We start from the raw sequence: 57671 nt of genomic DNA, 5'->3' as shown, positions 1-57671 counted from the left end.
TATTTAGAAATGAGTTGCTGATGGCTGGTGGCTGTTAGCAATTAGCTGTTAGCGACTGGCCTGGTTGAGCCAGGAACGGTCAACACCCAAATGCTAACCGCCAATAGCTAACCTCTAACAGCTAAAAGCTAAAATCCAACAACCAACAGCAACAAAACTACTACCTTGCCGGACCGTTTATATGCTCCGGTTTTAAACTCATGAATAGTCCGGTTGAAATACCTTTCGACAACATAATCCTCCTCGACCGCCTTTCGGGCACTCCGGTGTACCTGCAGATCGCTCATAAAATGATCAATGCAATCCAGCGCGGGTTGCTCTCCAATGGAGCCCGGCTGCCCGGCACGCGCGCATTGGCAGAGACCCTGGATGTACACCGAAAAACAGTGGTAGCTGCCTACCAGGAGCTCCATGCGCAGGGGTGGATAGAAATGCTGCCAAACAAAGGCACTTATATTACTTACAAATTACAGGAATCCGGAGGTAAACAGTTGCTTATCAATGCGGAAGATCTTGTCAGCTACCCGCGGGCTGCCGGGTTTTCTTTTGATAAAAGCATGCTTTTGGACCGGCCGGTTTCTGTATCCAATGTAGAGCTTGAATTTACCGACGGGCTGCCTGATGTGCGGCTCGCGCCGCTTGACAAACTCGCCAAAACTTACTCAGGAATTTTGCGCCGAAAGAACAGCCGGAAATACCTCGGTTACTCCCATGTAGAAGGAAATAGGTTTTTCAGGGAAAAACTGGCTGCTTATCTCAACAATACCCGCGGACTACATATCAATGCAGAAAATATCCTGACAACCCGGGGTGTTCAAATGGGGATCTATCTGGCCTCTGCACTGCTGATCAAGCGCGGAGATAGGGTAGTAGTGGGTGATCTGAGTTATTATACGGCCAATATGATTTTTCAGAATGCAGGTGCCAATATGATCTCCATTCCGGTTGACAGTCAGGGTATATCCGTGGAAGCACTTCGGAAATTGTGCGAAACAACCCCGGTCAGAATGCTGTACCTAACCCCGCACCACCATTACCCAACTACCGTTACCTTGTCGGCAGAGCGGAGGATGGAGTTGTTGAGCCTGTCGGCGAAATACGGGTTTATTATTCTGGAAGACGACCACGATTACGATTTTCATTACAACAGTAGTCCGGTACTCCCGCTGGCCAGTGCCGACAGGGCAGGAATGGTAGTTTACATCGGCTCATTTTGCAAGGCGCTGGCGCCGGGACTGCGATCGGGCTATATGGTCGCGCCGGCAAACCTGATTGCAGAGCTCGGAAAGTTGCGGCGCATTATGGACCGGCAGGGCGACCTGATGATGGAACAGGCACTGGGCGAAATGCTCGATGATGGCGAAATTCAAAGACACATCAAAAAAGCACAGAAGGTCTACCATCAGCGGCGCGACCTGCTCAGTACCCAGCTCGACGCGCAACTGGGTGAGTACCTGACCTTCAAATCACCACCCGGCGGACTTGCTTTCTGGACAGAATGGCGCAAGGATATCAACCTGATGCGCGTTAGTAAGGCTTGTCTGAAACAAAATCTGCATCTTCCGCAAACCCTGTTATTTCAAACAGGAAAACTGAGCGCGGTGCGGCTGGGTTTTGGTAATCTGAATGAAAATGAAATGACTGAGGCAGTCTTGATTCTCAAAGATATACTCGATAAAATGCATTAGAAAAGAGGTGCTGCGGTTTCGGATTATTCAACTAATTTGTGGTAAAATCATATACAGGCCCGCAGCTAACCTTATGAAAAAGCGAACATTCATTAAACTATCGTCAGCATTAATGGCAGCTCCTCTATTCCGTCCGCTATCTGGTCTGGCAGCAGATGAAAAATTGAAAAACTGGGCCGGTAACCTGGAATACAGCACCAACAAACTGGACGCAGCCCGGAATTTGCAGCAGGTAAAAGAAATCGTTACCAAATACCCGAAGCTGAAAGTACTCGGCACGCGGCATTGTTTCAATCACATTGCGGATACTAAAGACCGCTTCATTTCTGTGACAGACGCGGAGCAGCAGATTGTTTTGGATGAAAAAAATAAAACAGTTACCGTCAATGCGGGGCTGAAATACGGGCAGCTCAGCCCTGTGTTGCATCGGAAAGGATTTGCATTACATAACCTGGCGTCCCTGCCACATATATCGGTAGCTGGCGCTTGCGCTACGGCTACGCACGGTTCGGGTGAAAAGAATGGGAATCTTTCTACCGCAGTATCGGCACTGGAAATGGTTACTGCAAATGGTGAGCTTGTGCGGCTGACCCGGAAAGAAGATGGTGATAAATTCAATGCGGCCGTGGTGAACCTGGGCGCACTGGGTGTGGTAACGCAGGTTACGCTGGATGTGGAACCTACGTTTATGATGGGGCAATACGTTTTTGAAAACCTGCCTTTGAGCCAATTGAAGGACAATTTCGACCAAATAGAGGCTAGTGGGTACAGTGTAAGCTTGTTTACCAACTGGGCCAGCGATGACATTACTGAAGTCTGGGTCAAATACAAGGAGGGGGATAAGGCATTCAAAGCTGATAAAGAGTTTTTTGGCGGGAAGCTGGCTACTAAAAACCTGCATCCTATTCCTGAACTTTCAGCTGAAAATTGTACTGAACAAATGGGCGTCGCCGGTCCGTGGTATGAGCGCATGCCGCACTTCAAAATGGGTTTCACGCCCAGCAGCGGCAAGGAGTTGCAGTCGGAGTATTTTGTGCCGAGAAAAAATGCGGTAGACGCTATTCTGGCTATTTCGAGAATGGGAAAGCAGATTACCCCACATTTGTTGACTTCCGAAATACGTACCATTGCGGCCGATGAGCTGTGGATGAGTCCGTGCTACAAACAGGATTCTGTGGCGATTCATTTTACCTGGAAACAGGATTGGCCGGCTGTTAGCAAATTACTGCCGTTTATTGAAAAGGAACTTTCCGTTTATGATGTACGGCCGCATTGGGGTAAGCTTTTCACTGTCGCGCCCGCTCTTCTTGCAAAAAGGTATGAAAAGCTCGGTGAATTCAGGCAACTGGCAAAAGAGTACGATCAGAAAGGGAAATTTGTAAATGAGTTCCTGAAGATGAACGTGTTCGGTTAATGTTCCGCAGGATTCGCCCTGCGCAACTGGCACGATTACCGCGCTGTTTACGTTATTGATTTCAGACATTTTTGTGCTAATCCAAATAAACAATGGCAACTAGACTAAAAGAACTTCCGGCTGCTGCACAGGAGATTACCTCCGAAAGAATCACCGAGTTATTCATGCAATACTGTCTTGAGAACAACAGGAAACCGGAGTCGGTATACCTGTTCTGCAAGCAAAACGGGATTGTTGAAAAGGATTTTTACAAACACTTTTCGTCGATAGATGCGGTTGAGAAAACGGTTTTTGTAAGCTTTCACAAGCTCGCTGTTCAGCTGATCGACCAGAGCGGAGAAGTGGATGCATTAGGGTTCAGGGATAAATTGCTGACTTACTATTACACTTACTTTGAGATACTTACAGCCAACAGGAGCTTTGTGATCTTTTCATTGCAGGAAAGCAGGAACCGTCTGAGCGGACTGATGAAATTGAAAGAGTTCAGAACGCATTTCAAAGACTTTATTTCAAAGAGCAGCGATGGTTATCTGAAAATCAGAAGCGAGCGTATTCGCAAGGCGCAGCAGGATGCATTGGAGGAAGGAGCGTGGATACAGTTCCTGGTGACATTGAAGTTCTGGCTCGATGACGAGTCTCTCGGATTTGAAAAAACAGATCTTTTTATCGAAAAATCAATCCGTGCGACATTCGACCTGATCGATACGAGTCCGCTTGAAAGTGTTATCGATTTTGGAAAATTTCTCATTAAAGAAAAGCTGAGGTAGGAATGGAGACGATTGATAGTATACCCACCTCTAAAATCCGACGTGCCACTAAATTGATTTCGACCGGTGTAAAAATCGGTGGTAATTATTTGAAGTATTACGGTGAAAAGATCACGAATCCTGAAACGGCGCGTGATAATTTGAACAGTAACAATGCAGAGGACATTTATGATAGTCTGAAAAACCTGAAAGGCAGCGCGCTCAAAGTGGCGCAAATGCTTAGTATGGAGAAGAATTTTCTTCCACAGGCTTATGTCGAGAAGTTTTCATTGTCTCAGTTCTCGGTTCCGCCACTTTCTGCTCCGCTTGTTATCAAAACTTTCAGGAGGTATTTCGGTAAATCGCCGCTTGACCTTTTTGATAGCTTTGATCCGAATGCGATTAATGCAGCCAGTATCGGACAGGTACATAAAGCTACTTTGAATGGTAAGGAGCTTGCTGTGAAAATCCAGTATCCTGGCGTAGCCGAGAGTATTTCTTCGGACCTCGCGCTTGTGAAGCCGATTGCGATGAAAATGTTCAATATTCAGGCAAAGGATTCGGACAAGTACTTCAAGGAGGTAGAAACCAAACTGACCGAAGAAACGAACTACAATCTTGAAATAGCGAGCAGTACCGAGATTGCAGAGGCCTGCGCACATATTCCGAACCTGCGTTTTCCTGCTTACTATCCCGAATTTTCATGCGAGCGTGTGATTACAATGGATTGGATGCAAGGCAGGCATTTGTCTGAGTTTTGCAAAGCAAATACGGATCAAACACTTGCCAACAAGATCGGGCAGGCACTTTGGGACTTTTATATGTATCAGGTGCACCAGCTGCGGAAAGTACATGCGGACCCGCACCCGGGCAACTTCCTGATCGACGAACAGGATAACCTGATCGCCATTGACTTTGGTTGCATCAAGGAGATTCCCGAATCGTTCTACACGCCGTACTTTGATTTGGCGGAGCCCGAAAAACTGAATGATCCCGCGACTTTCAGACAGGGTTTGGTGGATCTGGAAATACTTACACCAAAGGATACTGAGAAAGAGATCGTCTATTTCTCAAATCTTTTCAGGGATATACTAGGCCTTTTGACTCAACCTTTTAATTCCGAGAAGTTCGACTTTGCGGATGAAAGTTTCTTTGAAAAGCTGGCTGAGTTGGGTGAAAAATATGCAAACGATAAAGAGCTGCGGAAAATGAATATGAATCGCGGCTCGAAGCATTTCATTTATATCAACCGCACATTCTTTGGGTTGTTCAGCTTGCTGCATGATTTGAAGGCAGAAGTTGAAACCAAGCAGTTCGCGATGTAATAACAGCAATACTTGTTGCAGGGCAGGCAGGTTTTCTGTCTGCCTTTTTTATTCCTCTTCAATCATTTTCTTGCGTCTTACCAGCTTTAAGAGGGCTTTCTTCTCCTGTTCCGGCGTCTGGTCACCCAACAGAATACCCCAGGGTTTCAGATCGTCGACGCGATCGAATACTACTTTCATCATGGCAATTGCCGGAATGGACAGGAACATACCCGATAACCCCGCCAGTGCGCCGCCCACCAGCACACCAACTATCGAAACCAATGCATTGATCTTGACTTTGGAGCCCACGATTACGGGAACAAGGAAGTTGTTATCGATAAATTGTACCACAATAAAAACGCCAACCACGCCCAGAACTGTGTCGGTTTCGGGGTGGCTGATAAATGTCACCAGCACTGCAAGTACCGTTGCCACGATCCCGCCGATATAAGGTACCAGGTTGAGGATAGCCGCCATAATGGAGAGCAGCACAGCATATTGTACATTCAGGATCAGCAAACCGATGGAATTCAGGATTGCTACAACCGTTGTTTCGAAAAGCAAGCCTACCATGTAACTCTGGATAATCGACTTAATTTGTCCCAATCCTTCCAGTATCTTCTCCTTATGTTCTTCGGGAAACACCACTACCATGAAATGGAGCAGCATAGTGCGGTAGTAAAGTAGAAGAAATGCGTATATCGGTATGAGGATCAGCGTAGTTAATGGACCGGTGACAGCGCCCAGGGTTTCTGTTCCCTGGAAATTTTCAAGTGTTTTGGTCTGAGCGTTTTTCAGGTATTCGGCTTGCTGCCGGTAAGTAACGCTATATTCCCGGCGGATCCAGCGGCGGGCGTCGTGGTAAAATTCGTTGATGTTGCGTTTGAGCTTGGGAAGCTCGTCCGAAAAATCTGCCAGCTGCATGGAAAGCAGCACACCCACCGCGGAGACGATCAATACAGCCAGCAATACCGCGAGGCTTATTGCCACCACCTTCGGCATTCCCATGTTCACCAGCCACCTTTCCACCGGCCGCAGCAAAACCGCTATCAATCCAGCAAGTGCCAGTGGAACAATGATATCAGCTCCCAGATAAATAGCCGTCATAATCAAGCCAATTCCTAACAGGGAAAGTGATAATCTTTGGTAAAAAGGAGGGGAGTCTAGGGCTTGCATTGTCGTTATTTTTCTAAAAAGGATTTCATTTTTAAAGACTCTTCATCATACAAACACTATAATCCGAGACCTGATACTTTGAAAAGTCTGTGATCTGTTCGTAGCCTAGCTTTTTGTACAACTGAATAGCTTGTGGCTGGCCTTCTCCGGTTTCCAGGAATGCAGATGCGTATCCCAGCTCGATGCCCCATTTTTCAAGTTCCTGCACAATTGCCGACGCAATACCCCGGCCTCTGAATGCGGGTTCGATAAACATCCGTTTTAATTCGAGTGTCGTTTCGTCGAACTTTTTAAAGCAGCCGCAACCTACTAAATCTTGTTCTTCGTAAGCAAGTACCACCGTTTTCAGGTCCGTAATGCGGTTATATTCCTCGAAATCTTCTTTTTTGGTCTGATAAATGGAGCATAGCTCATCATCAAGCTTGTCAGTCAGCCTCGTAAAGTCCGGATTGTCGCTGGTGGTTCGTATAATTTTAAGCATAAACAGGCAATTGCATTCAATGCAATATCGCTGATTTGCCGCGATCATCAACTATCCAGCTTTTTCAAAAATGCATTTGCATTGTCAAGATGCGCTTTTCTTTTCTCGTCGGGCATATTATCGAAAGTTCTTAGCAGCATACTTAACCTGGGATTGTGCGAGAAAAACTTCCGTTGCTTGTCCATAAACCGCCAGAAAAGCCCGTCCCAGATCTCTTGCCATTCTCCCTTTTTATAATCACTCATTTTGGTCAGGTAGTTGCTTGAACTGATATACGGTTTGGTCGACAATAACCCGCCATCTGCAAACTGGCTCATTCCGTACACGTTAGGTACCATTACCCAATCATAGGAATCAATAAAAAGCTCCATAAACCAGCGGTACACATCGTCGGGATCAAATTCACAAAGCAGCATAAAGTTTCCCATTACCATCAACCGTTCAATGTGATGGCAGTATCCGGTAGCAAGTACCTTCCTGATCGTGATATCCACCGGTTCAATGCCGGTAGTTCCTTTCCAGAATGATTCCGGGACTTTTCGAGTGAAACCCCAATAGTTGCGCGTCCGCTGGCGGCTGCCTTTATTTTCGTAAACACCATGCATAAACTCCCGCCAGCCAATTACCTGACGGACAAATCCCTCCGTTGAATTAAATGGAATGTCGTGCTTTTCGGCATAGCGCAGGGTTTTTGCAATGACCTGCTTTGGAGTAATCAGTCCTACATTCAGCATGGGGGTCAGCTGGCTGTGGTGCAGGAAATGCTCTGAGGTAACAATCGCGTCTTCGTACTTGCCAAACTCCTCAAAACGGTGTTGAAGAAACTGGTCCAGCCAGGATTGACTTTCTTCATGCGAGGCAGGAAAGCGAATCTCTTCCGGAATCAGACCATAGTTTTTGCCAAAGTATTTTTCAACATAGGCTTCGGCTTCGTCATGCAGTCCGGAGCGATCCGGAAACCGGATCTTTGGCGGCTCTTGTTTTTTTGGAAATTTGAGCCTGTTTTCGGTATCAAAGCTCCATTTTCCACCTACCGGCTCCTCGTTTTCGTCAACCAGTATTTTCAGTCTCTTCCGCTGATTGGCATAAAAATCAGCCTGGAAGTAGCGCTTTTTGTTGATGAAGTACCTGTCCAGATCTTCCTGTGTATTGATGAACATCGGCGTTTCATAAGATACCAGCTCAATTCCCGCACTTTTTGCCGCTTTTTGCAGTCTTCTTTGGAGCCAGTCGTCAGTTACATTCACGTAATGGATCTCTTCCACCCCTTTCTTTTTAAGATAGGGTACCAGCTTTCTTATGTCGCTATGGTCTTCGTGAGCTTCAATGTAGTCGATTTGCAGCTGCTGATCTTCCAGAAGTTGCCGGTAGGCCTGCATGGATACGCGGTGGTAAAACAGCTTGTGTTTGTGAAAATTAAATTGTTTGAAAAACAGGTATTCTTCCACCATAACCACATTTCTGTCGGCACTTACGGCAGGGTTCTGCCTGAATAACTGATGCGGAAATACCAGCGTAACCATTTTCATAACAAACCGTTTTAAGAGCAATTACCTACCTTTAACCAAAAAGATCCGTCGGAAATAGTTATTAAAATCATGCGAACGCTGCTCTCTGTTATTATTACGCTCCTGTGCTGGTGTGCTCAGGGTTACAGTCAAAATGGATTCAGGGTAGTTCCATTGGGTGTAAAAGGCGGGGTGAATGATGGAAATTTGTCCGCTTATATGGTCGCGCCAGCGGGTAGCAATGCATTTGTTTGCCTGGATGCAGGTACGCTGACTAACGGAATCTGGTCCGCAGTGCAACAGGGTACATTTCCGGTTTCAGGTGAAGTCGTTTTGAAGCAGTACATCAAAGGCTACCTGATTTCACATCCGCATCTCGACCATGTTTCGGGAATGCTGCTCAACGCAGTGGAGGATACCGCCAAGCACATTTACGGATTTGAAAATTGCATGAAGGTTCTGAAAACGCATTATTTCAATTGGGAAAGCTGGCCCAACTTCACCAACGAAGGCGCAGCGCCGGCAATGAAAAAGTACACTTATAACATACTTTCAGAAGAAAATGAAATTCCATTGGCCGGTACCGCCATGCACGTGCGCGCTTTCAGGCTCAGTCACGGTGCCCCTACCGAAAGTGCAGCTTTCCTGGTGCGGAGCGGCGATAGTTACCTGTTGTATTTTGGCGACACCGGACCTGACGAAGTTGAAAAATCCGATAAAATAGAGACAGTCTGGAAAGCAGTCGCGCCGCTCGTCAGAGAAGGAAAGTTACGCGCGATCTTCCTGGAAGTATCCTATCCCAACAGCCAGCCCGACAAAAGCCTGTTCGGACATTTAACTCCCAAATGGTTTTTTAAAGAGCTGCAAAAACTGGCCGGATTTACCGGACAAAAAGCAATGCAAAACCTGAATGTGGTCGTGACGCATATCAAGCCGGTTGGGACTAATGAAGAGAAAATAACTTCCGAGCTGAAAAAGGAAAATACCCTGGGCGTCAAGCTGATCTTTCCGCAACAGGGTATTCCATTGAATTTCTAAATAATTAAAGCAGCTTCGTTTGTCCGCCGGTAGCTGGGTGTTGTGGTACCTGCAATGTCATTCCCAGTTCATCATTCAATCTTTTGATCAGATAAGTGGACAGCAGGGGAGAGGCTTCCTCGTGATTTTGGTGTACAAAAAAGTAAATGTTCTCAATACCCTGCTCAATCCACACTTTCAAACGCTCAAACCAATCGTCAAGGCGGGAATAATCCGAATCCACATTGGCGCCATTGTAGCGGATAAATGCGGTTGGCGTAGTGAGCCGCATGTGCATTAAGTCCCTTCTTCCTGCCGAGTCGGTAACAATGTGCGTGATGTTATTTTTTTCCAAAACCTCATAAAAGTCGGTGGTATCAAACACCCCGTCATACCAGCCCGGGTGCCGGAGTTCCAATGCGAGCGGGAAGCCGGAAGGCCATTGTTCAAGATAGGCTTTCAGCTGCTCCCAGTTTTTGGGACCAAAATTGTCGGGCAGCTGCAAAAAGAGCATTCCGAGCTTTTCCTGTAAATGTGAGATCCCGTCCAGATATACGTCGGTCGCTTCCTTGGCTTCCTTCAATCTTTTCCAGTGACTGATTCCCTGATGAAGTTTCGGGAAAAACTTGAAACCTTCGGAAGTCTTGTTATACCATCCCTCGATCGTTTCAATGGGAAAGTTGTTGTAAAAAGTGGCATTAAGCTCAATGCTGTTGAACTGCGTAGCATAGTAACCCAGCTCGTCTTTCACCCCTTTTGGATAAAAGCTTTTCAGGTCCGTTTTATTCCATTTTGCACAGCCAATACGAATATCCGGTTTGCCTTTGCCCTTTGTACTGCTAAATATCTTTTCATTTTCAGGTGCATCGGGCGGCAATGTAAAATCGATCAATGCGGGATTATCAACTTTTCCGAATTTCATATTTCAGGGGATTAATAGTTGTGCAAATAGTGGTGAAACTTGTTTTAATTATCTTCCAAAATCATCCTGTACCCGAACAATATCGTCTTCGTCGGAAGGATTGGATGGATCTGTGTGCTGCCAGATTTCAGCAACAATCCCCCATTCGTCAACACCTACCAGCCGGTGGCGTTCTCCTTTTTTAAGATCTATTACAGTGCCGATCGGCAATTGGCGCATTTCGGTTTCTTCATCGGTATCGCTGATCACGATCCCTGCATTTCCACCAATTACTTTCCAGATCTCGGCGCGGCGGTGATGGTACTGCCACGACAGTCTTTTATTTGGTGCAACCACGAGGATCTTCGGGCTCAACTTATCGTAGCCTGCAAAATCTTCCAATGAAAGGTGAGGAAAGAATGTGGAGATAAACTGCGGAGCCTGGCTTTCTTCCAGTACAAAAAAACCTCCCCATGGACGGGAGTGATCCTTGCTGACAACTGTGAAGCCCTGCTCGTCGATAAACTGCTGGACTTTTGCGAATACAGCGTCCTTATCAGCATCTGCTGTGAATGATTGTATCATAAAAAGGGATTAACCTGATTAAGGTGAGTTTCAAAATTAGGATAAAAAACAAAAAGATGCCCTAAAATATTCAGGACACCTTTTGAATTATATCTACTAATTTATACTATTTGTCCCACCACACTTTGGTAGTAAAATCGTCCGGCAAGGTTGCGCCGGTCTGGTAATTTGGATTGCCTGCTACTTCGTTGGTGGGGTAGCGCAACCGTACGGGAATGGTGCCGCCTGTTACATTTCCGGGGTAGTTGGTTGGGGTAAGTTTAGGGTATCCTGTTCGCCGCCAGTCCGACCATGCTTCCCACCAGTTGAAAAATTTGTTGACCCAGAGCTGCTCTCCGATCATTTCCAATGCAGGCTTGGTAACGCCATAAGGATACGTACTCAGGTAGGTTTGTGCCGCTGCATCCGAAACGGTGAGCGACGCGTCAAATGGCGTGTACATCTGCATGGATGCTTTTACGCCCGCATCATAGTGCGACTTGGCCGTGCCCGAAATTCCGGAACCGATCTTCCGCTCAATGGCCTCCGCCAGCAAAAGCTCTACTTCTCCATAGTTCATGATCATGTAAGGATCCGAATCCTGTAACATTTTAGGATTGATGCGGGAGTATGTTTTCGGCACGTCCACGGTCCGTCCTTCCAGCTTGTCGAGCATGGCCTGATCATATCCATTGGGCATTCCTTTTTGTTTAACAGGATCTGTAATGACTGCGACGTCACCGATTCCGCCGCTAATGATCATCAGGCGCGGATCATCATCCGTTGCAACAGCCTGATTAGCCCCTTTCAGCCAATTAACAAGTGTGGCACTCAGGTAAGGAGGTTGGCCACCGTCTCCCGGATCGAATGCTCTTGAAATACCATTCTGGTTTACCCATTCGCCAGGCCCGTCAGCCATAGCGACCCACACATTGTCGGCATTGCTGGTAAAAACGCCGCCAGCCGCCGCCTTGGTAACATAGGTTGCCGCTTTGGCCGCATCCACGTTAGAAATGCGCATAGCAAGTCGCAGCATGAGAGAGTATCCCCACTTTTTCCATTTCGCAATGTCCCCATTATAAATGAAGTCGGCGTTGGCGAAACCTTCGTCACCATTGGACGCGTTGAGCGCTGCTGTTGCCTCATCCAGCTCTTTCAGCAAGTCTGAATAAATGGCATCCTGGCTGTCGTATTTTGGGAAAAATATCCCTTCAATTCCCTGATTCGCCTCCTGGTATGGAATGTTACCGTAAAAATCAGTGATCCTGGCGAAGCTAAAAGCCCGGATAATGCGCGCAGCCTGGCGCATGTTCAGGTACTTTCCTTCCGCAAAACCACCCGGACCTGATTGTTTCAAAATCTCTGCGATATTTTTCAACTGGTCATTATAAGTGAATTCGAACGGTGCCGCATTCGTTTCAGAATTGACGGTATACTTATCCCCCGGAGCAATGCCGCCCCCGGAATTGGCCAGTTGCTGAATAGCATAGCCGCACATTCCGATGTTCGTCCGCCAGTCGATGTATCTGTTATCACCGGTGCTTCCGTTAGATGCGATGCCCAGTTCGGCAGAGGTAAAAATGAAGTTCAGATCAACCTCGTTCAACGCTTGCGGATTAATATTTAAATCATGCAGCTGCTTTGTATCACAACCTGTTACCAATACCACCGCGAGCCCGTACTTGATATATTTTTTTAAATTTTTCATCTTCAATGGAATTAGAATGTTGCTCTCAAATTGAAACCGTAGCTGCGCGTAGAAGGAAAGCCGAAGTAATCAAACCCTTGTGAGTTCCCGTTTGCATAGTTGGATTCAGGATCAATGTTTGGGGTATTCTTGAACAGAATAGCCAGGTTGCGACCTACAAATGAGAGTGTCAGATTCTGCAGCGGCGTTTTTCCAAGCCACTTTTTAGGGAATGAATAGCCGACAGTCAGCTGTCGAAGTTTGATAAATGAAGCATCATAGAGGTACATGCTCGTTACAGCATTGTCTCCTTCACCTCCAACAGAGCCCCAATAATTGTATGCTTCCTGTGGGGTCAGTGTTTTGGTAAATGGCTTGTATTCGGTTCCTTCCTGAGTTACGCCGGTTACGGTAAGCGGCGCTTCACCTTCACGGCCCTGCAATGAAGCTTTGCTTAAACCCCATTGATCCAGTCTCATGTTCGTTCCGGAAAGAATATCTCCGCCTACTTTAAAATCAACCAGAAACGATAAGTCGAACCCTTTGTAGTTGAAAGCATTGGTTACACCGCCCGTCATTTTCGCAATGCCATTTCCGATCACCTGATAACCCGGCGCGCTAATCGGACGACCATCCTTGTCAAATACCGGCTGCCCATCAGGTGACAGTTTTTGTACACGTCCCGTGATCATCCCGAATGGCTGCCCTACAATGTTTTTAATGAAAGCGTTTCTGGTCCTTGGTTCATCCATTACCAGTTCGGTTGTGCCTGGAATGAGTGATTTTACCTTGCTGTTGTTTTTGGCCAGGTTCACGGTAACGTCCCACACGAGCGCATTCGATTTGAGCGGCGTGGCGGTTAGTAGCAGTTCGATACCACGGTTTTGCAGTTTACCCAGGTTTACCGATGTGCTTCCAAAGCCCGATGCACGCGAGATCGTTGCATTGAGGATGTCGTCGGTAGTTTGCTGGTCATAATAAGTGAAGTCGACGCCCAGTTTGTTATTAAATACCCTGAAATCAATTCCAACTTCTGTTTCAGTAACAGTAAGTGGTTTCAGTGCAGGATTGGGGATGTTTCCGCCATTTCCCATTGCTTGTGAAAACGAGGCCATAGGACGTGTCAAATGTGGATTCCCGTTCAACGAATACGTCAGGTTGTTTTGGTAAGCATCAATTGTCACATTACCGACCTGTGCCCACGATGCTCTGACTTTACCATAGGATAACCAGCCCGGAAGTCCCTTAAACGCATCCGAGAATACAAAGCTTCCGCCGATGGATGGATACAAAATGCTGTTTGTTGCCGGGTTGAGGACTGAGAACCAGTCATTTCTCGCCGTTGCGGTAAGAAACAGGAATCCGTCGTAAGAAAATTCAGCCGAACCGAGAAGCGAATTGATACCGCTTTCTTTTGGCTCATAATTGAAAGATTTGTCTTTGACGTTGTTCAGAGCAGGGAAGAATTGAACATTGAATCCGTTACCGTAAATGTTCACATACTCGTATTTTCTTCTCATTCTGTTACCGCCGGCAAAAGCAGTAAAGCCAAATTTGCCAAAGTCTTTTGTTGCGCCGATGGTGTATTCTGCGTTCAGCTCAGAAACATTCCAGTTGCCCAGGCTCCTCGCTCCGCCGCGCTGGTAACCGGTACCTTCCGGTGTGAGGCTTTCTGCTTTTCTTGAGTATTTATCCAAACCTACTCGGCCCTGAATAAACAGCCAGTCTGTGATCTGGTATTTCAATTGACCAGATGTGATTATTCTGTTCTTTTGATCGGACTTGATGAACTGGTATGCTACCCAATATGGATTCTGACCCCAGTTGTTATTTGCCTGCTGAAACTCTTCGCCCACTTGTTTAGGCTTGGTGCCGCCCCAAAGGCTTAAACTTGCCGCGTCGGTGCCTGGCGCGATTGCTCCCGGCTTGTTAGGATCACCATAATAGGAAAGCACATTGTAATCGCCTGGAATTCTCCATATACTCTGGATTGCATTCCCCGGGGAGTCGGATACATTCGGACGATTTTTCGCTTTTTCTTCTGAATACAGCATTTTAGCGTCCAGTGTCAATCTTTTTCCAAACTTGGATTGCGTAGACAGAGACAAATTGATCCTGTCAAAACCAGAATTGGGAAGGATAGAAGTGCTTTTCAGGTTAGTGACCGAGGCACGAAAGTTCTGGTTTTCGTTACCACCTGAAAACGCGAGGCTGTTCGTAAAGGCGTGGCCCGTTTTCAGATATCTGGAAAAGTTATCGCCTGCATAAGAATAGGGATGCATTTTGCCGTCAAAACCTACCACCTGGCTGTTGTCGAACTTAGGGCCCCAGGAGTCGTCTCCCCACTCATAAGCTTGGTTCTGGTTGGCAGATTTGGTTGCAACGCCATTAACATAAGAGCCGCTTCCATAAGAATGCTGGAGATCGGAAAGATCATTCAGCTTCTCGAAGACATAATTTGACCCGAATTCCACACCAATTCCTTTTCTTTTGCCGCCGCGCTTCGTGGTGACGTTGATAACGCCGTTTGCCGCGCGTGAGCCATAGAGTGCAGCTGCGTTAGCACCCTTCAGAACGGTAATCGATTCAATATCGTCGGGGTTAATGCTGGATAACCCATCACCTTCGTCGGAACCACCCCAGAGGCCGGCCTGGCCAAAGTTGTTATTGTCCATCGGAATACCATCAATCACATAGAGCGGTTGATTGTTGCCTTGCAGTGACTTGTTACCCCTAATAATCACCCGGGAAGAACCGGCTGGTCCTGAGGCGATTTTGCTTACGTTCACACCTGCAACACGTCCGGCGAGCGCATTACCAAGGTTAGCTTCACGGGCCGCGGTCATATTGCTGCCACTTACTTCGGTAATGGAATAGGCCAGCGCTCTTTTGTCACGACTGATACCCAACGCAGTTACAACGACCTCGTTCAGGGCAGTTGCTTCGGGCTTTAGTGAGATGTTCAATACAGTCGCATTCGCTACAACTTCCGTGGTTATGTAGCCAATGTAACTAAACGTCAGCGTTTTGCCTTTTTCCACTGTAATGGAATAATCGCCTTTGTCGTTGGTGGTTGTGCCGCGGGTTGTGCCTTTTACGACTACGTTCACCCCGGCAATGTCGCCGCCACTTGCATCTGTAACTTTCCCGGCTACCGTCATTTCCTGGGCATAACCCGGCAGGGCGAGCACAGAAAGCAGTACCAATACTTTAATTAGTAGAGTTTTTTTCATAGAATCTGACTTCTGGTAAGAAAAATTTGGACTAGCTGAAATATGGAAAATTCATAAAAATTAACCCAAATATACCATGGAAGGAACTACAACTGTATAGTAGATTTTTATCAAAAAATGACACATTTAGTACCACTGTGGTGGCTGTTAATTTGTTTATATAAAGAATAAATAAAATAATACCTTGTTTGATGTGCTTTTTCGCCGGGCTCCTCTTTTGGTTAAGAAATGGAAACTCCGGTAGCTATTCTTATCTGTCCCGATTATTCGGATATGTATATACGCAGTGACAAATTTGTGAACAGTGCTAAGCTCAGCGGGGTGGGAGTGTTTTGTACCAGGTCTGCCGGAGGATCAATGCAGCGGCTACAAGAATGGCAGCAGAAATGCCGGCTGGTAGGGGCATCAGAAGCACCGTGTACACGGGCAAAGCAGTCAGTGCGGTTTGGGCGATAATGCCGGTCACAATATTAAATGCATCCCGGGAAAAATGCGGATTAGGTATGAATGCAGGATCGTCTTTCCGGATTGCTTTTCTGACCGGCCCCCAAAATCCCCAGGGATTAACTTGCTGACAGAAGCTTTTCAAAACCGCCATTTCAGTAGGCGGCGTGAGCAGTGACGCGGCGATCGCTACGCAGGTGGATATCGCGAGGATGAGCGGAAAATAGTAGAGTGGGAGGAGTGCCGGGAAAAGATACGGACAGCACATCGCACAGGTAATTCCTGCAATCATACCCCAGAAAAATCCGTAGCTATTGAAACGCCACCAATGGAATTTGAGCACGTTGGAAGCAATATAGCCGCCGTACAACGCGGATACGATCCAGAGCAGAATGCTGTTCAGATTTTTGGTTACAAAGCCCAACGCGATCGCCACAGCCACTACCGACAGTCCTGAAATGTAATTCATCCATCTTACCTGCCTGTTGCTTGCATAGGGGTTAATGGATTTGAGGTAAACATCATTGACCAGGTACGCCTGTGCGGCATTGAAAGTACCCGCGAATGTTCCCATGAATGCCCCCAGCAAGCCCACCAGCACAAGTCCGAGCAGGCCGGCAGGAACATGGGCGCTGAGTACTTCGGGCAGCAAACGTTCGAAATCCCTGCCGTAACCGCTCCCCTGCGCATGAAAAATGAGTCCGAGTACGGTTACTCCGGTAATCAGCAGGTAGCGGGGCGGGAGTAGTACCAAATTGACAAACATGCTCATCAATGCAGCTTCCCGGGGTGTTTTGGATGAAAGGACCTTTTGCATATCGTAGCTCGGCATCGGGCCGGCGAGGCTGGCCAGAATGCCTTTGGCCGCCATCAATGCAAAAAAGTAGCCGAAAGGTGAAAAGTTGTCTTCCCTGATCTTCCGGTCAGCGTCGGCCAGGTAGCTGCTCCAGTTGAGTTCGAGGTTTTTACCAAACCACATACTGTCCCAACCTTCCGGCACGCGCAACCCGCCTGCATTCCCCAACGCCTGCATCGCAATGGTCGCGACACAGACCGAAATTATGACGATGATCACGTAATGCACGAGGTCTGCCCAAACGATGCTTTTCATCCCGCCGAGGAGTGAATAGAATACCGTAAATGTGGTGAATACTATTCCGTACAGATGTGGTACAAATTGGACCGGAACATCGAAGGGAATGAACCGGGAAACTGTGCTCCACGGAATGAAGATTTCCAGGAACTTGCCCAGTCCTATGAATGCGTAAGTCATAAAACTCAGACAGCTCAGAATCGCGAACACAATGATAATGCTGTGCGACTGTCGGGAATCGCGGGAGGTACCAAAGCGCGTGAGCATCCATTCTGCACCGGTAGATGCGCCCGATTTTCGTATCCATCCCGACATATATACCATCATGAAAACCTGGTTGAATACGGGCCACAGCCACGGAAGCCAGATGCTTTTGACACCGTAAACAAACATAACGGACACCATCCAGGCAGTACCTGAAATATCAAACATGCCTGATGCATTGGAAATGGAGAGCATCCAGAAAGGAATTGTCCGCCCGCCCAACAGATAATCCTCACTTGTTTTATCTGCCTGTTTTTTCGACAAGAAGCCGACAGTAACAACGAAAAAAAGGTAGGTCCCGATCACCAGGAAGTCGGTAAATCCTATTTGCATCCGGTTAATAAGTAGTTAGAAAATTGCGGATTGATTATAATACATTTTCAACATTAAATTGATATATTTAAACATTCCAACCTGACACTGTATGAATGAAATCTACCGCGAAATTACACCTCTGACCCAGTATGATTGCTTTACTGTTTTTACCCGCAGTAAGACCATTTTCGATTTTCCACTACATACCCACGACGAATTTGAACTCAATCTGATCCTTTCGGGGCGTGGTGTGAAACGGATCGTAGGTGACCACACAGAAACCATCGACGATGCTGAGCTCGTTCTTGTCGGTAATAACCTCCCGCACGGCTGGCTGACCCACACCTATAAATGGCAGGAGGGAATGCCCGAAGTAAAGGAAATTACCGTTCAGTTTCACCGCGACCTTTTCGACGACAAATTTCTGAAACGCAATCAGCTTTTCTTTGTGCGCTCGCTTCTGGAAAAATCGGCAAAAGGGATTTCTTTTTCGCGCGAGACCATTGAGCGCATTCTTCCACGTTTCCAGGCGCTCGGCCAGAAAAGCGGGTTTGATTCTATTCTGGAATTAATGTCCATTCTGCACGACCTCTCGGTATCACGTAACATGCGCACCTTATCAAACAGTACATTTACGGGCGAGAACGTCAATTTCAACAGCCGCCGCATTGAAAAGGTATTTGCCTTTATGCAGGATAACTATGATAAGGAAATCAATCTGCCCGGAATATCCAAGCTCGCGGGAATGTCGGAGGTATCTTTCAGCAGGTTTATCAAAAAAAGGACCGGAAAAACTTTTATCGAGAGCCTCAATGAGATCAGACTGGGCCACGCTTCCCGGTATCTGATCAATACCAGCAACACGATTTCGGAAATCGCCTACAAATGCGGGTTCAATAACCTGTCCTATTTCAACCGCATCTTCAAATCAAAAAACGGCTGCACGCCGAAGGAATTCAGGGAAAACTACTCTGGCACGCGGACGTTTGTTTAGAGAGTTCTTTGGTGGAGTTTATGAGTTCATGAGTTTAAAGTTTGTGAATTTAGAGTTTATGAGTTTAGAGTCTAATTTTTTGTTTTTGGCAAAATAAAAGAGCTCAAAGCCGAGTATACCGGAACTTTGAGCTCTTTATTTTTAACTCATTAACTCATTAACTCATTAACTCATTAACCTCATTAACTCATTAACTCATTAACTCATTAACTCATTAACTCATTAACTCATTAACTCATTAACTCATTAACTCATTAACTCATTAACTCATTAACTGTTTCACGGCGGCTCATTAACTACACTTTCAGCATCCAGCCGAAAACGTCTTCCTGTTTTCCGGTACGCAGGTCGGTGAGGTAGTTTTTGACTTTAGTTACAAATGAATCTTCTTTGATCTCTGGTAAAGTGTAATCCACGCCTTCGTATGCAATAGCAGCGAATGGAGAGATTACTACCGCAGTACCTGCACCGAAAGCTGCTTCCAATGTGCCGTTTTTGGCTGCGTCAATAATTTCCTTTACACTTACACGGCGCTCTTCCACCGGGATGCCCCAATGCTGAGCGATCGCCACGATACTTTTACGTGTGATCCCGTCGAGCGTTGTTTCAGAAACGTAAGGCGTAACCAGCGTGCCGTCGATCAGGAACATGATGTTCATCGTACCCGACTCTTCAATGTAGGCATGCTCGCGTGCGTCTGTCCAGATAAGCTGGTCGTAACCTTGCTCCTGGGCCAGTTTTGCAGGATAAAGCGAACCGGCGTAGTTGCCTGCACACTTCGTACCGCCCACGCCGCCTTCGGCTGCGCGGATATATTGTGTTTCCACTTTCACGCGCGGCGGTTTGGCATAATAAGTACCTACCGGACTTGTGAAAATGATAAATGTATAAGAATCAGAAGGTTTAACTCCGATATAAGGATCAGTTGCAAACATGTACGGACGAATGTACAGCGAGCATCCTGGCTGAGAAGGTACCCAGCCTGAATCCAGGCGAAGCAGTTCCAGCAGTCCGTTCATGAAAACTTCTTCCGGGATCGAAGGCATGCAAAGGCGCTCTGCCGATTTGTTGAGCCGCTTCCAGTTATCTATCGCGCGAAACAAGAGCACTTCGCCTTCTTCGCTTTTATAAGCTTTCATTCCCTCAAAAATAGCCTGTCCGTAATGCAGGGCGGCTGTTGCAGGGCTTAGCGAGAGGTCGCCGTAAGGGACGATCCGGAGGTCCTGCCATTGACCGTCACGGTAGTCGGCGATGAACATGTGGTCGGAAATATTCCGGCCGAAAACCAGGTTGTTGAAGTCAACCTCTTGTAAGCGAGATTCGGTGGTTTGCTGAACCTCGATCTGTAATGTGTCGGCTGTCATGATGCCTAAATTTAAATTTCGAAACGCTAAAACGAATGTTCGTCAGGGAATGCAATTTAAATATTTAATCTATAAATAACTGATATTTAGTACAACAATTATTTTTTCGGAGAAACTCTTGGATTCCAGGTGACTTCCTCGATTCCCAGCTCGTAAGTCATAGCCCGGCAAAGCATAAAAAGATAGTCGGAAAGGCGGTTAAGATACCGCACCACAATGTCTTCCACTTCTTCGCCCTGTTGCAAATGGATCACCGCCCGCTCGGCCCGCCGGCAAACCGTGCGCGCCACATGCCCGAACGAAACGGACTGGTGCCCGCCGGGAAGCACAAATGCCCGCAATGGAGGTACTTTCGCGTCGATCCGGTCCATTTCTGTTTCCAGTAAAAGAATGTCCTCTTCCAGAAGGTCCGGCAAAATGCGTTTGCTCCGGTCGGACTCGGAAGCCAGGTGCGAGCCGATCGTAAAAAGCCTGTCCTGGATCTCTTTCAACGTTTCTTTCCGGTCTTCATTTACCAGCTGGTCGCGCAGTAGACCAATGTAGCTGTTCAGTTCATCGACGGTTCCATAAGCGTCAATTCTGACGTGGGCTTTGCTCAGTCGCGTACCTCCGATCAGGGAAGTCATGCCCTTATCGCCTGTTTTTGTGTATATTTTCATAAATGTGATTTTGAAAGTGGATTAGCGGAAGCCTGCGTTCCGGCAACAACATTTGAACGCAATAATAACTGCCAATTAGGTTTTAGAAACTCCCCGACCTAATTTTGCACCCTGATTTAACTTGGCGAAAACCTCCTTAAGGTTGAAGAATTCATGAAAATTACAACATTTGCGATCAAGGTCTGGCGTTGGCTGTCCATCATATTTGTGGTAGGTGCATTGCTATGGACTTACTCCCTGTTCCCTGAAATGGTGGCTGTGGATTTTGCCCAAACCGGCCTGGCCGAGAAATATGTGGACAAAGAGCATATTTTTTACATTATAATGGGTTTGTTTATACTGAACAATGTCGTGATCTCGGCATTTGCCCGCCACATCCCAAAAGTAGATCCGACTTACCTGCCAATTCCAAAGAAAAAAGAATGGGCGCAGTTCCGCCCGGAGCTGAGCGAGCACCTTGTAAACTGGATTTACTGCCTAGTTTCGGTTATCAATACCATTATGGGATTCAGTTTGCTGGCTTTGGCGACGATCAACAGTACACAATACAAACTGGACGTATTTGATTTCTCCTGGGTATATTATGCAGGTATCGTGTTGATCGTGGCTGTGTTTTTGTTGCCTTTGCGCCTGCTTTGGCCGCCTGTACCTGAGGAAAAGCTGTAAAAGAAAGGCGAATGGAACAAGAACGCGGGGAAACAGGAGTGCAGGCAGACTGGCTTACAAAAGCCGAATCGATCCGGTTGCAGGATTATTACTATGATCTGCCCGATGAGCGAATCGCGCATTACCCGCTTGATGTCCGGGACCAGTCCAAACTGCTGATCTATCAGAATGGAACGATCAACCATCGTATCTTTTCCGACTTACCTGCACAACTTCCGGCAGATACACTGTTGGTTTTCAATGATACACGCGTAATTCCCGCACGGGCGTACTTTCAGAAAGAAACAGGCGCCGTGATAGAGATTCTGCTGCTGCATCCGGAAATGCCAACCCGCGTGATCAACGATGCAATGCTGGTCAGGAATGAATGCATTTGGGAATGTATGATCGGGAATAAAAAGCGGTGGAAGTCTGCGGATACCTTGAAAACGACTGTTGAGGTACATGCAGAGCCGGTCACGCTGGAAGTATCCTATGCCGACTATGAGCAAAACCATGTGTATTTAAAATGGAGCGGCGGGTTCACCTTTCTGGAAATCGTGCAGGCTCTGGGTGAAATCCCGCTGCCGCCTTATCTGAACAGGGATACCGAAGAGGGAGACAAGCAAACCTACCAGACTGTTTACGCAAATCACGATGGTGCGGTAGCCGCGCCAACTGCGGGACTGCATTTTACAGAAAACGTCTTTGAGGAATTAGCGAGACGGGGGATAAGCAGGTCATTTCTGACACTGCATGTGGGCGCAGGTACTTTTTTGCCTATCAAAGTAACTTCTGTTACGGCGCACAGAATGCATTCGGAGCAAATCGTTTTTTCGAGAGAACTGATCGAAGCGCTGCGGTCTGCCGCCGGTCCGGTGGTGCCTGTGGGTACAACTTCCATGCGCTCGCTGGAAAGTTTGTACTGGTTTGGTGTGAAGCTTTTCAGGAATGAAACAACCGAGTTCAGGATTGAAAAATTGTACCCTTATCCTTTTGAAGAAAGCGATCTGCCTACCGCATCGGAGTCGCTTGCTGCGATTGCTGCATTCATGGATCTGAATAATTACAGCTACATTACGGGTGAAACCGAGATATTTATTTTTCCGGGTTACCGGTTCAGGCTTTGCAAAGGGCTGGTTACCAATTTTCATCAGCCGGGTTCCACATTGATCCTGCTTGTGGCTGCATTGGTAGGCAGTGCCTGGAAACAGATCTATCAGGAAGCATTTGACAAAGGTTACCGGTTTTTAAGCTACGGCGATTCCTCCTTACTCTGGCCGGCGGCGCAACATTGACATAATATGATGAACAAAACTTGGGTTGTATTGCTGGTGTTCTTGCTATTGCAAGCTTGTGATTCCGGTCAGAAGTCGCAGGAAAAGAAGGAAGCTGGAACGAAAAGCAGCTATAAAGAACAAAGCGAGATCCGGCACGCCAAAGGTTTCGACATTCAATATTTCGATCAGTACAAAATCGTCACAATCAACAGTGCTGATTCTACCGCGGCCGGCGAAAAGTTTATTTTGCTTGAAAAAGGCAGGTCCCGTCCCGAGGGTTACCCGGAAGCACAGGTCATTCAAATACCAGTCAAATCGATGGTAGGGACATCCTCCATGCACACCGGCTTGCTGGAAGCGCTCAATTCGATTGATATACTGACCGGACTGTCTGGCCTGCAATACGTTTATTCATCTTCGGTTCAGAGGCGGATCAAGGCAGGTAAGATTGTGGAAGTAGGAAAGGACAATGGACTTAATCAGGAAAAGCTGATTGAAATGCATCCGGACCTCGTAATGACAGTAGGTTCACCAGGTACGAAGGCGGATCGCTTTAATGCATTGAGAGAAGCCGGTATCCCCGTTCTGACCAATTCAGAATGGGTTGAAACCACTCCGCTGGCGCGTTGCGAATGGATAAAGCTGGCGGCTGCGTTACTAAACAAGGAAAAGGAAGCCAATGGGATTTTTGGCAAAATAGAAAGAGACTATAACCGCCTGGCGCGCCTTGCCCGCACCACAGATCCCAAACCAACCGTCATTTCCGGTTTGAACACAAAGGATGTATGGTTTTTACCAAGAGGCGATAATTATATGTCGCAATTTTTTGAAGACGCCGGGGCAAGCTACCATTGGGCAGATACCAAGGGCGGCGGCAGCTTGTCGCTCAGTTTCGAGTCGGTGTATCCCATTGCTTTGAAGGCCCAGTACTGGGTTAATGTAGGATTTGATAAAAACGATACGCGGAGAAGTATCCTCGCGCAGGATTCGCGTTATGCCGATTTTGCTGCTGCCAAGTCCAGAAAAATGTACAGCTACAATGCCCGCGTGAATGCGTCGGGTGCGCATGATTTCTTCGAGTCAGGCGCTTTTAACCCGCATACGGTGCTGGCAGACCTGATCCATATCTTCCACCCGGAGCTCCTTCCGGGACACCAGCTGGTTTATTACAAACAGTTACCATAAAAATGGCAGGACCCGCAAAAAGACAAGGATTGATCCTGACCTGCCTGGCATTGCTGGCAGTTGTTTTTTTTGCATTGGATGTATTGTCCGGGTCTGTGGCTATCCCATTCGGGGAAGTAATGCATATCCTATTTTCGCGGGAATCTGAAAATCAGGCGTGGCTTTTCATTGTTGAAAAAATCCGTATTCCCAAAGCGGCGACTGCTGTGTTGGCAGGCTGCGGGCTTTCGGTGAGCGGCTTGCTGATGCAAACACTTTTCCGCAATCCGCTCGCTGGCCCCTCCGAACTGGGCATTACCGCCGGCGCGGGCCTGGGTGTGGCTTCCGTAATGCTGGCGGGAGGAAGCGCAGGAGGAATGTACGCGGTAAATCAGCTGGGTATCTCGGGTAGCTGGCTTGTGATTGTGATGGCCTCGCTCGGATCTGCATTGGTGATGTCGCTTATCCTGCTGATCGCCGGTCGTGTGAAAGACAATGTTGTACTGCTGATCGTAGGTGTGATGATCGGCACGATTACACTTTCTGTGATCAGTATCTGGCAATATGTAAGCCAGCCCGAGGAGTTGCAGGAATACATTATGTGGACTTTCGGCTCACTGGGCGGGGTAACGCAGTACCGGCTTTTTGTACTGACAATCGTTGTGCTACTGGGCCTGCTGGGTGCATTTGTTTCTTCCAAATCACTGAATGCATTGTTGCTGGGTGAGAATTATGCAAGAAGCATGGGGCTGAGCATTGTGCGGAGTAGGCTGATGATCATGGCCAGCACCAGTCTGCTTACCGGAAGTATCACTGCCTTCTGCGGTCCGATCGGCTTTATCGGAATTGCCATTCCGCACCTGACGCGCGCTTTGCTGCGCACTTCCAACCACCGTATATTAATGCCCGCCTGCTGCCTTTCGGGTACCGTGCTGATGTTGTTCTGTGATATCGTGGCGCAGCTTCCCGGCACGCAAACTGTGATTCCGATCAATATCGTTACCTCACTGCTGGGTGCGCCGGTTGTGATCTGGGTGATCCTCCGCAGTAACAACCTTCGTTCATCATTCTCATGAAAGATAATCGGGCAATACTGCAAACAGAGGCGCTTTCTATCGGGTACCGGTCGAAAAGCGCTGACCTGGTCATTGCGGGTGATCTGAATCTTTCTTTGGAGGCGGGAAAACTGGTTTGCCTGCTCGGCGAAAATGGTTCCGGCAAATCCACTCTGATGCGCACGCTTGCGGGTTTGCAGCCTGCATTAGCTGGCAAAATCCTGCTCGGTCAGCGCGAACTAGCGCGGTTGAAGCCACAGGAACTCGCCACGCAGCTGAGCCTCGTTCTGACTGAAAGACTTGAAACGGGTAACCTTACAGCCCGGGAGGTAATTACCCTCGGCCGCACACCTTACACGGGCTGGCTTGGTCAGCTCAGTGACGCAGACAGGCGGCAAATTGACCTCGCGATCGCATACACAGCCACAGAATCGCTACTAAACCGCCAGATCAGCCAGCTCAGTGACGGAGAGCGGCAGAAAGTAATGCTGGCGCGGGCACTGACGCAGGATACCGGCGTCATTTTGCTCGACGAACCTACTGCACACCTGGACCTGCCCAACCGTATCGGGCTGATGAAGCTGCTGCACCGGCTTGCCGCCGAAACCAACAAGGCGATTTTGCTCAGTACCCACGAGCTCGATCTCGCATTACAAACTGCCGATCAGCTATGGTTAATGAAAAAAGGCGGCGGATTGCTGGCAGGCGTTCCCGAGGATTTGATTTTAAATGGATCCTTCGAATCGGTTTTCAACCAGGACAACTTCTTCTTTGATACCAATACGGGTACATTTAATATACAGCGGGAGCCAACCGGGGAGCAGGTTTATTTGGAAGGCAGTGACAAGGAGGTATTATGGACGAAAAAAGCGCTTCAACGTGCCGGATTTTCAGTATCAAATACAGCAGACAGTCGCCGAAAGATTAAAGTAATGCACATCGCAGGTGAGCGCGTAATGTGGGAGGTAAGCGGTAGCGGAAGTCCGGTCCAGCTATACTCGATCGCAGCCCTGATCACTTTTTTGACCTCACAGTAAATAGAATATAACATCGGTGACTTAGCTGATGTTCTTTCCGTGATAATGGCTATTTTTGAAACCTATTAGCCAAACAGGTTTTACCCTTCACATGATTCTTCTGGTTCCATTAGCAATGTGGCTTTGTACAGCCAATTGTTATCTGGCTTTTTTCAAAGACGGGCCTCAGGCATTCCGGCGATCGGTACTTGCTTCGGCCATTTTCCTCTTTTTCTTCATTGGGGCCGGTACTGAATTACTCAGCGCATTCAATCTGATTAATTCCTATGTCGTGATTACCGCCTGGCTTTTGTTCAATGTAGCCCTGATATTTATTTCTGCGCGGCTGCAAGGTAAACATAAGCTTAATCTCCGTTCGATCAGCAGGTTCTGGATGCAATCTGGCAAAGCGTTCTTTCGCAAGCTCGGTGTATTTACGATAATAATACTTGGTTCACTGGCATTATGTACGCTCATCGTGGCCATTGTAGCTACTCCCAATAACCTCGATTCGCTGAGCTACCATTTGAGCCGGCTGGGCTATTGGGTACAGAACGGGAATGTGGAACATTATGCTTCCCACATCGAGCGCGCGATTTCATTCAGCCCTTTTTCGGAGTACGTACACTTGCATACGTACCTGCTTTCTGGCAGCGACCGGTATTTTCAGCTGGCACAATGGCTGAGCCTGGCTGGTATTCTCATTTGCGTGTCGCTGATTGTGGAGCTCTTCTCCGCCTCCGCTGTTCAGCTTCGCATTGCATTGGTTTTCGCAGCTACTTTACCGATTGTAGTGCTTGAATCCATGACAACGCAAAATGACCTGATGGTCGCTTTCTTTGTGATCGCAACAGCTTTTTACTGTTTTGATTTTACCCAAAACCGTAAGCCCATTGCCTTTTTGTTCCTGGCACTTGCGGTCGCGATCGGGATTATGACAAAGGGTACATTCGTGTTCTACGCACTTCCATTTGGATTTTATCTGCTTGTTTTTACATTGGGAAGAGCGGATTTATGGAAGTCACTGGCATTGTTGCTGGCGGGTACCGTCGTGCTGGTATTGCTGTTAAATGCGCCTTTCTGGTACCGAACACACCAGATTTTCGGCTCGCCAGTCGGGACGATGAGTAATGGAAACAGGAATGATATACGCAGGCCGGCTGATTTTATATCCTCGCTCTCCAAGCATACCGCGCTGCACCTGGGCTTTGTTTCACCGGGCAACAGGTACAATCAATTTCTGGAAAGCCGGCTGACGGACTTGCACGCTGCAATGGATGTTCCATTGAACCGGCCGGGCTCGGGGATGCCTTTCAAGATGAACAAGCTCAATTTCAATGAAGATTTTGCGCATAACTTCTTCGGAATGTGGCTGATCCTGCTGAGTATCCCGTTGCTTTTCTTTGCGCGGCTTGTTCCTCATGCAAAGTGGTATGCACTGGCTGCGTTTTGCAGTTACCTTATCTTCTGTCTGTTTATTGGATACCAGACTTACGGTTCGCGCCTGCATATTCCGTTTTTTGTACTTGCGGCTCCGGTGATGGGTCTGGTTTACGGCTCGGTAATGCGGGCAGTGCCAGGCAAGATATTGCTCACGATACTATGGCTTTTTGCATTACCATTTGCGCTTCTGAGCGTAACACACCCGCTGCTTTCTACCAGGTGGTTTTTTGAAAATGTGTTTCCACCGATCAATAATGCATTGAACCTGCATATCCACGTGGGACCGGGCAATGCGAACCTGATGCAGGAGAGTATCATTTTTTCTCCGCCTGAAAAAATAATATGGGGCGACCATTTGGCTGAAATACAGAATCTTACCAGCTTTATTGAATCCCGGAATCCGCAAAAAATCGGTTTTGATTTAAAGGAAGCCAGCTATGATTATGCATTTCAATATTCTTTAAGAAAAGAAGGCCGTATTTTTGAGCATGTGGCGGTCCGTAATCCTTCAAAAGTATTGGAGAACCCGGCATTCAAGCCTGATCTGATCCTCGCGGAGGTTTATGAAGGAGCTGCGTTTGACTGTCATGGACAGAAATACGTGCTGGGTTTTCATACACTCGATAAGTGGGTTTACATTCCAGCCAACAATTTGAAATAGGATTTACAGGTTTAATCAATTGAAATGAACGCATTGGAAGTTGTAGAAGCGTATTACGCTTGCTTTAATAATCAGGATTGGAAAGGAATGCTGGCGCTGCTTGACCCGGAGGTCAGGCACGAAGCAAACCAGGGCGATGTGCGCGTGGGTATAGATAAGTTCACCGAGTTTTTGGGTAAAATGGATGAAGCTTATGAAGAAAAGCTTACGGATATGTTCTTTTTTACAGAAAAAACCGGAACACGCGTCGCAGTTGAATTTGTGGTAAATGGGGTTTACAAGAAGGCGGAGGAAGGTTTGCCGGAAGCTTACGGACAAACTTACGTGCTGCCTGCCGGTGCTTTCCTCGAAGTAAAAGCAGGAAAAATCACGCGCGTAACTACCTACTATAACCTGCCGCTCTGGATTGAGCTGGTCTCAAAGAAATAATGCAGGATCTCTCATTCATTTCAAAAAAAGGTGCTGAGATCGAAAGTGTTTTCGAAGATCTGGGGAAGTTGCGGATTGCCGTTTTTCATGATTTTCCCTATCTCTACGAAGGCGATCTGAATTACGAAAAGGAGTATCTTAAAATCTACAGTCAATCTGCCAGAGCCTTCCTTTTTGCAGTTTATGATGGTGCCGAAATGGTCGGCGCTACTACCTGCATTCCACTCTCCGATGAAACAGAGGAAGTAAGGGCACCTTTCGAGAAAGCAGGGTACGATCCAGGCCGTGTATTTTATTTTGGTGAAAGCATTCTCCTTCAAAAATACCGCGGGCTGGGGCTGGGGCACCGCTTTTTCGATGAACGTGAAGCGCACGCGCGCAGTTTCGGCGAATACAAACTTGCGTGTTTTTGTGCAGTGGAAAGAGCAGCGGATCATCCGGCCAGGCCAGACAATTACCGGCCTAATGATGCTTTCTGGCAGAAAAGAGGTTATATAAAAACGCCGCAATTACAAAGTACAATGCGGTGGCTGGATATTGGAGATAGCGAAGAAACAGCCAAGACTATGACATTTTGGTTGAAAGATCTGAAAAGCGAATAGATGAAAGTTACCGTTGCAGCAGCACAATATCCGATCAGCGAACACGCCGACTTTTCTGCATGGAAAAAGCACATTGCGCATTGGGTGAGTCAGGCTGCCGGGCAGGGCGCTCAGCTTCTGCTTTTCCCTGAATATGGATCTATGGAGCTTGTCAGCATTTTTTCAGAAGCTGTCAGAAGCAATATCCGTGAGCAGATCTTTTCACTTGACGCATTGAAATCCGAGTTTTGTGCGGTGTTTGAAGAGCTGGCGAAAGCATATAAGGTAACTATTGTGGCCCCGACGATCCCGGTTGTTGAGCAAGGTAAAAACCTCAACCGCGCATATGTATTTTCTCCGGCTGGATTAGCCGGATACCAGGATAAGTTTTTCATGACGCGTTTTGAAGATGAGGAATGGGGCATTGAAACTGCACCCAAAGTATTGACTGTCTTCGAAGCGTCCTGGGGTAAGTTTGGCATTCAGATCTGCTACGATGTCGAATTCCCGATAGGAGCGCAGTTGCTGTGCGAGGCCGGTGCCGTGCTGATCCTTGCGCCAAGCTGTACCGAGACTATCCGCGGTGCCACCCGCGTGCATGTTGGAGCCCGTGCCCGCGCCTTGGAAAATCAGGCATATACTGTCGTTTCCCAAACAATCGGCAATGCGGCCTGGTCGCCGGCAGTGGATATCAATTACGGATACGCAGCCTGCTACTCCACACCGGACAGAGATTTGCCCGAAGAGGGAATTATCTCAACAATGCTTCCGCAACAGGAAGGCTGGCTCATCCAGGAACTGGATTTTGCAAACCTCGATGTTGTAAGAGAGGACGGTCACGTCTTTAATTTTAAGGATCAAAAGCGTATATCAACAACGCTGCCTGGCGATGAAGTGAAGATTTTGCAGCAGGTGATTTGATTCTGGGTACAATCACTTTGTTTTTAATTCAGACTTCGCCTGCTCTGATGCGTTAAGTCGCGCTTCCATTGCATCCAGTTTGCTCATGATCAGCGCAGCTTGTTCTTTAAAAATTTGGTTCTGTGAGGTCAAAAGCTCGTTTTTTTCATTAAGTTCTTTTACTGATTCTATTAAATGCGGCACGAGGCCGATATAATTGACAGACTTGAAGCCGTTAGCATCCGTTTTGACTAGTTCCGGAAACAGCTTCTCGACCTGTTGCGCAATGAGCCCGGTTTGCAGTGATTGTTCTTTTGTTTTATCAATCCAGTTATAATGATAACCCTGCAGATCACGGATTTTTAAAAGGCTGCCGGATAATGGGGAAAGATTATGCTTTAATCTCGCGTCAGAAGTCAGGCTGACATTGCCATTCAAGAATGCATTTCCATCGTTATTTACCCATAATTGCCAGTTGTCGAGGAAGAAGCCTACCTCATCGTCTGTTTTCATTCCAACAAAACCTCGCTCTACGTGGCTGGAATTATCGAAGTGAATGCCGGCAGTTACTCCATTGTGAAGAATACGTGGTCTTCCGTCAACTTCCAGAATGTACTTCGGGTTCAATGCATTTTTTCCCAAACCCAGATTCCCGTTTCGCAACAAAGTGAGCGCGTTTTTTCTGACGTTCTGCGATTCGTCGCTATTATTCTGAGATCCATTTCCTATCTGAAATATCCGGTCTGTAGGTCCTTCGGTTTCTGTATCTGCAACATCTGTGCTAACCTCATTAAAAGAACCTATCGACAAAGAGCCCATCGCTCTTGAAAAGACATTGTTGCCAAACGTAACAGAAGCGGTTCCGCCTGCTCTGGTGAAATTGCCAGCACTGAATGATGCAGTGCCTGTTGCTTCCGAATTAAATCCCATACTTACTGCACGTGTACCAGATGCCTTCGTAAATGTTCCGAACGCCGCGCTGCATTCACCGCTCGCCTCGGTGCCCGCACCGGTTGCGAAGGAGAATTGACCGGTTAATGCATCGTTCCACTTTTCGTTTCCAGCATTTCCTGCTCTGAATGAACCTTTCACTGGATACCAGATCAACGTTTGGCCGTCTTCTATCGCTGGTAACATATATTTTAAAACCTTGGGGTCATTCGGATCCGAGTTAGGGTCGATTTCTGATCCCAATTTTAAACTTTGAACAACCGGAATACCCTGGTTCCATTGAGTTGCTTCCCGTGCTTGCAAGGCATAGGGCACACTCAGCAATTGCGTTGACCCAAGATTGATAAAATCGTTGCCTCCGGTCGGGTCGATTTCGAGCTGTATAAAATGCTCCAGTGCCTTCCACGGTATCTCAGTGAAGTTCCCGCTAACTACGTTTCCTTTCCCAATTGCGATAGTAAATACTCCGTTCGTGTTGGTAGGCGGGCGATGTATCTCCTGATAAACAGATGGCCCCATCAGACTTTCGGAGTGAATAGTTACCCGAAGACGAACGATAACATCACTGATCGGCTTCCCGTCAACCCCACGGGCAACCCCTTGAAAGCTAAATTGCTCTGGTGCTTGCGCCTTTGCAGTAATGATTGTAAAAAGCAGAATTAAAAAGAAAAAAAGTGGTTTCATGCCAGAAAATAAATAAGTGAAGGATTGACGCCGGCTTACGTGGCGGCACTTTCGACTTAATTAAATCACTGATCTATTCAATACATAAATTGATGATCGATAGGTAGAAACTACTTTTTTAACGTGCGTCACGTCACTTAAAAATCACTCATTTACGCATTGATCATTCATTCATCCGAATCACATTTCTTTTATTACCAAACCAGGTATCTTTTACTGCGCCGGTTCCATTGAAGCGGTATTGAACACCCACAATGCCGGTTGCTTCGTTTGGGAAATGAAGCGTATAGGCTTTTTTGTCGTTAACGTAAATATCTGCCCGTTTCGAGATTGTTTCAACTCTCAGTTTCGTCCACTCCGTCAGGTTTGCACCGAAATTTGACAGATCGGCCTCTTTGCTCGTTACATAAGTGCCGCAAAAAGCCAGCGACAGATCGCCTATGCAAGGTTTTGCTGCAAGCGGAATAATGATAATATCGTTTTTACATTGAATCAGCACCTGCATCGGCTGACAAGCGTTCGTTCCCTGATTGAAATTACTCCGGACACTTGTTTCAAATACAAAATTGTCACTCATCAGATCGCCCATATCGCGCTGATTGAAAATCCGTACTCTTGGTGCTTTCGGGTGCAGCGATAGATTATATTTGTTTAAAACACGCTCATTTACCTCCACAATACCGTTGCTGACGCATTCCTCCTTCTTAAAATAAACGGGTACCGGCTCTTCTTCCGCCAAACAAAGCCAGCCGCCCGAAGTAATCCAAAGGTCCTGCGTTTTGACGATCTGGTTGTCTGCAATCAGCTTGGTGTTGAAATAACCAGGATGGTAATAAATGGAAGAATGCTCGTGTTTGTCCTTTGAAATGAGTTTTTTGCGGCTCACATCCCAGGTTTGTGCGATAAACACCGAATTGGTTTTAGCCGCCTTCGCATCATAGTGGAACACTACCGAGTTGGGAACGCCCTCTGTAACAATCTTGTCAGGTCGGAAGGAGAACAGCTTAGGATCGAGCGTGGAATCAGAAGCTTTGTTGGAAAGCAAAACATACCCGGCAAGCAGCAAAGGGACCAGCGAGAGCAGCCAAAGGTATCTCAGTTTGCCTTTTTTCGTTGCAGGTTCAGTGCTTACCGGCAACGGGGCAGTATGTACGTAGGAGTTTGCCACCATTCTCTCCTGTTGACTGAAATGCCGCCAATCTGAAAAACCTGCAAATTTGGCCAGTGCATTGAGTGTTGTGAGGGTAGGTGCGCTGTCGTATTTAAGCTTTCCCCAAATCCGTTTTAAAGTGGTGATACTGAGTCTTACGCCGGTTTTTTCGTGTAGGATATCGCTCAGCTTTTCAAAGTCGTAATTGCTCCAATGCCCGCTGTCGCCCCAACTGAGCTGCGACTCAATCAGCATGAGGCACTTTTTTAGATCCTGCTCTTCTCCTGTTTTTGTCATGGCTGTGATAAACACTTTTCGGGTCGCGTGTTTGTGCAATCAAAAATACCTTTTTAGATGGATTCAGGATTGATAATGCAGGCAATCTGTCAAACTTCTTCCGATGATTTACCCATATCGACCGTTTGCTGATTTGTTCTTCGCCTTGTAGTGTGGATGTATAGTTTTGTAACGGTTCAATTGTAACTCGTTGAACTACCCGGATGCCCTGCGTGTGTGTGAACCTGGCATTCGGGTCTTTTTTTGCCCGCATGGAAGCCATGAAAATAATCGCCGGGTATATGGGCCTCATCACATTGGTATTCAATCTGCTTTCCTGCCAGGGAAGCAATTCTTCATTCAAGCCGGGCATCTTATCGAAAGCGGGCTATTACATTCAAAACGACAAGGTTTATTATTATGGCGGCTTTGGGAATGCAACTGTTACGGCATTGGAGAATGCAGTCGCAGCGCAGTTTGAAACACTCGAAAAGCGCTTCCCCGAACAACCATTTGCGCATTTGTATGCCACTGATGGAAACCATGTTTATTTCGAAGGTAAGCTGATCAACGGCGCCGACGGGAAGACTTTTCAGGTTTTTGGCTATGGCTGGGCAAAGGATTCGCAGCACGTTTTTGCGTTTCACTCCATATTATCCGATGATCCCGTCCACTTTGTAAATGTAAATGGCGGGTTGTTCAAAGATCGCAAGCATGTTTATGATGGCTACAGGATCGTTTCTGATGATCCTGCCCACCTCACTTACCTGGGCAGTACAAACCTGCGCTCCTACCATGCAGACGGGAGAGGTGTTTTTACCGGATCAATCAGAATTGATCCAGCTGACGCTGAAACGTTCAAGCCGTTGATGCACAACTATTCAATGGATGCGAAAGCTGTTTTTCTCATTGATGAGGGAATGCCCCTAATGCTGGAAGGTGCTGATCCGGCTACATTTAAGGTGCTGTCGCGTTACTATGCAAAAGACGAAAAAAACGTATTCTGGAGAAATTACAAATTACCCGACGCCGATCCGTCGACCTTTCAAATCACCAGCGAAGAACATCACGAGGGTCGGGATCAATGGCGGAGGTACCTTCAGTATGCTGTAATTGGATCAGACTCAACAAAATAATAGTGTCTGCTTATCACTGTGCCTTCATAAAATGACAGACTTGTTAAAATCAGAAGCAATCCTTCTCCGCAGAGGCAATTGATTTATCCACTGTACCCGCTTTACCCGCCTGAATGGGGTAGTAGCATCCGGCTTTTGTTTTGAATATCTCTGACTCACTTCCACAAATAATGGCGCACGCCTGTCCTCCCACGATGTGTTTCCTCGCTTCGCTGTCATCTACCCGCATTTTATACCTGAACAATCCCTTGTACCTGGATCCATCCGGTCTAAGTCCATCCCAGCCATAATCAGCGATCGCCATTTTGGAATTACAATAAGGCTTTTGATACAATATAGTGTCACCGACGGCACTGTATATGGTAAATCCCCAAATGTCGGTCACGATATCATTTACAAAAGGCAGGAAATAGTCATTCACACCATCCTTGTTCGGCGTAAAAACATTGGGTACATAAATGCGCTTTTTGTCATAAGAAAACTCAACAGCCTGAGTGCCGCAACAGGATTCATATTCCGAGCTGACAGGTTTTGGCTGATCCTGGGAGGAACAGGTTTGTGCGGTGCAAATGAGGAGGAGAAGAAATATGGTAAGTGTGTTTTTCATTGGGGTTGTATATTAGAATTGTTATCGAATGGTTTCAATGGCAAGCAGGATGTATGCTATTCTGCAAGACCAATTGGAATTGAATTACCTCGGCGGTGATTAATTTTAAATCGAAAGAGATAGTTTTTGTTGCCTGATGCAGATATGGAGCTGGCGACAATCGAACCGGCAAGTCCAAAGTACGCGCCCCACATGGCGCCGCTGTTAGCATCTGTGAAAGATCCCGGCCGATCATAATAAAGCCGTTGATTAACATTTTTAATTTCGAAAAAGCCTGCGGAAGTGGCTTTGTACAAATTAATGCCATCTGATATTGCGTAAAGACCAGTAGGTTCCAATTGTACACCTTTCTTTCTTGTTCCATAATAGCGATAGGCTGTTACTTTTCCCTTCTTCGATTTTTCAATCATTATTCTTGCATTGATATCGGGATTATTCTGGGCAAAGTGTGCATAGTCTTTAAATATCCCTGAATTGGGTACTTGATTAGAAAATATTGGAATGCGGCTTATTTCCAGACTATCCAGATCATTTAGCTCGTCTCTGGTGAATGTGGGTTTGTCCTCGTTGAGCTTGCTTTCAGCAGCATCTTTTGCAATGGCACAAAATTCCTCGCTCACCGATCGAAACAGCTTTTTTGTAACATCAAACCCTTTTACTGTGAAGATGCTGTCAACAGCAAGTATTTCAGAATATTTACCAACATCCTCTTCAAGAAATAAACGCAGTGAAAGTTTGAGTTTTCCATTCTCAGGAATGTCCCTGGTATTTTCATTCATAAATAACTCATTAAGAATGAAGACCAATGTTTTTTGATTGCGTATGCTTTCGTTTTTACCTTTAAAAAATATCGCTAGACTATCCGCAATACTTCCCTCGAAGACGATTTGTTTGCTATTGTTTCCCAGCCCTTTATGAATATATCCTAATAGTTTCTGGCCGTCTCTGTTGTCTATCACTTCAATAGTTGAAAAACCTGATGTGGAATCTTTACAATTGTAGTCGATTGTAAGGTTGATCTGGGCTTGGGTGAGATGAGTGATGGATAGTGCAATTAGTAAGAGGATGTCTTTCATACTAGATAGATAGTTAACTAGAATGTTCAAAAATTATAGAATGCTCAGTGTTTTATTGCTCGACTATATCATGGATAAGTGAGCGTCCAGTTGTTTTTCTTGAGATAATCCACAGTTACTTCGAAACGCTTTAGGACCAGATCGTGCCGCTTTCCGAGACTGTCGCACCCATATTTATCTATGTATCTGATGGCCGAGTCAGCATGATAGACAATGAATAACAACCTTCCCTTAGGGTACCTTGGAATAAGAGTTTCCCATTTCACCGGGACTTGTTGGATAACCGTCCTTTTCTCCTTCCACGAGGTAGGTATGTGCAAGTTTGCTTGACGAACAATCATAAAAACTGTAAGGATCCCCAGCTTTGCCTTCATCTGGTGCTTTGGTGAAAATGATTGGATGTGACGAATCATTCTGAAACATTAATCTAGTATCACCAGGAGGATCGCATGAGGACAATGCCAATAATAATATGATTGTCCAATTATTCATAAGTAATAACAAAATTGCTCTTCTTTAAATCGTCTAAATTAAACTTATGAAGTTTCAATACTTTACTTTTTATATTAATGGAATCGCAATCATAAAAACCACCTTCAGTATAAAAGTGATTCGGATCAATAAAGTAAATCTCTTCTGACTTCCCGTTGGCAAGTCTGTTTTCCCAACACGTTCTAAATCCATCAAAATCTAGCTTTGACCATAGAAAATAAGTTTAGCTTCATATCACTTTATTGGTTATCTATTGTATTTCAAAGCATTGATTAGTCCAACCGATATGGGCATTAATCACAACGAGGTTGGTATTATGGATAGGTTATTAAATATTTGTTATCTTCTAAATCCTGAAGACTTATATCTTTTCGATTCAATATCAGATATCTGCTCTGAACTTGTTTCCAACCATATTTCGAAACTGTATCAGCGGAAAGAAAAAAGATACTGAGAGTGTCTGCTGGAAGGCTATTAAAATATTTTGGCCATTTCTTCGAAGACTCATATTTGAAATTTTCCTCAGAACTTAGAGTCACAAGCCGAACTTCTGTTGACAATGAATCGGGAATTGAGATATCTGGATAATCGTTATTTACAAAATATAGTATGCGACTTGAACTGTTGTTTTGTATTGTAAAAAAGTACCTCACCGTTGCACCAGGAGGATGCTCGCATGATAATGCAAACAGCTGTATAAGAAGCAAGGCGAAAAAAGATGATTTAGAGATCATTGCTTTCATTGTTTTAAAAGTTAAACCAAAATGGATATGTTGGAGGAAAGAGAAGAAGATACCAGTCCCTAATATATTCTCTCTTATATTCACCTGAACGATCATCCCAACCTCTGGTAAGTAGGTCGTTTGTCCTGTATTTTTGCAAGTATTTAAATGACATTCTGTTGGCTTGTATTTCGTACCATTCGTCATTATGACTGTGCCAACCGAAGTTTTCAGCGATTGATCCAACAAAGCTTGGAACACCAATATGCCCAAAGTACAAAGGACCCACTAGTCTGCTCTGTAAAACATGTCCATATTCATGCCGGAAGATGTCACTCCCAATCTGCATATTCTCTGAATTTATGTAAGAACCCAGCGTAAGTCCCCATTGATTATCTGAATTTGAATTATCATTAACCAACGTTGCTCCTCCCCAATAATCAACATTGTCTACCTTTCTTGCCCCATTTCTTGCATGGGAGTACGTATTCCCTAATAGCGATTGAGGTGCCTCCCAAGTAAATCGGGAAAGTAAGGTGCCCGCTCTTCCCCAAAAATTGCGTTTCGGATCTGTCTTGAATGCCCCCATGTCTATCTTCCAGGCATTGTTTGTTAAGGTACCGGTTGCTGTGGGGTCAAAATTGCGCCATGCATTGTTTCTAGCTGTTTTGCTTGTAGGATCCAGGCCGCCGTGCAAAAATGCTGTTTCGAACAAATGACCTGTAAAAGTCATAATCGTACCGAATAACTCTCCGGTAGGATCCGTATGCTTCAATGGATTATTCATCACATAACTATACCGATTATAACCCTGCGTCGAATACGAATTCTGCACATAATTATCAACACTCAGCACCCTCCCAACCACCGGATCATACATCCGGCCGTTCATGTTGATCAGGTTGAAATTTGTTAAATGCTCATGACCGGTGAATCCACGATAGAGGTAGCTTGTTGGGGCGGGGACATTGGCATAATCCCAATTGGCTGGATGACGGAGGCGGCCCCAGGCGTCGAAGTTCTGTTCGAGAATGACTGTCCCGTTAAAAGCCGTTAAAGTCAAAAGCGATCCCAGGTGATCGGTGTAAGTGTAGTAATACTGGTCTGCATTGTTCTCGCGAATAATAATAGCGATCAGCCCCGCCGGTGAACTAATGTAATGCAGATGCTTATCGGCAATACCTGGCGTTACATCCTTTTCGTAGCTTCCAAAGTAGTAATGCATGTTGATCAGCGCATTGTTCTTTTTCATGACCCCTTTCAGTCGCTGGTAGTCGGCGCCGTAGGTGTAGGTCAGCTCATAAGGCTGGCCCGACCCGTTCTCCGTAATTTTTTCAGGCTGGTTGAATGGGGTGTATGTAATTTCCTGAGTTAGTACCGGAATCGCTGTCGTCGGCGAAACAACACCAATAACTGCATTCAATTTTGCAGGGTGATAATTGAATGTCTGTCCGGCATCACTTTTTGCAGTAATATTTCCTGAGGCTGTATAGGATGTTACCTGCGCAGGTTTGCCCAAAACGGTAGCCGTCAGCAGCCGATTCAGGTTATCATATGTAAAGCTCTCTTCTTTATTCTTGATGTAATCTTTCCGTTTATCCAGATTGCCTTTTGCGTAATTCCAGGTCAGTTCCAGGTTTTGTACACCAGCTGTTGTGAACAGTTTAGGTGTCCCATAGTTGTAAGAAATTGCCGAGGATTTGCCGTTACCCAACGCATACGCCGTGTTTTGTCCCAGACCATTCATCCCGTTATTGGTATAAAGCGTCACCGCATTGGTGCTGTTTTTAATAGTGGTCGGATAACCATTGCCGTCATAGGCATGATTAGTTCCAAAGCCTGACGGATACAACACTGATGTCATGTCCCCGTAAAGATTGTAGCCGTAAGTAGTCGTGTAAATAGTGGCGTCGACGGATTGTTTTACCGTCTGCAACCTTCCAAATGCATCGTAAGTATACTCATCCAGATTGCCGGCAAACCCGGTTACCTTTTTTAGCTGGTTAGTGGACGCTCCGCTGCCTGTGAGGTAGTATTCGTAAACCGTTGAACCCTCAGGGCCAATGCGGCTGGTGTTCCTGCCCAGCAGGTCATATTGCATCGTATGCGTTTTGTTGTTTGCATTGGTTTGGCTCGCCAGCTGCCCCAATGCATTGTAATCGTAAGTGGTTGTACCGGCATTGAGGTCGGTCAGTGAAGTTTGCCGGGCCTGCACATCGTATTGGCTGCTTGTAATCACTGCGCCATTGTTTACTTCCTTGAGACCGCCGTGGCTGTAATAAGTGTAGGTCAATGTGCCTCCATTGTCCGTAGCGCTGATAACCTGGCCGCTGGCATCCGTTACTTTCGAAGAAACTCCCGAGGGCGTAGTGGTGGTTGTGGTCAGCTTTCCTGCTGCATAAACGTAGCCAATGGTAGTAGTGCCAAAAGGACCGTTGTTGCTGATATTAAATGGCCGGTTGTAGGTGTCATACTGTGTTGTGGTGGTCAGTACCGGCTCACCGGATTTATACGGATCGGTCGTTGTGGCGACATTGCCTCGACTATCGTACGTCTTAACCTGAGTAATGGTTTGTCCCTGAAAACCTTCCGTTTCGCTCTTGATTTCCCTTCTTAACAGGTCGTAAAATGTTTTTACATCCGGCTTTCCCGGATGGGAGGTGTTCAGGTACCAGACCGCGTTACCTGAAATATTCCAGCCATAATTTTGGGTGATTGAATAACCTTCCGGCAATATGATTTTCTTCTCCCGGCCAAAAGCATCGTATTCCAATGTTGTTATCAAACCATCTACTCCCGTTATAGTCAGTGGTTTTCCCCATTTAAAATCGTAAGTCGCAGATGAAGTTTGGCTTAGCTCATTCGTCTTGGTTTCCGGATAGCGGCCTTTGGTGTCGTAAACAGAAGAGGTTGACCTTGCTGGAAGACCGGATGGATTTATGGTCGTTTTTTTCAGGTTACCTAAGGGATAATACTCGAAAGTGGTTACTACGCTTTTCGGAAGTCCCACAAAATCCGTTTTGGTAGTAAGTTGACCAATGCCGTTATATCCGTATCCTGTTGAAACCGTATACGCAGGCTGACCTGTCCGGGTGTTTGAAACGGTTACAGAGGTTGGCTTGTTGAGAACTCCCGCAGGATAAGCGCCAAAAATGGTGTTGGTAACAGTGGTTTCAACTCCATTGTTGACCGTACTTTGCTTGATGTTACCGTAATTGTCGTAAACATTTACCGTAGTAGTTGTGCGGCCCTCAAATGCTTTGTTTTCAAGAATATTGGTGGTCTGAACCCAGAACCGTTTGGCTGCCGGAGAAACAAATACATTGGTATTGGTCGTTTGATCAAGCAATGCATTGGTAGATGCCAGATAGGTAGAAGTCCGGTAGGGGACAGCCGTGTAATAGGTTGTATTAAATTCATTTTCAACAACGGTTTTGATACCCGTTGTCAGGTTGTTCGCTGTTATCTTACCAAACCCGATAAACCCTTTTCCGGCCCGGTGAAGTTTTGTGCCTTCGTAAGTATATTGAGTGGTATTGAAGCCGCCAATTCCATCTTGTATTTTGAAATCGGAAATGGCGTAAAGTGGTGGCTGAATTGCGTTTAACGGATACGCTGTAAGATTTCCCCGGATATGGAAGCCATTTTCATCCGTCAGCTTTTTGTAGCTCCATTCCGTTACATGATTGTATCCATTCTTTACCTTTTCAAGGATATTTTCGCGTCCTTCTTTTTTGAAGTTGAAAACATCCATGGGGTTTGAAACGCTCTTGAAGTTGATGATGTCCGCTCTGCGATCCCCATTAAAATCACCGATCATCGGTGGTGGTGCCCCTAATCTTACGGCATAAGTGCTGGTGATGCGATGGAAGCCTGCTCCTGCGCCCGAAAAGCCTCTTCCGTAGTAGACGTCCAAATTCGCAGTTTCCAGGTCCGGCAGTTGCCAGCCATGATAAATGTCTGATTTGCCATCCCCATTTAAATCGGCAATACCGAGTTGGTCTCCCAGGTAAAGGTCTGTATCAGGTGTGGTATTGAAAGTAAAAGGGGATTCATATAAGCCGACCCCATTGGATATCAATACCTTCCATGCGCCCGAAGTGGTTAGTTTGGCAAGAATGTCAGTCTTTCTGTCGCCATTAAAATCACCAAAATAGCTGAGGTGATCTTTGCTTAAATAATTAACAGAATAGTGGATACGTCGCGCAGTCCACCCGTCAAAAGTAAAAATCTCGCAATGAATGCTCTTGATAAGCATAATATCGCTTTTGCCGTCACCATTGAAATCGACGACGTGCACCTTGTCGGCAGTAGCCCAATCAGTTGTCTCAAAAAGATGCGTCCCCGAGATTACGATTGACCCAAAATCGGGTTGCACTTTGCCATTGTATAAGTGACAGTTGTAATTCACGGCATTACTTCCCAGCATGGTAAGAATATCCTGCACACCATCCCCATCATAATCTCCTGGAAAAATGAAGTGGCCACTTGGGTGAATCTTCGAATAGCCTGTATAGGGAGCTATCGTGAGCGGGTCAAATTGGATGGCAAACTGTGCATTGTTTTGCCAATCATAGTTCTGAAGAGTCCGGTAAATGCGAAGACTTGATAATGTACGATCCTGTCCCGCTCCGGCAATATTGGTCATCAGAACATCATCTGCACCATCACCCGTGAAGTCGTAAGCAAGAAAATCAAATGAATTAGGTATACTCTGTTTTTTAACGACCGAATAAGTAACAGGCGCGTCTGTGATATTTCCTACATAAAAATCATTCGGACTTGCTGTGTATGGCAGATACTTGGTATAGACCTTGATCCTATATGCAGGAGGGTTCTGGATCAGGCTGGCTTCAAGGAAATCAGTTAATCCATCGGCGTTAAAATCACCTGTAATGGTTGTTGCGGATGGATTGTCATACCCGCTTGTCGTTACCGTACTAAATTCGGCTGGCGAATCTCCATATTTGAAAATAGTGGCGTTCAGTGAACTGCCGTCTGCACCCGATTCAGTCACCTCTTTCAGGTACGAATTGATGTTGTCATGACCGTAATTGAACTGGTAGGTTTTGACAACGACGCCACTGGTTTTGGTGGTGACTTTATCCAGCAAGTATTTGCTTTCTATGCGCGTATCGTTTTCAAAACCTGCGTTTTCATCAATGGTCCGGATCTTGTAGTCGAATCTGACCTGATTATAAGGGTCTAATAATTGAGCGGCATTACCCGTGTAGTTGATCTCTTCGATAAGCAAGGCGAAACTTACTGCCTTGTACTTGAACGAGATATAGTTTTCATCAGGGTAGGTAATGCGTGATAAAGCCCACGTCAAAACAGTTGCATTCTGGCCGGTATGCCTGGAATCCGGCGAATTGCCGTATTCCATCTTAATTCCATCCTTTGTAACAATTTCAAACCATTGCGGGCCGTCTCCCTGTGTGTTTTTGGAGATGATAGTAGCAAAGTTTTCACACTCGGTACCATACGTCGTATTCGGGTCTCCATAGTTACCCACTTTGCCGATCAGCCGGGAACCGTCCAAAACAAACCTGTCACTGTTTGTCATTACAATAGGATTTGCCTCACTATCGAAATAGCTATTGCGCGTGCTGCGGGTAATTTCTGACAAGCCGCCAATGCTCCATCCCTGACCTAAAACGCCATTTCCTCCTAAGGAATAGTAGTTTAAGGATATAGTCGGAGCAATACCATTTGTTCCGGGAGGTATTGCTAGTAATATCGAGTAAGTGGCACCTCCGGATGCAACGCCGGCACTTTCGGAAATACTTCCAACGGGAAGATTTTGATTAATGGTTCTGCCGTTGAAAGTAGCTCCGGTGTGTAAGGTCTGGTAGGTTACATTTTGTGCAAGAGAGTTGAAGCTGTACAGGGCTGTGAAAAGCCAGAGGATCTTTCGGGAAAGACATTTTGGCCAATGGATTTTCGCAGGGCGATTGGCTGACCGGACGTTGCAAAGGAGGTAAACTGTCTTCATATAGGAGGATTTAAATGCAATTTTGGCAAGCGGAATAGCGGTATGTGTATTCTTTTAAACACCTGATAACGTAGTCGGTAAGACACAGAAAACCCTTGTTCTTTTCAGAACTTCAGAGTGGATTCCCTATGCTTTTTGTTGAGTGGGAATGTTGGACGCGGAATCTCAAAACTCGGGGCGATCCTAAGCCGGCAGGACATCGGCAAACGTATCAATTAACTTTAAATATAAACGAAGATGTACGGTGCAATTATTTGCCGGTTGTACAATGTATTGTGCTCCAATGGATTGCGCGATTTGTCAGTATTGTGATAAAAGAAAGGTTTACGGAAAGCCTTTCATGAAGATCGGGTGGAGAGGCCTATCACTCGCCCTTGTCAATACGCTTGAATCAATCCGTTTGAAAGAAGCCTGCCGCCGCAGGAAAACTCCTTTGGGTTTGTTTGGTAATGTTCAATACCATTACCACGGCGATGCAAATGCATCTATTGTCAGCAAACCTTCCCCATTTCTACGATGAAATACCTATTTATAGTGGCGCTCTGTCTTGTGTTCTCTGGTTCATCATTTTCACAAGGAGTCGCATTTGGCTATGATGCCGCGGGCAACAGGATCAAAAGAAGCTCGGCAGCCGACCTTACACCTACGATCGATATCAATGCTTTATTATTCGCTGAGGCAGCATCGAGAGACTTTGTATTGAATATGTATGAGATCAACAATGTGGAAACATCCGGATTGATTTCATTTCGCATCAGTAAAATTTCTGCATTCAAGATCACTTATCCACTGACCTCAGGCACTTCGAATGTACTTGGAGGGGTAGCGAATCAAAATTCGAGCTGGGATTTTACAGAAAATGCCAATTTTGTAATTATTACATCGAAGGCAGGCATCAAGATAGCGCAGGGCGGCAAGGCGGTGGTTGGTTTTAAAATCACCAGAAATGCAGGCCAGTCCGCCAATATCACTCAAAACATCACAGCCGTGATTGTGGGCGGGGCAGGGGGAGAAGTGAACAGCGACAACAACCAGGCGATTGTCCAGGTAAGTACTTTGTAGTGCTGCTGGCGAGCCAAGTGACTCACAATGAAAAAGCCCCATTCGCAAGAATGAGGCTTTTTAACTTTCAGGCTCCCGAAGTTGGGCTCGAACCAACGACCCTCTGATTAACAGTCAGATGCTCTAACCGGCTGAGCTATTCAGGAGTTTATATCCGGTTGTTTACTCGAATTGTGGTGCAAATCTAAGAATTCAAGTTATACAGCGCAAGAGTAAACTCTAAAAAAAACTTATGATTGCACCTTCGCGAGAATTAACTCCTTGACTTTCTTTGCGTCTCCCTTCGTAAAATTATTGATAATTATTTCCGGACGCATTCTCGGGATCACGCGGATCGTCGAAAAAAACATCCCGCTATCCACTTCAACACCCGAAATGTCGGAATAGAACACAAAGTTGTCGGTACTTCTGAAAAGCTTGCTGACTTTGAAGGTTACGCCTTTCTCTCCGAAAGTTACTTCATCGGGGAAAAACGGATTCATCAATCCACTGGCGCTAAAACGTTCGTTCATAATATTAGGTTAAATTAAATTTTCATAAAGGTACATACACGACCTTCTTGGTCTCAAAAAATTCTTCGCTAAAATAGTCAGAAAGCGCATAAACGCGGTTTTTCTGGTTTAGCTCACCTAATTCTTCTGCCAGGTCGCCTCCTTTTAAATATAAAATCCCGTTCCTGAGCTCGTGAAATGAATTACGGTTGATGTTTTTTCTGACCCAGCCTACAAATGGCGTGATGCGGGTTACTGCGCGGCTTACCACGAATTCATAGGATTCGTCCAGCTTTTCAGCCCGTGTTTGCTCTGCACGCACATTATCCAGCTTCAATGCAGCCGCAATCTCCTGCACTACCCTGATTTTTTTGCCAATACTATCCACAAGGTGAAATTGGGCATCGGGATAAAGGATCGCCAGGGGGATGCCGGGAAAACCGCCCCCGGTACCTACATCCAAAACGCTGGTTCCTGCTTTGAATCCCTGCACTTTCGCAATCCCAAGCGAATGCAGCACGTGCCTTTCATATAATGTATCAATATCCTGCCGCGAAATCACATTCACGCGCGCATTCCAGTATTGATATAATTCTTCCATTTGACTAAACTTACTTTTTTGATCCTCAGTAAGTTCGGGAAAATACCTGTTAATTAGTTCCATGTCCGGCGTGGCCTTCTTTTAGTTAAAGTAACAAAACCGAAAACGGTATAGTAAACAAACAATGCAAAATCCATGAGCAAAAAGCTGAACCACTCTACCGTTTTGTCCAGCTTCAGATTTATAATAATGAGTAAAAACCATTGAATCACCCAGCGCACCGCAACGATGATGCCTAGGTATTGTAAGGAAAGATAGTCTCTCGTGATCAATCCAAAAAGGAGTGCGACAAGCCCGAGCAGCCAAACTGCAATATGACTGCCTGACAGCAATGCGAGCAATATCTTGTTGCGCGGCTTATAGTACCTGCTTACTGCAATATGGCGCGTTTTCTGGCGGTACCAGTCCTTCCACGTGGTTTTCGGCCGGGAGTAAACAAACGAATCTTCCTCAATAGAGATCGTCGTGTTTTCACTGGTAGACACTTCGTTCAGGAAAATATCATCATCTCCGCCGTATACATTCTTATGTGTGTAAAAACCCTTGTTGGCGAAGAATACCGAACGCTTATATAATATGTTGCGGCCCACGCCCATGTAAGTCATTCCGGCCAGCGTAAAAGAAAGGTACTGAACTGCAGTATAAAAGGTTTCACAGCGGATAAACCAGTTGAGCATTCCCTTGTCCCGGAAGTAGGGTGAGAAGCCCAGCACAATGTCTTTGTCCGGCGTTACACGGGAAGTCATCGCGGTGATCCAGTGGGGCGAGGAGGGGCGGCAATCGGCATCGGTCATCAACGCAATCGGATATTTTGCCTGCTTCATTCCTACCGTTAATGCGTATTTTTTTGGTGTTACGTGATCAAACTGATCGTTGATCCGGATATACCTGATGTGTTTCCACTGAAAGATGTTGCTGCGGATGAATTCCTCGCTCCCGTCATCAGAACGGTCATCGAGCAGGATCACTTCAAATTCGGGATATTCCTGTGCATCGAGCAGGGGAAGCAATTCCGTCAGATTGTCCCGCTCGTTCCAGGCGCAAACCAGTACCGTCACACCAGGCATTGCGTTACCGTAGTTCGCACCTTTTCCATAAAACGCAAGTCTTGTAAAAAAGAAGAGATAATAGAATAATTGTACGGTAACAAACGCTGCTAGCGCATAAAGTAATGATTCGGCCACAACAGAAGAGAGAGGTAAATTTTAATCATATTCTCACAAATATACAGTCATTGTCAGTATTCTTCGAGACCTTCAATCTATTTTTGCAGCTCAGAAATCTAAAAGGTTTAATGAAGTTTACACTAGAAGTTGAAGACCCCGCTTCCAAGGCAAGGGCCGGATATATCGAGACTGATCACGGTGTGATTGAGACGCCGATCTTTATGCCGGTAGGTACTGCGGGGACGGTGAAGGCGGTGCACCAGCGCGAGCTGCATGACGATATTCAGGCACAGATCATTCTGGGAAATACCTATCATTTATACCTGCGCCCGGGACTTGACATACTGAGCCGCGCAGGAGGCTTGCATGCATTTAATGGCTGGGATAAACCCATACTGACAGATAGCGGCGGGTACCAGGTTTACTCACTTGCCGGAACGGGAAGAAAGATCAATGAAGAGGGTGTGGTATTTAAGTCACACATTGACGGTGGCGTACACACATTTACCCCGGAAAATGTGATGGATATTCAACGGACCATCGGAGCGGACATTATCATGGCGTTTGATGAATGCACTCCTTACCCCTGTGACTTTACTTATGCCCGTCAATCCATGGAAATGACACACCGCTGGCTGGTGCGTTGCTGCCAGCGATTTGATACTACCGATCCTCTATATGGTCACCAGCAGACACTTTTCCCGATTGTGCAAGGCAGTGTGTACAAAGATCTTCGGGTTCAGTCAGCAGAATTTATTGCCTCTTGTAACCGCGAGGGAAATGCAATCGGCGGCTTATCAGTAGGCGAACCGGCCGAGATCATGTACGAGCTGACGGAAGTGGTTTGCGACATATTACCCAAAGACAAACCCCGGTATCTGATGGGAGTAGGCACGCCCGCGAATATCCTTGAATGCATTGCACTGGGTGTAGATATGTTTGATTGTGTAATGCCAACGCGGAACGCGCGGAATGGCATGATTTTTACTACGGAAGGCATAATCAATATCCGCAATGAAAAGTGGAAGGATGATTTCTCGGCGATTGATGCAGGATTAGGAGGATACGTTAGTACTTTTTACAGTAAGGCATATCTGAGGCATCTTGTAAAGTCAGGAGAAATGCTGGGCGCACAGATTGCGAGTGTCCACAACCTTACATTTTACTTGTGGCTGGTGCGTAGTGCGAGGGAAAAAATAAGGGAAGGAGTATTTCTTTCGTGGAAGACTGAAATATTAAAAAAAATAAATCAACGTCTTTGAAAGTTCGGAAAAGGACGTTTCTTTCGGGTAAAATTTGAATTGGTAATCCCGAAAGTTTTTCCGTTTCTCTGAAACTTCGGTTGATTAAGTGATATTGTTAACCTATTTTTGTGCGCACTAGGCATTTGGTTGACGTACAATTGGCCATGAATTGAATACCTAATTTACTCATATTGACTAAAGATCAATCCTAGTTAATCTTAATAACGCTAACTTGAATAGTATGAAAAAAGTATCCCAGTTGATTTGTTCGTTTGCCTTGGGGGCAATGATGGCGCTGCCTTCATTGGCGCAACCGCTAGAGCAACCGAATTCTCCGGATTACAATCCCAAAGCAACCTACGATGGCCCTTACAAACTGAATACCTGGTCAGTTTCTGCACACTTTGGCCCGTCTATGTTTTTCGGCGATTTGAGAGAGTATGATTTCTGGCCTGTTACAAAAACATCTGCTGACAGTCACAAGGAATCCGGAACAATTCAAGGAGGCCTCACTTTAAACAAACAGCTTTCATACTTGTTCGGGTCTCGCTTGGATGTATCTCTTGGTAATCTGAGAGGTATGAAGCGCCGTAATTACAATCGTTATTTCGAAGGAAATTACTTTGATGTTTCCATTGCTGGAACCGTCAACCTGAAAGGTCTTTTGATGGGACCTAATAAAATGAAGCGCTGGAAAGTGGATGCGTATGTAGGGGTTGGGCAGATATTCTACGATGCAACTGCATATGATCTTACTGGCGGTGTAAAATTGCGCGAGACCGGCAGCAAAAATGACTGGATCATGCCAACAGGTTTGAACGTAAACTACGAAGTTACAAAGAGAATCGATATTGGTCTTGACTTCCGTTTGAACCATACTAACTCTGACTATCTGGACGCTACTTACGGTGGTGACTATGACAGAACTGAGAATCTGAATCTTATTAAAGACCAAAAGACTTCACGTAAAGGAAACTCTGAATTGGATAGCTACGGTTATGGAGCGATTCAGTTGACTTACAAACTGGGTAAAAACCCATTGAAAGTTCAGAAAGTTGATGGCAAATGGGATTACAAACCTGACGAAGGCGGATACTACCACTTGCGTTACACAGATCCTAAGGTGTTGATCAAGCCACCAAAGATCCTTACGCTTGAAGAAATGGACTCAGTTGCAAAAGCAAACCGTCCAAAAGATATCGACCCAAGATTGCTTCTTGATACAGATGGTGACGGTGTTTCTGACTTCTTCGATAAAGAGCCTAATTCACCAGCAGGAAGTATCGTAGACGGTGGTGGACGCGTACTTGACTTCGATGCATATGTTAAAAATGCATTGGCAACGGGTGCAGCTTGCAGCGAGATCTTTGCAAACGTAATGTTTGATACAGACAAAAACGTGATCAAGCCTGAGGCTCAGGAAATGTTGAAAAACGTAGCTGCGCTGATGAACAAAAACGGTTGCCGCTTGCAACTGGCTGGTCACACAGACCGTCGTGCATCTGACCGTTACAACATCGCACTTTCTCGCCGCCGAGTTGATGCAGTTAAAAACTACCTGATCAACGAAGCCGGATTGACTGACCCAAGCAAAGTGATTGTTGATTACTTCGGTTCATTCAAACCTATCGCAGATAGCGCAACCCGCAACGGACTACAAAGAAACCGTCGCGTAGAACTTAAACTTCTTCCATAATAGTTTAGTGGAAAAAAGATATAAGCAGAATAAGGTCTCCATATCGGAGGCCTTTTCTGTTTTAGGATGGAAATCTTTTCAATTAGTACTCACATTATATTACAAACTAGTTTAATGAAACAATACGATTATTTAATAGTTGGAGCAGGGTTGTGGGGATCTGTTTTTGCGCATGAAGCTACAAAAAGAGGGAAAAAGTGCCTGGTGATAGATCGGAGAGAACACACAGGCGGCAATGTGTATTGCGAAAATGTGGAAGGTATCAATGTACATAAATACGGTGCACACATTTTTCACACCAACGATAAGGATGTGTGGGATTACGTAAACTCTTTCGTTGAGTTTAACCGTTACACCAACTCGCCTGTAGCCAACTTTAATGGAGAACTTTACAATCTTCCATTTAACATGAACACCTTCTATCAGCTATGGAAGGTGCGCACGCCGGAGGAAGCAAAGGAAAAGATCAGGGAGCAGGTAGAGCAAGCCGGTATCAAAGACCCGCAAAATCTGGAAGAACAAGCTATTTCGCTCGTCGGAACTGATATCTATGAAAAGCTGATTAAAGCCTACACTGAAAAACAATGGGGACGGAAAGCAACGGAACTGCCTGCGTTCATTATCAAGCGTTTGCCTGTTCGCTTTACATTTGACAACAATTATTTTAACGACAAATACCAGGGCATTCCCATCGGTGGTTACAACAAGCTGACGGAAGGTCTGCTCAAAGATGTGGAAGTAAGGTTGGGCGTCGATTTCTTCAAAGACAGGGAGGCACTAACAGCATTGGCGGAAACGGTGGTGTACACAGGTCCAATCGACGAATACTTTGATTTCAAATTCGGGCAGCTCGAATATCGCAGCCTTCGCTTTGAAAACCAGTTGCTGGACAAGGAGAATTACCAGGGTAATGCGGTTGTAAACTATACGGATGGAGAGACGCCATTTACGCGGATTATCGAGCATAAGCACTTTGAATTTGGCACGCAGCCTAAAACGGTGATCACGCACGAGTATCCACAAGAATGGGTAAAAGGTGCGGAACCTTACTATCCGGTTAACGATGACAAGAATACTGCCGTTTTTAACCAGTACAAGGCACTTGCCGGAGAAGAAGAGAACGTAATATTTGGTGGGCGATTAGCCGAATATCGTTATTATGATATGCACCAGGTAGTAGCTTCTGCATTAAAGAAAGTGAAAGTGCATTTCGCCTGAAAATGCCATTTTATAGATCCCTGGCATCTTTTTGAGTTGCCAGGGATTTTTGTTTATACGCATTTCAAAAAAAATTCCGGTTAATGCGTTACGTATTCTGCTAACCGACGTCTAAACCATACTAAGTCAAAAGGTATGTAATGACAGGCAAGCAATTAGAGCAGGTTACGAGTTTAGCAAATGACGGAAAAGGCATTGTAAGCCTCCACTTCCTGAAAGAAGCGCTGCGCTTCTGGTATTGGTTTGTAGCTTCTTTGGCTACATGCGTAGTAATTGCCATTGTTTTCCTGAGGTATTCGACTCCACGGTATGACATTCAGGCTTCCCTGCTGGTGAGAGACGATTCGCGCGGCACCAGCTTCGAGGACGCCGCTTTATTCGAAAACCTTGGCCTGGCTGCTGTTACAAGCAATGTAGACAATGAGGTTGAAATTCTAAGGAGCAGGAACCTGATGGAGCATGTAGTGGACGCGCTCCAACTGCAGGTGCGCTGCTTTGCTTCGGGCAGGGTAAAGACCTCCGAATTGTATGAGAAATCGCCTTTCAAAATCGTGTTTCTCGCTCCCATTACCCTGCGGAACAAGACAATTTATACACTGACTTTTCTCGAAGAAGGAAAATACCAGATCTCCGATGCAAAGCGAAGCAGGACCTGTGCATTCGGAGATACTATATTAATTGATCAGGTACCCGCGATAATTTCGCGGACAAAACACATTTACACTCCAGACGATCAATATTCGATTGAAATCTCGGCGAAAGACGAAGTTGTAGCAAGGTATACTTCGGCATTGAAGGTATCTGTAACCAACAAGATGGCAAGTGTCGTCGGTTTGTCGCTAAAAGATATCCTGCCGCAAAAGGGAGAAGCTGTTCTTCATGAGCTGATCAGGCAATATTTACGAAACAGTATTGATGACAAGAACCGAACCGCAGATAGTACGTTATCCTTCATTACAAGCAATCTCGCTCAGGTTTCCTCAGAGTTGGTGAGCATTGAAACCGGCATAGCCAAATTCAAACAACGTAACGGAGTAGTTGATTTGAATGCAGATAATCAGGCACTTCGTGAAAAGTCGTCGCGCATTTCTGATGAGCTTGAAGGTCACGTTATCAAATTAAAAATCCTCGAAGAACTTACCCGATATATCTCGGATAATCCCGACCGTGCAATTCCAACCTCTCTGATCCAGCAGGAAAGTAATTTCAGCGCATTAGTTGGGCAATACAACGAGCTGGTACTATCCAGGAAGCGGAATGCCGTGACCATGAGCGCGGCCCATCCTACCATGCACACGCTCGACAGCCAGCTAAGTAGCTTGAAGGCTGATATGCGTGCTGCATTGGATGTACAGAAGCGCGAAGTTCAGATCACGCTGGACTCGTACGATCGACATAAAAGGGAGTTTAAAAGTCAGATTGCCAAATTTCCTTTTACGGAGCGGATGTACATCGACTACTCTCGTCAACAACAAATCAAGCAGGAGCTCTACCTGTTTTTAATAAAAAAGCGGATTGAAACTTCTATTACCCGGTCTTCAACAATTGCCAATGCGCGGATATTGGACGCGCCAAAAGCAGCTTCGCAGTCAGTAACACCCGACAAACAGCTTGTGCTGCTTATCGCGGGGTGCCTGGGATTATTCATTCCGCTATTTGTACTGCATATCAAAAAAGTCCTGACAGTAAGAATTGCAAACAAGAATGACATTACTACGCGCTGCATTGTACCGATCGTGGGAGAAATCGGCTACGAGAGTCACCATAAGCTGCTTGACACTAACAGCCGCAGTATCGTAGCAGAACAGTTTCGAACATTACGTACCAACCTGCTTTTTGGCTCTCCAGTACACCAATGTCAAACGATCCTGATCACTTCTGCTGCCTCGGGAGAAGGTAAGTCGTTTGTTGCTATGCATTTAGCGGAGTCTCTTGCAAATGCGGATAAGAAGGTTTTATTACTTGAACTGGACTTGCGGCGACCTTCAGTGGCAGCTTATCTGAACCTCGATCCCGCCGGGTTTACAGATTATATGCACGAAGATCCGGCTCCTGAGAGTCTCATCCAGCAAGGTAGGGCACGCAATGCTTTTGATATAATGACTTCCGGCCCGTCGCCTCCCGATCCTGCCGAACTGCTTTCCACAGAACGCTTTGACCAACTTATTGGGATTTTCAAAAGCAGGTACGACCACATTATAATAGACACGCCGCCTGTGGGTCTGGTAACCGACGCCAGGATAATTGGCAGGGTTGCAGATATGTCGTTGTTTGTGGTACGCCACGATTTTACGCTTCTGGCAAACCTCGATGAAATCAATGAGCTGCTGAATACAGGCCAGCTGCCGGCCTTGAAGCTCATTTACAATGGAGCAAAATACAAGCCCGGATATCAATACTATTCACATTCAAAACAAAGAAGGAGCATTTTTTAACAAGGTATATCAACAACTAAAAAGTTATGAAAGGGATTTACATGATCTGTGAGATCGGGCAGGCGCACGAGGGTAGTGTCGCCATGGCCCACGCGTACATTGATGCAGTGGCGCAGTCGGGAGTTAATGCAATCAAGTTTCAGGTGCACATTGCCGATGCGGAAAGTAGTATCTACGAGCCTTTTCGGAACCCATTCTCATTTCCAGACCTGACGAGAATGGCTTATTGGAGGCGAATGGAGTTTACAAAAGAGCAATGGATTGGTTTGAAGCGGCATTGTGAGTACTACCAGCTTGATTTTATACCGAGCACCTTCTCTGTGGCGGCTGTCACGATGTTGGAAAATATGGGGGTATCGCGATTTAAGATTGCGTCGGGTGAGGTTGAAAACTTCCTGATGCTTGACCGGATCGCACGGCTTGGTAAGGAGATGATCCTGTCGTCAGGAATGAGCTCGCCGGATGAACTGGATGAAACGATCGCCTTCCTGCGCCGGTACAATTGTCCGCTCTCCATTTTACAATGCACCACTTCTTACCCCACCCAGCCCGATCAATGGGGGATCAATGTAATTCATGAATTCAAAAACCGATATCAATTGCCAGTCGGCTTTTCAGATCATTCCGGAGACGTTTTTGCCTGCCTCGCCGCAGCTGCCTCGGGCGCCGACCTACTGGAATTTCATGTGACCTTCGACAAAAGAATGCCGGGGCCGGATACGTCTTCTTCTTTGACGGTAGATCAGGTTTTTCAGCTTGCACGGGGAGTACGTGCAATCGAAAGTGCTTTTCAGAACCCCGTTGATAAAGCCGATAATGCACATTTTCAAAAGTTAAAAGTCCAGTTTGGCAAATCTTTGGCAATCAATAAATCACTTGAAAAAGGGCATGTTATTTCCATAGAAGACCTTGAATCCAAGAAACCGGCTGGCCACGGTATTGAGGCCAAAAGGTTTGCAGAAATACTTGGGAGCAAGCTGCGGGAAAACATAACTCAATGGGATTTTTTGACTGCTAATCACATTTGACATGAGGAAAGTTTGTGTCGTGATTACAGCGAGGGCAAGTTATAGCCGCTCAAAAACCCTATTAGCCGCCATACAAAAACACGCCGCTCTCGAATTACAGCTCATAGTTGCTTCCAGCGCTTTGCTTGAACGATACGGACAGGTAGTAAGTCACATTGTTGATGACGGTTTCCCGATTGTGGCCAGGATCGCGAATGCAAATACCGGCGACAAGCGTACGTCGGCGGCGGTGACCACAGCTTCCGGCATCACAGAACTCGCCAGCGTATTCGAGAAGATCCGGCCTGACGTGGTCGTTACCATTGCCGACAGGTTTGAAACAATGGCCACAGCGATTGCTGCTGCTTATATGAACATTCCGCTGGCGCATGTGCAAGGCGGAGAGGTGACGGGGAACATTGATGAGAAGGTACGTCACGCAATTACCAAGCTGGCGGATATCCATTTTGTAGCAACGGCAGAGGCGCGTAAAAGGCTGATCAAAATGGGCGAGGAGCCTGGTCGGATATTCTTTACCGGCTGTCCTTCGCTGGACATTGTCATTGATGTACTGAAAAATCCTGACATCGATTTTAATCCGTATACACTATACGGTGGGATCGGAAGCAAGCCTGATTTGCAGCAGCCTTACCTGATGGTTTTGCAGCATCCTGTCAGTACGGAGCCACATAAGTCTGAGGAGCAGCTCAACAATACATTGACCGCATTGATCTCACTGCAGCTACCTGTGTTATGGTTTTTCCCGAATGCCGATCCGGGCACGGGCGGGACATTTCATCGGATAAGCAGTTTTTACGGCCAGAATACATTGCTTCCATTTCACTTCTTCAACAACATGCGTCCGGAGCATTTCCTGAAACTGCTCAATAAAGCGGCTTGTTTGATCGGGAATTCCAGCTGCGGGATCAGGGAAGGAGCTACGCTGGGCATACCGGCAGTGAATATCGGTAACCGGCAGGACGGGCGGGAGCGCGGGCAGAATGTAGTAGATGCAAAACATGCCAGTGACTCCATTATGGAAGCTGCTGAAAGACAGCTGGCGCGCGTCAGATTTGCGCCCGATTTCATTTACGGAAAAGGAAATGCAGGTCAGCAAATCGCCGACCTGCTTGCCGAAATCCCCCTCACATTTGAAAAGAAAATCACTTACTGATGAAAACCACCAGCAGAATATTAGGCGTAATTCCCGCTCGCGGCGGCTCAAAGGGTATTTACAACAAGAATTTGAAATTACTTGGCGGCAAGCCTCTGATCTACTACACGATCCAGGCGGCATTGAAAGCGAAGTTATTGAACACGGTAATTGTGTCGAGCGATTGTTACAAGATCCTCCAATATGCACAGCAGTTTTCAGGGATAACAGTTCCATTTGTAAGACCCGAAAGCCTGGCTACGGATGTTGCAAGCTCGCTTGAAGTAGTAAAGCACTCCCTCGACTTCTACTCCAGATTCGGGTGTGCATTCGATTTTGTAATGCTCCTGCAACCTACGTCGCCCTTCCGAAGTGCAGATCTGATCGACAGGGCGGCGAAATACTTGATTGCTTCGGGCGCGGATAGCCTGATCACCGTTCGTAAAATTCCCGATCGTTTTCATCCCAGCTGGGCTTTTCAGGCCGGGGAGCAGGGGCTATACAAAGTTGTCAATGATAGCACGCAGCTCATTTCGCGGCGGCAGGACCTGCCCGACAACTACTATCGCGATGGAAAAATATACATTTCTAAAACTGCCCTGATCCAGGAAGGAATGCTGGTAGGCGGGAAGATCGCCAGCTTGCTGACAGAGGATGAGCCTGACATTAACATCGATACTTTTTCAGATTGGGAAATGGCGCAGAACCACATTCATCTATGGAAGAACCTTCAAAAAGAAAACTGTTAGTGCTTATCACTAATCATTTTGCGGCCATTAATCTGATCCACACGGGATTTATACAAAAGCTTGCTGACAAGTACAGCGTCCAGATCCTTTCCGATTTCATTCAGGAAGCCGACATTGTAAAGATCAACAGGTACTTCGAAATCCAGCTTACGCTTGTCAGCATTTCCTTCGGGAAAGAACCTCCGGTTTTGCGCCTGCTGAGACTTTTTGAAAAGTTCTTGTTTTTTAACTTGTTCAAAGCCAATACGCACAGGGTTAAGTTGCTGGAACAAAGCATCTTTATTCGCCGGGTTGTGCATGGTTTAGGCTGGCTTATAGGGTCAGGAATGCTTGCCCGCTGGCTCCTGAACTTTGTCCGAAAAGCGATCATACTGCTCTCTTCGAGGATCGCGCAACCCGGTTTACCCAATCCTGGCCTGGCCGGCGTCATTTCTTCGTCACCGCTTGACAGCAGGGAGAATGCAATCGTAAACAGGCTTGCCCGCCAGAAAGTACCTGCATTGGCTATCATCATTAGCTGGGATAACCTCACTTCAAAGGGAATGATCAATGCAAATCACGACTATGTGCTTGTCTGGAATGAAGTAATGAAATGCGAATTCGAGAACTTCTATTCCGGATTTCAGCCCATACCGCGGATTTGTGTTACCGGGGTTCCCAGGTTTGATGTTTACGTGAAAAGGAAGCCGAATGAGATATCACTTTTAAACTTCAAAAGAAAGCTTTCTATTTCCGGCTCTGCCGATATCATTCTTTTTGCAACAAGCGCACCCAGGCATTTTCCAAACCAGCGTCACATTGTGGAAGATCTGCTGGAATATTGTAAAAGGAGGCTTAATACAATATTGCTCATCCGGCTGCATCCTGCTGATCAACTGGCTTACTACAAAGAATATCTGTCGGAGCGTACGGTAAGAGTCTGCCGGTCTTCGGCGTGCACCTCTCTTCCTGAGCTGAACTTCCTGGATTTGCTTACCGATACAATTTACAGCTGTACCGTGTGCGTGCAGGTTGCTTCGACCATGCGCCTGGATGCCGCTGCCTGCGGAAAGCCTGTTGTGAACATCGGGTATGATGGAAATGAGGAGCTTCCTTACAGCCAGTCCGTGAGGCGATTATATGATTACTCCCACCAGCTGCCGCTTAATGCGTTCAAAGTTGGCAAACTGGTTTTAAGCAAGCAGGAATTGTTTGATCACCTCGATCAGGTACTCCGGAAGCGTTCTCAAAGTGCATTTACCCAAGCCGCGCTCAGCGCTCACGCGCCCATACAGGCAGGTGGTAGTGTTTCACGCATGATGCGTTACGTCGACGAATGGCTGGCTTAATTGCAGAAGCAGGCTGGAAATGCCTGTTATCGCTGAGTATAGCCCTGATTGTATCCTGGCTTTGTCCGGCTTTGCTCCATTTTGGCGAGAGCGGTTTTCAGGCGCTAGTTGTTTTTTCGTTTTACATCTACTGCGTCGTCGCCTTGTTTACGTTCTCGCCACACAAGCTTTTTCATGTGTTATCGATCCCGGTATTTACCCAGTTTTTGCATTTATTTCAAAAATATGCATTCCCTGCCGGCGCAAACTCGCTGTGGCGGCTGCTGCCTTTTTTGATCCTTGACACCTATTTGATCAACTTCTTTGTGCGATCCGCATGTAAACTGAACAGAAAGGAGCAACTTTTTTTGGTCAGCTGGACTGGCTCGAATGTCTTTTTCCTCTGCATATCACCTAATCTCGG

Annotated in this window: 44 protein-coding genes and 1 tRNA gene (1 of these 45 only partly in view); 26 read left to right on the top strand and 19 right to left on the bottom strand. The window is 46.2% G+C overall.

All coding sequences use genetic code 11. The features are described 5' to 3' along the window. The first annotated feature begins 200 nt into the window (after nucleotides 1–200). The 4 genes from ASG33_RS24880 (at nucleotide 201) to ASG33_RS24865 (ending at nucleotide 5173) form a co-directional block, all read left to right on the top strand. Complete coding sequence (locus tag ASG33_RS24880; protein ID WP_056292062.1) at nucleotides 201–1688, top strand: PLP-dependent aminotransferase family protein; 1488 nt, start codon at nucleotides 201–203, stop codon at nucleotides 1686–1688. A gap of 73 nt (nucleotides 1689–1761) precedes the next feature. Beyond that, nucleotides 1762–3102, top strand: coding sequence for a D-arabinono-1,4-lactone oxidase (locus tag ASG33_RS24875; RefSeq protein WP_082489402.1), 1341 nt, complete (start codon nucleotides 1762–1764; stop codon nucleotides 3100–3102). Between the two features lie 92 nt (nucleotides 3103–3194). Beyond that, nucleotides 3195–3869, top strand: coding sequence for a TetR family transcriptional regulator C-terminal domain-containing protein (locus ASG33_RS24870; RefSeq protein WP_056292057.1), 675 nt, complete (start codon nucleotides 3195–3197; stop codon nucleotides 3867–3869). A 2-nt stretch (nucleotides 3870–3871) separates the two neighbouring features. Continuing rightward, nucleotides 3872–5173, top strand: a complete 1302-nt coding sequence (locus tag ASG33_RS24865) for an AarF/ABC1/UbiB kinase family protein (RefSeq protein WP_056292050.1) — start codon at nucleotides 3872–3874, stop codon at nucleotides 5171–5173. A gap of 48 nt (nucleotides 5174–5221) precedes the next feature. Here ASG33_RS24865 and ASG33_RS24860 read toward each other — a convergent pair whose 3' ends face one another. Genes ASG33_RS24860 through ASG33_RS24850 form a run of 3 tightly spaced genes read right to left on the bottom strand, consistent with a single transcriptional unit; the run spans nucleotide 5222 to nucleotide 8341 of the window. Next, the gene (locus ASG33_RS24860) at nucleotides 5222–6331 is read right to left on the bottom strand and encodes an AI-2E family transporter (RefSeq protein ID WP_056292046.1); all 1110 of its coding nucleotides are present in this window, start codon (nucleotides 6329–6331) and stop codon (nucleotides 5222–5224) included. A gap of 31 nt (nucleotides 6332–6362) precedes the next feature. Continuing rightward, nucleotides 6363–6812, bottom strand: a complete 450-nt coding sequence (locus ASG33_RS24855) for a GNAT family N-acetyltransferase (RefSeq protein ID WP_056292333.1) — start codon at nucleotides 6810–6812, stop codon at nucleotides 6363–6365. Nucleotides 6813–6859: 47 nt separating this feature from the next. Further along, nucleotides 6860–8341, bottom strand: a complete 1482-nt coding sequence (locus ASG33_RS24850) for a cryptochrome/photolyase family protein (protein ID WP_056292042.1) — start codon at nucleotides 8339–8341, stop codon at nucleotides 6860–6862. 69 nt (nucleotides 8342–8410) lie between these two features. Here ASG33_RS24850 and ASG33_RS24845 point away from each other — a divergent pair, with 69 nt between their 5' ends. Beyond that, nucleotides 8411–9358 carry an MBL fold metallo-hydrolase gene (locus ASG33_RS24845; RefSeq protein WP_056292039.1) on the top strand — a complete coding sequence of 316 codons (948 nt, stop codon included), beginning with the start codon at nucleotides 8411–8413 and terminating at the stop codon, nucleotides 9356–9358. Between the two features lie 4 nt (nucleotides 9359–9362). Here the strand turns inward: ASG33_RS24845 and ASG33_RS24840 are convergent, their stop codons facing one another. The 5 genes from ASG33_RS24840 to ASG33_RS24820 form a co-directional block, all read right to left on the bottom strand. Next, nucleotides 9363–10259, bottom strand: a complete 897-nt coding sequence (locus tag ASG33_RS24840; protein WP_056292034.1) for a DUF72 domain-containing protein — start codon at nucleotides 10257–10259, stop codon at nucleotides 9363–9365. Between the two features lie 48 nt (nucleotides 10260–10307). Then, nucleotides 10308–10823, bottom strand: a complete 516-nt coding sequence (locus tag ASG33_RS24835) for a phosphoheptose isomerase (protein WP_056292031.1) — start codon at nucleotides 10821–10823, stop codon at nucleotides 10308–10310. A 106-nt stretch (nucleotides 10824–10929) separates the two neighbouring features. After that, nucleotides 10930–12510, bottom strand: coding sequence for a SusD/RagB family nutrient-binding outer membrane lipoprotein (locus ASG33_RS24830; RefSeq protein ID WP_056292028.1), 1581 nt, complete (start codon nucleotides 12508–12510; stop codon nucleotides 10930–10932). Between the two features lie 11 nt (nucleotides 12511–12521). After that, nucleotides 12522–15722, bottom strand: a complete 3201-nt coding sequence (locus tag ASG33_RS24825; protein WP_056292025.1) for a SusC/RagA family TonB-linked outer membrane protein — start codon at nucleotides 15720–15722, stop codon at nucleotides 12522–12524. A 313-nt stretch (nucleotides 15723–16035) separates the two neighbouring features. Beyond that, nucleotides 16036–17856, bottom strand: coding sequence for a sodium:solute symporter family protein (locus tag ASG33_RS24820; RefSeq protein ID WP_056292021.1), 1821 nt, complete (start codon nucleotides 17854–17856; stop codon nucleotides 16036–16038). 91 nt (nucleotides 17857–17947) lie between these two features. Between ASG33_RS24820 and ASG33_RS24815 the strand changes: the two genes are divergently transcribed. Continuing rightward, on the top strand, nucleotides 17948–18832 hold the full coding sequence (locus tag ASG33_RS24815; RefSeq protein ID WP_056292017.1) for an AraC family transcriptional regulator: 885 nt from the start codon (nucleotides 17948–17950) through the stop codon (nucleotides 18830–18832). Nucleotides 18833–19128: 296 nt separating this feature from the next. On the opposite strand, the gene ASG33_RS24810 is transcribed toward ASG33_RS24815, so the two are convergent. Both ASG33_RS24810 and ASG33_RS24805 read right to left on the bottom strand, forming a co-directional pair. Continuing rightward, on the bottom strand, nucleotides 19129–20196 hold the full coding sequence (locus tag ASG33_RS24810) for a branched-chain amino acid aminotransferase (RefSeq protein ID WP_056292014.1): 1068 nt from the start codon (nucleotides 20194–20196) through the stop codon (nucleotides 19129–19131). Between the two features lie 98 nt (nucleotides 20197–20294). Next, nucleotides 20295–20855, bottom strand: a complete 561-nt coding sequence (locus ASG33_RS24805) for a cob(I)yrinic acid a,c-diamide adenosyltransferase (RefSeq protein WP_056292008.1) — start codon at nucleotides 20853–20855, stop codon at nucleotides 20295–20297. Between the two features lie 153 nt (nucleotides 20856–21008). On the opposite strand from ASG33_RS24805, the gene ASG33_RS24800 reads away from it, so the two are divergent. The 9 genes from ASG33_RS24800 (at nucleotide 21009) to ASG33_RS24760 (ending at nucleotide 30050) form a co-directional block, all read left to right on the top strand. After that, nucleotides 21009–21521: a hypothetical protein gene (locus tag ASG33_RS24800; RefSeq protein WP_056292004.1), complete on the top strand. Its 513-nt coding sequence runs from the start codon at nucleotides 21009–21011 to the stop codon at nucleotides 21519–21521. Nucleotides 21522–21532: 11 nt separating this feature from the next. Continuing rightward, a complete protein-coding gene (locus ASG33_RS24795; RefSeq protein WP_056291999.1) occupies nucleotides 21533–22798 on the top strand; it encodes an S-adenosylmethionine:tRNA ribosyltransferase-isomerase in 1266 nt (421 codons plus the stop codon). 6 nt (nucleotides 22799–22804) lie between these two features. Then, nucleotides 22805–23965, top strand: a complete 1161-nt coding sequence (locus ASG33_RS24790; protein ID WP_056291996.1) for an ABC transporter substrate-binding protein — start codon at nucleotides 22805–22807, stop codon at nucleotides 23963–23965. Nucleotides 23966–23967: 2 nt separating this feature from the next. After that, complete coding sequence (locus tag ASG33_RS24785; protein ID WP_056291993.1) at nucleotides 23968–25020, top strand: iron ABC transporter permease; 1053 nt, start codon at nucleotides 23968–23970, stop codon at nucleotides 25018–25020. After that, the gene (locus tag ASG33_RS24780) at nucleotides 25017–26036 is read left to right on the top strand and encodes an ABC transporter ATP-binding protein (RefSeq protein ID WP_082489401.1); all 1020 of its coding nucleotides are present in this window, start codon (nucleotides 25017–25019) and stop codon (nucleotides 26034–26036) included. Before ASG33_RS24785 ends, ASG33_RS24780 begins: the two co-directional genes overlap by 4 nt. A 91-nt stretch (nucleotides 26037–26127) precedes the next feature. Continuing rightward, complete coding sequence (locus ASG33_RS24775) at nucleotides 26128–28119, top strand: glycosyltransferase family 39 protein (protein ID WP_056291989.1); 1992 nt, start codon at nucleotides 26128–26130, stop codon at nucleotides 28117–28119. Nucleotides 28120–28143: 24 nt separating this feature from the next. Beyond that, a complete protein-coding gene (locus ASG33_RS24770) occupies nucleotides 28144–28548 on the top strand; it encodes a nuclear transport factor 2 family protein (protein ID WP_056291984.1) in 405 nt (134 codons plus the stop codon). Then, a complete protein-coding gene (locus ASG33_RS24765; RefSeq protein WP_056291981.1) occupies nucleotides 28548–29150 on the top strand; it encodes a GNAT family N-acetyltransferase in 603 nt (200 codons plus the stop codon). The genes ASG33_RS24770 and ASG33_RS24765 overlap by 1 nt, the downstream gene beginning before the upstream one ends. Further along, nucleotides 29151–30050, top strand: coding sequence for a carbon-nitrogen hydrolase family protein (locus ASG33_RS24760; RefSeq protein WP_056291978.1), 900 nt, complete (start codon nucleotides 29151–29153; stop codon nucleotides 30048–30050). It abuts the gene before it with no gap. Between the two features lie 12 nt (nucleotides 30051–30062). Here ASG33_RS24760 and ASG33_RS24755 read toward each other — a convergent pair whose 3' ends face one another. Together ASG33_RS24755 and ASG33_RS24750 are read right to left on the bottom strand one after the other, a co-directional pair. After that, a complete protein-coding gene (locus ASG33_RS24755; protein ID WP_056291975.1) occupies nucleotides 30063–31664 on the bottom strand; it encodes a tail fiber domain-containing protein in 1602 nt (533 codons plus the stop codon). A 163-nt stretch (nucleotides 31665–31827) separates the two neighbouring features. Then, a complete protein-coding gene (locus ASG33_RS24750; protein WP_056292326.1) occupies nucleotides 31828–33111 on the bottom strand; it encodes a hypothetical protein in 1284 nt (427 codons plus the stop codon). A 260-nt stretch (nucleotides 33112–33371) separates the two neighbouring features. On the opposite strand from ASG33_RS24750, the gene ASG33_RS24745 reads away from it, so the two are divergent. Continuing rightward, nucleotides 33372–34226, top strand: a complete 855-nt coding sequence (locus ASG33_RS24745) for a DKNYY domain-containing protein (RefSeq protein WP_162242774.1) — start codon at nucleotides 33372–33374, stop codon at nucleotides 34224–34226. Nucleotides 34227–34275: 49 nt separating this feature from the next. Here ASG33_RS24745 and ASG33_RS24740 read toward each other — a convergent pair whose 3' ends face one another. From ASG33_RS24740 to ASG33_RS24720, 3 genes are all read right to left on the bottom strand, one after another. Beyond that, on the bottom strand, nucleotides 34276–34833 hold the full coding sequence (locus tag ASG33_RS24740) for a gliding motility-associated C-terminal domain-containing protein (protein ID WP_056291969.1): 558 nt from the start codon (nucleotides 34831–34833) through the stop codon (nucleotides 34276–34278). Between the two features lie 56 nt (nucleotides 34834–34889). Continuing rightward, nucleotides 34890–35909 carry a hypothetical protein gene (locus tag ASG33_RS24735; protein WP_056291966.1) on the bottom strand — a complete coding sequence of 340 codons (1020 nt, stop codon included), beginning with the start codon at nucleotides 35907–35909 and terminating at the stop codon, nucleotides 34890–34892. A 1239-nt stretch (nucleotides 35910–37148) separates the two neighbouring features. Then, entirely contained in the window at nucleotides 37149–43118 is a 5970-nt protein-coding gene (locus ASG33_RS24720) for a SpvB/TcaC N-terminal domain-containing protein (protein ID WP_056291957.1), read from the bottom strand. A gap of 516 nt (nucleotides 43119–43634) precedes the next feature. On the opposite strand from ASG33_RS24720, the gene ASG33_RS24715 reads away from it, so the two are divergent. Continuing rightward, entirely contained in the window at nucleotides 43635–44180 is a 546-nt protein-coding gene (locus tag ASG33_RS24715) for a hypothetical protein (protein WP_056291954.1), read from the top strand. A gap of 72 nt (nucleotides 44181–44252) precedes the next feature. Here ASG33_RS24715 and ASG33_RS24710 read toward each other — a convergent pair. The 4 genes from ASG33_RS24710 to ASG33_RS24695 all read right to left on the bottom strand — a co-directional run bounded on the left by ASG33_RS24710 (nucleotide 44253) and on the right by ASG33_RS24695 (nucleotide 46456). After that, a tRNA-Asn gene (locus ASG33_RS24710) sits at nucleotides 44253–44326 on the bottom strand. 84 nt (nucleotides 44327–44410) lie between these two features. Beyond that, nucleotides 44411–44692, bottom strand: a complete 282-nt coding sequence (locus ASG33_RS24705; RefSeq protein ID WP_056291951.1) for a hypothetical protein — start codon at nucleotides 44690–44692, stop codon at nucleotides 44411–44413. Between the two features lie 22 nt (nucleotides 44693–44714). Further along, complete coding sequence (gene rsmG / locus ASG33_RS24700) at nucleotides 44715–45335, bottom strand: 16S rRNA (guanine(527)-N(7))-methyltransferase RsmG (RefSeq protein WP_056291949.1); 621 nt, start codon at nucleotides 45333–45335, stop codon at nucleotides 44715–44717. After that, a complete protein-coding gene (locus ASG33_RS24695; RefSeq protein WP_056291946.1) occupies nucleotides 45326–46456 on the bottom strand; it encodes a glycosyltransferase in 1131 nt (376 codons plus the stop codon). Before ASG33_RS24695 ends, rsmG begins: the two co-directional genes overlap by 10 nt. Before the next feature lie 110 nt (nucleotides 46457–46566). On the opposite strand from ASG33_RS24695, the gene tgt reads away from it, so the two are divergent. The 9 genes from tgt to ASG33_RS24650 all read left to right on the top strand — a co-directional run. Further along, complete coding sequence (gene tgt, locus ASG33_RS24690; RefSeq protein ID WP_056291942.1) at nucleotides 46567–47700, top strand: tRNA guanosine(34) transglycosylase Tgt; 1134 nt, start codon at nucleotides 46567–46569, stop codon at nucleotides 47698–47700. Between the two features lie 223 nt (nucleotides 47701–47923). Then, nucleotides 47924–49378, top strand: coding sequence for an OmpA family protein (locus ASG33_RS24685; protein WP_056291939.1), 1455 nt, complete (start codon nucleotides 47924–47926; stop codon nucleotides 49376–49378). Nucleotides 49379–49492: 114 nt separating this feature from the next. Further along, on the top strand, nucleotides 49493–50596 hold the full coding sequence (gene glf / locus ASG33_RS24680) for a UDP-galactopyranose mutase (RefSeq protein ID WP_056291936.1): 1104 nt from the start codon (nucleotides 49493–49495) through the stop codon (nucleotides 50594–50596). A 140-nt stretch (nucleotides 50597–50736) separates the two neighbouring features. After that, complete coding sequence (locus ASG33_RS24675; protein ID WP_056291931.1) at nucleotides 50737–53031, top strand: tyrosine-protein kinase family protein; 2295 nt, start codon at nucleotides 50737–50739, stop codon at nucleotides 53029–53031. Nucleotides 53032–53057: 26 nt separating this feature from the next. After that, nucleotides 53058–54059 (top strand): N-acetylneuraminate synthase family protein, encoded by a 1002-nt coding sequence (locus tag ASG33_RS24670; RefSeq protein ID WP_056291928.1) that lies wholly within the window; start codon nucleotides 53058–53060, stop codon nucleotides 54057–54059. Nucleotide 54060: 1 nt separating this feature from the next. After that, complete coding sequence (gene neuC / locus ASG33_RS24665; protein WP_056291925.1) at nucleotides 54061–55212, top strand: UDP-N-acetylglucosamine 2-epimerase; 1152 nt, start codon at nucleotides 54061–54063, stop codon at nucleotides 55210–55212. Next, nucleotides 55212–55940 carry a cytidylyltransferase domain-containing protein gene (locus ASG33_RS24660; RefSeq protein WP_056291922.1) on the top strand — a complete coding sequence of 243 codons (729 nt, stop codon included), beginning with the start codon at nucleotides 55212–55214 and terminating at the stop codon, nucleotides 55938–55940. Before neuC ends, ASG33_RS24660 begins: the two co-directional genes overlap by 1 nt. Then, nucleotides 55940–57268: a CDP-glycerol glycerophosphotransferase family protein gene (locus ASG33_RS24655; protein ID WP_162242773.1), complete on the top strand. Its 1329-nt coding sequence runs from the start codon at nucleotides 55940–55942 to the stop codon at nucleotides 57266–57268. Before ASG33_RS24660 ends, ASG33_RS24655 begins: the two co-directional genes overlap by 1 nt. Beyond that, a protein-coding gene (locus ASG33_RS24650) for an O-antigen ligase (protein ID WP_056291917.1) crosses the window boundary here: on the top strand, nucleotides 57256–57671 show its beginning. 979 nt of this gene lie beyond the right edge of the window; 416 of the gene's 1395 nt are visible here — the first part of the coding sequence; the start codon lies at nucleotides 57256–57258; the stop codon falls past the right edge of the window. Before ASG33_RS24655 ends, ASG33_RS24650 begins: the two co-directional genes overlap by 13 nt.

The organism is Dyadobacter sp. Leaf189, from assembly GCF_001424405.1.
Lineage (GTDB): Bacteria > Bacteroidota > Bacteroidia > Cytophagales > Spirosomataceae > Dyadobacter.
The sequence above is the reverse complement of the archived record's forward strand: the minus strand, read 5'-3'. Positions and strand labels throughout refer to the sequence as shown.

Coding starts and splice junctions, on each gene's coding strand:
- ASG33_RS24685 (WP_056291939.1), top strand. CDS start 47,924: ATGAAAAAAGTATCCCAGTTGATTTGTTCGTTTGCCTTGGGGGCAATG.
- ASG33_RS24860 (WP_056292046.1), bottom strand. CDS start 6,331: ATGCAAGCCCTAGACTCCCCTCCTTTTTACCAAAGATTATCACTTTCC.
- ASG33_RS24805 (WP_056292008.1), bottom strand. CDS start 20,855: ATGAAAATATACACAAAAACAGGCGATAAGGGCATGACTTCCCTGATC.
- rsmG (WP_056291949.1), bottom strand. CDS start 45,335: ATGGAACTAATTAACAGGTATTTTCCCGAACTTACTGAGGATCAAAAA.
- ASG33_RS24755 (WP_056291975.1), bottom strand. CDS start 31,664: ATGAAACCACTTTTTTTCTTTTTAATTCTGCTTTTTACAATCATTACT.
- ASG33_RS24880 (WP_056292062.1), top strand. CDS start 201: ATGAATAGTCCGGTTGAAATACCTTTCGACAACATAATCCTCCTCGAC.
- ASG33_RS24675 (WP_056291931.1), top strand. CDS start 50,737: ATGACAGGCAAGCAATTAGAGCAGGTTACGAGTTTAGCAAATGACGGA.
- ASG33_RS24785 (WP_056291993.1), top strand. CDS start 23,968: ATGGCAGGACCCGCAAAAAGACAAGGATTGATCCTGACCTGCCTGGCA.
- ASG33_RS24780 (WP_082489401.1), top strand. CDS start 25,017: ATGAAAGATAATCGGGCAATACTGCAAACAGAGGCGCTTTCTATCGGG.
- ASG33_RS24705 (WP_056291951.1), bottom strand. CDS start 44,692: ATGAACGAACGTTTTAGCGCCAGTGGATTGATGAATCCGTTTTTCCCC.
- ASG33_RS24790 (WP_056291996.1), top strand. CDS start 22,805: ATGATGAACAAAACTTGGGTTGTATTGCTGGTGTTCTTGCTATTGCAA.
- tgt (WP_056291942.1), top strand. CDS start 46,567: ATGAAGTTTACACTAGAAGTTGAAGACCCCGCTTCCAAGGCAAGGGCC.
- ASG33_RS24760 (WP_056291978.1), top strand. CDS start 29,151: ATGAAAGTTACCGTTGCAGCAGCACAATATCCGATCAGCGAACACGCC.
- ASG33_RS24715 (WP_056291954.1), top strand. CDS start 43,635: ATGAAATACCTATTTATAGTGGCGCTCTGTCTTGTGTTCTCTGGTTCA.
- ASG33_RS24855 (WP_056292333.1), bottom strand. CDS start 6,812: ATGCTTAAAATTATACGAACCACCAGCGACAATCCGGACTTTACGAGG.
- neuC (WP_056291925.1), top strand. CDS start 54,061: ATGAGGAAAGTTTGTGTCGTGATTACAGCGAGGGCAAGTTATAGCCGC.
- ASG33_RS24870 (WP_056292057.1), top strand. CDS start 3,195: ATGGCAACTAGACTAAAAGAACTTCCGGCTGCTGCACAGGAGATTACC.
- ASG33_RS24810 (WP_056292014.1), bottom strand. CDS start 20,196: ATGACAGCCGACACATTACAGATCGAGGTTCAGCAAACCACCGAATCT.
- ASG33_RS24770 (WP_056291984.1), top strand. CDS start 28,144: ATGAACGCATTGGAAGTTGTAGAAGCGTATTACGCTTGCTTTAATAAT.
- ASG33_RS24815 (WP_056292017.1), top strand. CDS start 17,948: ATGAATGAAATCTACCGCGAAATTACACCTCTGACCCAGTATGATTGC.
- ASG33_RS24775 (WP_056291989.1), top strand. CDS start 26,128: ATGATTCTTCTGGTTCCATTAGCAATGTGGCTTTGTACAGCCAATTGT.
- ASG33_RS24850 (WP_056292042.1), bottom strand. CDS start 8,341: ATGAAAATGGTTACGCTGGTATTTCCGCATCAGTTATTCAGGCAGAAC.
- ASG33_RS24670 (WP_056291928.1), top strand. CDS start 53,058: ATGAAAGGGATTTACATGATCTGTGAGATCGGGCAGGCGCACGAGGGT.
- glf (WP_056291936.1), top strand. CDS start 49,493: ATGAAACAATACGATTATTTAATAGTTGGAGCAGGGTTGTGGGGATCT.
- ASG33_RS24840 (WP_056292034.1), bottom strand. CDS start 10,259: ATGAAATTCGGAAAAGTTGATAATCCCGCATTGATCGATTTTACATTG.
- ASG33_RS24660 (WP_056291922.1), top strand. CDS start 55,212: ATGAAAACCACCAGCAGAATATTAGGCGTAATTCCCGCTCGCGGCGGC.
- ASG33_RS24750 (WP_056292326.1), bottom strand. CDS start 33,111: ATGACAAAAACAGGAGAAGAGCAGGATCTAAAAAAGTGCCTCATGCTG.
- ASG33_RS24845 (WP_056292039.1), top strand. CDS start 8,411: ATGCGAACGCTGCTCTCTGTTATTATTACGCTCCTGTGCTGGTGTGCT.
- ASG33_RS24740 (WP_056291969.1), bottom strand. CDS start 34,833: ATGAAAAACACACTTACCATATTTCTTCTCCTCCTCATTTGCACCGCA.
- ASG33_RS24865 (WP_056292050.1), top strand. CDS start 3,872: ATGGAGACGATTGATAGTATACCCACCTCTAAAATCCGACGTGCCACT.
- ASG33_RS24720 (WP_056291957.1), bottom strand. CDS start 43,118: ATGAAGACAGTTTACCTCCTTTGCAACGTCCGGTCAGCCAATCGCCCT.
- ASG33_RS24820 (WP_056292021.1), bottom strand. CDS start 17,856: ATGCAAATAGGATTTACCGACTTCCTGGTGATCGGGACCTACCTTTTT.
- ASG33_RS24800 (WP_056292004.1), top strand. CDS start 21,009: ATGAAAATTACAACATTTGCGATCAAGGTCTGGCGTTGGCTGTCCATC.
- ASG33_RS24735 (WP_056291966.1), bottom strand. CDS start 35,909: ATGAAAGACATCCTCTTACTAATTGCACTATCCATCACTCATCTCACC.
- ASG33_RS24795 (WP_056291999.1), top strand. CDS start 21,533: ATGGAACAAGAACGCGGGGAAACAGGAGTGCAGGCAGACTGGCTTACA.
- ASG33_RS24835 (WP_056292031.1), bottom strand. CDS start 10,823: ATGATACAATCATTCACAGCAGATGCTGATAAGGACGCTGTATTCGCA.
- ASG33_RS24875 (WP_082489402.1), top strand. CDS start 1,762: ATGAAAAAGCGAACATTCATTAAACTATCGTCAGCATTAATGGCAGCT.
- ASG33_RS24745 (WP_162242774.1), top strand. CDS start 33,372: ATGAAAATAATCGCCGGGTATATGGGCCTCATCACATTGGTATTCAAT.
- ASG33_RS24830 (WP_056292028.1), bottom strand. CDS start 12,510: ATGAAAAATTTAAAAAAATATATCAAGTACGGGCTCGCGGTGGTATTG.
- ASG33_RS24825 (WP_056292025.1), bottom strand. CDS start 15,722: ATGAAAAAAACTCTACTAATTAAAGTATTGGTACTGCTTTCTGTGCTC.
- ASG33_RS24765 (WP_056291981.1), top strand. CDS start 28,548: ATGCAGGATCTCTCATTCATTTCAAAAAAAGGTGCTGAGATCGAAAGT.